The sequence below is a fragment of the Microcystis sp. T1-4 genome (assembly GCF_000297435.1).
Taxonomy (GTDB): Bacteria; Cyanobacteriota; Cyanobacteriia; order Cyanobacteriales; family Microcystaceae; genus Microcystis.
Genome location: NZ_CAIP01000419.1, coordinates 1 through 54,006 on the forward strand (window position 1 = coordinate 1; position 54,006 = coordinate 54,006).

49 protein-coding genes, 2 tRNA genes and 1 pseudogene are annotated in these 54,006 nt (G+C 42.5%); 20 read left to right on the top strand and 32 right to left on the bottom strand.

Translation table 11 applies throughout. The features are described 5' to 3' along the window. Positions 1–765: 765 nt before the first annotated feature. From gltB to MICAI_RS20435, 3 genes are all read left to right on the top strand, one after another. Positions 766–5,370, top strand: a complete 4,605-nt coding sequence (gltB, locus tag MICAI_RS20425; protein ID WP_008206622.1) for a glutamate synthase large subunit — start codon at positions 766–768, stop codon at positions 5,368–5,370. A gap of 69 nt (positions 5,371–5,439) precedes the next feature. Then, positions 5,440–7,626: a DNA cytosine methyltransferase gene (locus MICAI_RS20430; protein WP_002803192.1), complete on the top strand. Its 2,187-nt coding sequence runs from the start codon at positions 5,440–5,442 to the stop codon at positions 7,624–7,626. Positions 7,627–7,867: 241 nt separating this feature from the next. Then, positions 7,868–11,335 (top strand): type ISP restriction/modification enzyme, encoded by a 3,468-nt coding sequence (locus MICAI_RS20435; RefSeq protein WP_008206624.1) that lies wholly within the window; start codon positions 7,868–7,870, stop codon positions 11,333–11,335. Positions 11,336–12,219: 884 nt separating this feature from the next. On the opposite strand, the gene MICAI_RS20440 is transcribed toward MICAI_RS20435, so the two are convergent. From MICAI_RS20440 to MICAI_RS20450, 3 genes are all read right to left on the bottom strand, one after another. Beyond that, positions 12,220–12,639, bottom strand: a complete 420-nt coding sequence (locus tag MICAI_RS20440) for a YraN family protein (RefSeq protein ID WP_008206626.1) — start codon at positions 12,637–12,639, stop codon at positions 12,220–12,222. 188 nt (positions 12,640–12,827) lie between these two features. Next, positions 12,828–13,205, bottom strand: coding sequence for a DUF3110 domain-containing protein (locus tag MICAI_RS20445; RefSeq protein WP_002795498.1), 378 nt, complete (start codon positions 13,203–13,205; stop codon positions 12,828–12,830). 79 nt (positions 13,206–13,284) lie between these two features. Continuing rightward, positions 13,285–13,746, bottom strand: a complete 462-nt coding sequence (locus MICAI_RS20450; protein ID WP_008206630.1) for a DUF2996 domain-containing protein — start codon at positions 13,744–13,746, stop codon at positions 13,285–13,287. A 619-nt stretch (positions 13,747–14,365) separates the two neighbouring features. On the opposite strand from MICAI_RS20450, the gene MICAI_RS20455 reads away from it, so the two are divergent. Both MICAI_RS20455 and MICAI_RS20460 read left to right on the top strand, forming a co-directional pair. Beyond that, entirely contained in the window at positions 14,366–15,784 is a 1,419-nt protein-coding gene (locus tag MICAI_RS20455; RefSeq protein ID WP_008206631.1) for an AAA family ATPase, read from the top strand. Between the two features lie 19 nt (positions 15,785–15,803). Next, a complete protein-coding gene (locus tag MICAI_RS20460; protein ID WP_008206633.1) occupies positions 15,804–16,505 on the top strand; it encodes a DUF4276 family protein in 702 nt (233 codons plus the stop codon). Between the two features lie 197 nt (positions 16,506–16,702). Here MICAI_RS20460 and MICAI_RS20465 read toward each other — a convergent pair whose 3' ends face one another. The 7 genes from MICAI_RS20465 to MICAI_RS20490 all read right to left on the bottom strand — a co-directional run bounded on the left by MICAI_RS20465 (position 16,703) and on the right by MICAI_RS20490 (position 23,123). Further along, positions 16,703–17,614, bottom strand: coding sequence for a hypothetical protein (locus MICAI_RS20465; RefSeq protein ID WP_008206635.1), 912 nt, complete (start codon positions 17,612–17,614; stop codon positions 16,703–16,705). Then, entirely contained in the window at positions 17,556–19,016 is a 1,461-nt protein-coding gene (locus MICAI_RS20470; RefSeq protein WP_008206637.1) for an AAA family ATPase, read from the bottom strand. The genes MICAI_RS20465 and MICAI_RS20470 overlap by 59 nt, the downstream gene beginning before the upstream one ends. A gap of 27 nt (positions 19,017–19,043) precedes the next feature. After that, on the bottom strand, positions 19,044–19,178 hold the full coding sequence (locus tag MICAI_RS27620) for a hypothetical protein (RefSeq protein ID WP_002747389.1): 135 nt from the start codon (positions 19,176–19,178) through the stop codon (positions 19,044–19,046). Between the two features lie 49 nt (positions 19,179–19,227). Next, the gene (purB, locus tag MICAI_RS20475; RefSeq protein ID WP_004268608.1) at positions 19,228–20,523 is read right to left on the bottom strand and encodes an adenylosuccinate lyase; all 1,296 of its coding nucleotides are present in this window, start codon (positions 20,521–20,523) and stop codon (positions 19,228–19,230) included. A gap of 315 nt (positions 20,524–20,838) precedes the next feature. Next, positions 20,839–22,173: an FAD-binding oxidoreductase gene (locus MICAI_RS20480; RefSeq protein ID WP_008206642.1), complete on the bottom strand. Its 1,335-nt coding sequence runs from the start codon at positions 22,171–22,173 to the stop codon at positions 20,839–20,841. Positions 22,174–22,386: 213 nt separating this feature from the next. Then, positions 22,387–22,506 carry a photosystem II protein Y gene (locus tag MICAI_RS20485; protein ID WP_039900610.1) on the bottom strand — a complete coding sequence of 40 codons (120 nt, stop codon included), beginning with the start codon at positions 22,504–22,506 and terminating at the stop codon, positions 22,387–22,389. Between the two features lie 65 nt (positions 22,507–22,571). Further along, complete coding sequence (locus MICAI_RS20490; protein WP_002757960.1) at positions 22,572–23,123, bottom strand: gamma carbonic anhydrase family protein; 552 nt, start codon at positions 23,121–23,123, stop codon at positions 22,572–22,574. Between the two features lie 108 nt (positions 23,124–23,231). On the opposite strand from MICAI_RS20490, the gene MICAI_RS20495 reads away from it, so the two are divergent. The 6 genes from MICAI_RS20495 to MICAI_RS20520 all read left to right on the top strand — a co-directional run bounded on the left by MICAI_RS20495 (position 23,232) and on the right by MICAI_RS20520 (position 30,850). Then, on the top strand, positions 23,232–23,747 hold the full coding sequence (locus MICAI_RS20495; protein ID WP_039900620.1) for a TIGR02652 family protein: 516 nt from the start codon (positions 23,232–23,234) through the stop codon (positions 23,745–23,747). A 191-nt stretch (positions 23,748–23,938) separates the two neighbouring features. Continuing rightward, positions 23,939–24,436, top strand: a complete 498-nt coding sequence (locus MICAI_RS20500) for a VOC family protein (protein WP_039900611.1) — start codon at positions 23,939–23,941, stop codon at positions 24,434–24,436. Positions 24,437–24,566: 130 nt separating this feature from the next. Further along, a complete protein-coding gene (gene glpX / locus MICAI_RS20505) occupies positions 24,567–25,604 on the top strand; it encodes a class II fructose-bisphosphatase (RefSeq protein ID WP_008206649.1) in 1,038 nt (345 codons plus the stop codon). A gap of 184 nt (positions 25,605–25,788) precedes the next feature. After that, positions 25,789–27,075, top strand: a complete 1,287-nt coding sequence (locus MICAI_RS20510) for a glutamyl-tRNA reductase (protein WP_008206651.1) — start codon at positions 25,789–25,791, stop codon at positions 27,073–27,075. A 381-nt stretch (positions 27,076–27,456) separates the two neighbouring features. After that, a complete protein-coding gene (locus MICAI_RS20515) occupies positions 27,457–29,799 on the top strand; it encodes a BsuBI/PstI family type II restriction endonuclease (protein WP_232306245.1) in 2,343 nt (780 codons plus the stop codon). Positions 29,800–30,079: 280 nt separating this feature from the next. After that, complete coding sequence (locus MICAI_RS20520) at positions 30,080–30,850, top strand: class I SAM-dependent methyltransferase (protein ID WP_008206654.1); 771 nt, start codon at positions 30,080–30,082, stop codon at positions 30,848–30,850. A gap of 452 nt (positions 30,851–31,302) precedes the next feature. Here the strand turns inward: MICAI_RS20520 and MICAI_RS20525 are convergent, their stop codons facing one another. The 5 genes from MICAI_RS20525 to MICAI_RS20550 form a co-directional block, all read right to left on the bottom strand. After that, a complete protein-coding gene (locus tag MICAI_RS20525) occupies positions 31,303–33,225 on the bottom strand; it encodes a S9 family peptidase (protein ID WP_008206656.1) in 1,923 nt (640 codons plus the stop codon). 131 nt (positions 33,226–33,356) lie between these two features. Next, positions 33,357–33,430 (bottom strand) — tRNA-Pro (locus tag MICAI_RS20530). Positions 33,431–33,522: 92 nt separating this feature from the next. After that, positions 33,523–34,728: an FAD-dependent hydroxylase gene (locus MICAI_RS20535; RefSeq protein WP_039900612.1), complete on the bottom strand. Its 1,206-nt coding sequence runs from the start codon at positions 34,726–34,728 to the stop codon at positions 33,523–33,525. Positions 34,729–35,067: 339 nt separating this feature from the next. Next, positions 35,068–35,610, bottom strand: coding sequence for a phasin family protein (locus MICAI_RS20545; RefSeq protein WP_008206659.1), 543 nt, complete (start codon positions 35,608–35,610; stop codon positions 35,068–35,070). 60 nt (positions 35,611–35,670) lie between these two features. Next, positions 35,671–36,744: an extracellular catalytic domain type 2 short-chain-length polyhydroxyalkanoate depolymerase gene (locus MICAI_RS20550; RefSeq protein WP_008206660.1), complete on the bottom strand. Its 1,074-nt coding sequence runs from the start codon at positions 36,742–36,744 to the stop codon at positions 35,671–35,673. A 169-nt stretch (positions 36,745–36,913) separates the two neighbouring features. Here MICAI_RS20550 and MICAI_RS20555 point away from each other — a divergent pair, with 169 nt between their 5' ends. Further along, the gene (locus MICAI_RS20555) at positions 36,914–37,756 is read left to right on the top strand and encodes a methyltransferase domain-containing protein (RefSeq protein WP_008206663.1); all 843 of its coding nucleotides are present in this window, start codon (positions 36,914–36,916) and stop codon (positions 37,754–37,756) included. A gap of 197 nt (positions 37,757–37,953) precedes the next feature. On the opposite strand, the gene brnA is transcribed toward MICAI_RS20555, so the two are convergent. The 5 genes from brnA to MICAI_RS27435 all read right to left on the bottom strand — a co-directional run bounded on the left by brnA (position 37,954) and on the right by MICAI_RS27435 (position 41,403). Next, entirely contained in the window at positions 37,954–38,178 is a 225-nt protein-coding gene (gene brnA / locus MICAI_RS20560) for a type II toxin-antitoxin system BrnA family antitoxin (protein ID WP_002759052.1), read from the bottom strand. Then, a complete protein-coding gene (locus MICAI_RS20565; RefSeq protein WP_002759054.1) occupies positions 38,168–38,437 on the bottom strand; it encodes a BrnT family toxin in 270 nt (89 codons plus the stop codon). Before MICAI_RS20565 ends, brnA begins: the two co-directional genes overlap by 11 nt. Positions 38,438–38,732: 295 nt before the next feature. Then, a tRNA-Met gene (locus MICAI_RS20570) sits at positions 38,733–38,806 on the bottom strand. A gap of 91 nt (positions 38,807–38,897) precedes the next feature. Next, entirely contained in the window at positions 38,898–40,718 is a 1,821-nt protein-coding gene (locus MICAI_RS20575) for a peptidoglycan DD-metalloendopeptidase family protein (RefSeq protein WP_008206668.1), read from the bottom strand. A 517-nt stretch (positions 40,719–41,235) separates the two neighbouring features. Then, positions 41,236–41,403: a hypothetical protein gene (locus MICAI_RS27435; protein ID WP_157221773.1), complete on the bottom strand. Its 168-nt coding sequence runs from the start codon at positions 41,401–41,403 to the stop codon at positions 41,236–41,238. A 312-nt stretch (positions 41,404–41,715) separates the two neighbouring features. On the opposite strand from MICAI_RS27435, the gene hflX reads away from it, so the two are divergent. The 4 genes from hflX (at position 41,716) to MICAI_RS26620 (ending at position 44,433) form a co-directional block, all read left to right on the top strand. Next, positions 41,716–43,419: a GTPase HflX gene (gene hflX, locus MICAI_RS20580; protein WP_008206670.1), complete on the top strand. Its 1,704-nt coding sequence runs from the start codon at positions 41,716–41,718 to the stop codon at positions 43,417–43,419. A gap of 153 nt (positions 43,420–43,572) precedes the next feature. Next, the gene (locus MICAI_RS20585) at positions 43,573–43,800 is read left to right on the top strand and encodes a DUF2281 domain-containing protein (protein ID WP_008206673.1); all 228 of its coding nucleotides are present in this window, start codon (positions 43,573–43,575) and stop codon (positions 43,798–43,800) included. After that, positions 43,797–44,096, top strand: coding sequence for a type II toxin-antitoxin system VapC family toxin (locus MICAI_RS27440; RefSeq protein WP_008206674.1), 300 nt, complete (start codon positions 43,797–43,799; stop codon positions 44,094–44,096). Before MICAI_RS20585 ends, MICAI_RS27440 begins: the two co-directional genes overlap by 4 nt. Positions 44,097–44,265: 169 nt before the next feature. Beyond that, positions 44,266–44,433 (top strand): hypothetical protein, encoded by a 168-nt coding sequence (locus MICAI_RS26620; protein ID WP_008206677.1) that lies wholly within the window; start codon positions 44,266–44,268, stop codon positions 44,431–44,433. Positions 44,434–44,440: 7 nt separating this feature from the next. Here the strand turns inward: MICAI_RS26620 and MICAI_RS20595 are convergent, their stop codons facing one another. From MICAI_RS20595 to MICAI_RS20640, 9 genes are all read right to left on the bottom strand, one after another. Next, complete coding sequence (locus MICAI_RS20595) at positions 44,441–45,247, bottom strand: creatininase family protein (protein WP_008206679.1); 807 nt, start codon at positions 45,245–45,247, stop codon at positions 44,441–44,443. Between the two features lie 379 nt (positions 45,248–45,626). Further along, complete coding sequence (locus MICAI_RS20600; RefSeq protein WP_008206682.1) at positions 45,627–45,896, bottom strand: type II toxin-antitoxin system RelE family toxin; 270 nt, start codon at positions 45,894–45,896, stop codon at positions 45,627–45,629. Further along, the gene (locus MICAI_RS20605; protein ID WP_039900617.1) at positions 45,893–46,111 is read right to left on the bottom strand and encodes a hypothetical protein; all 219 of its coding nucleotides are present in this window, start codon (positions 46,109–46,111) and stop codon (positions 45,893–45,895) included. The genes MICAI_RS20600 and MICAI_RS20605 overlap by 4 nt, the downstream gene beginning before the upstream one ends. Before the next feature lie 711 nt (positions 46,112–46,822). Next, entirely contained in the window at positions 46,823–47,197 is a 375-nt protein-coding gene (locus MICAI_RS20615) for a type II toxin-antitoxin system PemK/MazF family toxin (RefSeq protein ID WP_008206686.1), read from the bottom strand. Next, positions 47,178–47,480 (bottom strand): hypothetical protein, encoded by a 303-nt coding sequence (locus MICAI_RS20620; protein ID WP_002775120.1) that lies wholly within the window; start codon positions 47,478–47,480, stop codon positions 47,178–47,180. The genes MICAI_RS20615 and MICAI_RS20620 overlap by 20 nt, the downstream gene beginning before the upstream one ends. A gap of 57 nt (positions 47,481–47,537) precedes the next feature. Then, on the bottom strand, positions 47,538–47,927 hold the full coding sequence (locus MICAI_RS20625) for a type II toxin-antitoxin system VapC family toxin (protein ID WP_255348765.1): 390 nt from the start codon (positions 47,925–47,927) through the stop codon (positions 47,538–47,540). 13 nt (positions 47,928–47,940) lie between these two features. Then, the gene (locus MICAI_RS20630; protein ID WP_002758634.1) at positions 47,941–48,153 is read right to left on the bottom strand and encodes a type II toxin-antitoxin system VapB family antitoxin; all 213 of its coding nucleotides are present in this window, start codon (positions 48,151–48,153) and stop codon (positions 47,941–47,943) included. Between the two features lie 253 nt (positions 48,154–48,406). Beyond that, positions 48,407–48,775 carry an aspartyl protease gene (locus MICAI_RS20635; RefSeq protein ID WP_036399304.1) on the bottom strand — a complete coding sequence of 123 codons (369 nt, stop codon included), beginning with the start codon at positions 48,773–48,775 and terminating at the stop codon, positions 48,407–48,409. Then, entirely contained in the window at positions 48,772–49,047 is a 276-nt protein-coding gene (locus MICAI_RS20640; RefSeq protein WP_002737737.1) for a hypothetical protein, read from the bottom strand. Before MICAI_RS20640 ends, MICAI_RS20635 begins: the two co-directional genes overlap by 4 nt. 364 nt (positions 49,048–49,411) lie before the next feature. On the opposite strand from MICAI_RS20640, the gene MICAI_RS20645 reads away from it, so the two are divergent. Both MICAI_RS20645 and MICAI_RS20650 read left to right on the top strand, forming a co-directional pair. Then, on the top strand, positions 49,412–49,696 hold the full coding sequence (locus MICAI_RS20645) for a BrnT family toxin (RefSeq protein WP_008206693.1): 285 nt from the start codon (positions 49,412–49,414) through the stop codon (positions 49,694–49,696). A 7-nt stretch (positions 49,697–49,703) separates the two neighbouring features. After that, entirely contained in the window at positions 49,704–49,856 is a 153-nt protein-coding gene (locus tag MICAI_RS20650; RefSeq protein WP_232306246.1) for a hypothetical protein, read from the top strand. Between the two features lie 251 nt (positions 49,857–50,107). Here the strand turns inward: MICAI_RS20650 and MICAI_RS20655 are convergent, their stop codons facing one another. Both MICAI_RS20655 and MICAI_RS20660 read right to left on the bottom strand, forming a co-directional pair. Beyond that, positions 50,108–50,722 carry a DUF4339 domain-containing protein gene (locus MICAI_RS20655; protein ID WP_004160520.1) on the bottom strand — a complete coding sequence of 205 codons (615 nt, stop codon included), beginning with the start codon at positions 50,720–50,722 and terminating at the stop codon, positions 50,108–50,110. 784 nt (positions 50,723–51,506) lie between these two features. After that, positions 51,507–52,988, bottom strand: a complete 1,482-nt coding sequence (locus MICAI_RS20660; RefSeq protein ID WP_198285315.1) for a protein adenylyltransferase SelO — start codon at positions 52,986–52,988, stop codon at positions 51,507–51,509. A 31-nt stretch (positions 52,989–53,019) separates the two neighbouring features. On the opposite strand from MICAI_RS20660, the gene MICAI_RS20665 reads away from it, so the two are divergent. Both MICAI_RS20665 and MICAI_RS20670 read left to right on the top strand, forming a co-directional pair. Continuing rightward, complete coding sequence (locus MICAI_RS20665; protein WP_002781847.1) at positions 53,020–53,277, top strand: chlororespiratory reduction protein 7; 258 nt, start codon at positions 53,020–53,022, stop codon at positions 53,275–53,277. Between the two features lie 42 nt (positions 53,278–53,319). Next, positions 53,320–53,730, top strand: coding sequence for a salt stress protein, Slr1339 family (locus tag MICAI_RS20670; RefSeq protein WP_008206701.1), 411 nt, complete (start codon positions 53,320–53,322; stop codon positions 53,728–53,730). A 6-nt stretch (positions 53,731–53,736) separates the two neighbouring features. Here MICAI_RS20670 and MICAI_RS20675 read toward each other — a convergent pair. Continuing rightward, positions 53,737–54,006, bottom strand: a pseudogene (locus MICAI_RS20675) (hypothetical protein); the annotation flags it as partial.

Genomic DNA, 54,006 nt, shown 5'->3' on the forward strand with positions numbered 1-54,006 from the left:
TGCTTTTCTCCATAGATGGTTAACTGCCCCCAACGAAAAACTCTTCAGTTCCAGAAATTTATCGGCAATTTCTCCAGGAAGTATTAAGCTGTTTTGAATCTAAATTGCATATTCGATTTTTCCTCCTGCCTCCTGCCCCCTGCCGACCGCCTGATCTCAACAAGCAATTTAAATTACGAACAGCTTAGGGACCTGGGTAGGAATAATATCCCAGCCAGACAGTCGCTCTGTAGAGGAATCAGACAAGCCATAAATGTTACATTATCAAAGCGCAAGTCCCTTACCAGACTTACAGGTGTAAGTTGGTCGTGGTTACAAAATTACGTCAACGTCTCGACTTCGCTCGACGTTGACCCATCCCGAAGCCGAAGGGTCAACAATAAATTGGGAGCTGTCCCCCGTTAAGTAAAGGTTCGTTGAAAAATCAAAAGGCCAATTAGTTATAGAGTGTGATCAAATGTGGTCTTTAGTTTATTGTAAGAAGATATAAGGTATATATTTGGCTGGCAATTGATAGAACAGGGAAATTTAGATGTTTCACCCCCATCCAGGGGATTTTCGATGACAATTCCTGAGAGCTACTATATCATGGTAGATCACCTGTGATTCCTCAGACCGGCCAAGATAAAGATGGCAACAGGCAAAAATTAGGAAAAATCAGCGACAATCGAAACGGCAAGATCAAAAAAAATTCTATTCTAGATTGACCCTTTCAGCAGACCAACTATCCCACCCTTCTAGACAACGACCCTAAGGATAACTTCTATGGCGCAACAAAATAACCTAAAAACCGACAATATACACCAAATCGATCCCTATTGGGGTCCCCGATGGCTCGTAGAGGAACGGGACGCTTGCGGAGTCGGTTTTATTGCCGATGTGCGCGGTTCCGGCAGCCATCAACTGATTGAACAGGCCCTTTTAGCCTTAGGTTGTTTGGAACACCGGGGAGGCTGCAGCGCCGATCAGGATTCCGGGGACGGTTCCGGTATGATGACCGCTATCCCCAGAGATGTCCTCGCTCCTTGGTTCGCCGAAAATGGCTTAAATATGCCAGAATCTGAGCGTCTAGGGGTGGGTATGGTCTTTCTTCCCCAAGCGGCCCAAGAACGAGCCGACGCTAAAGCACACATCGAAGAAATTGTCAATAAATATAATATTAAGATTTTAGGTTGGCGTGCTGTTCCCGTCCGTCCCCAAGTCCTCGGAAGACAAGCAAGGGAAAATCAACCCTACGTCGAGCAAATTCTGGTGACTTCCCCCGATTTAGCCGGTTCTCAATTCGATCGCCTACTCTATATTGCCCGTTCTGAAGTGGGTAAGCAACTGGCCGATGATTTCTATTTCTGTTCCTTTTCCTGTCGCACCATAGTCTATAAAGGCATGGTAAGGGGCGAAATCCTGCGAGAGTTCTATCTAGACCTGCAAAATCCCGCCTATAGCAGTCAATTTGCCATTTATCACCGACGTTTTAGCACCAATACCCAACCAAAATGGCCCCTCGCTCAACCGATGCGCTTATTGGGTCATAACGGCGAAATTAACACCCTTTTGGGCAATATTAACTGGATGTCGGCCCGGGAACCAGCTTTAGAAACGGAAGGTTGGACCCACGAAGAATTACAATCCCTGACCCCCATTGTTAACCCCGCTAACAGCGACTCCTATAACCTCGATAGCGCCCTAGAATTATTGGTGAGAACCGGTCGCAGTCCCCTAGAAGCGGCTATGATCCTAGTGCCGGAGGCCTACAATAATCAGCCGGATTTACAGAATTATCCCGAAATTATCGACTTCTACGAATACTATAGCGGTTTACAGGAACCCTGGGACGGCCCAGCTTTACTGGTCTTCAGTGACGGGGGAATCGTCGGCGCTTGTTTGGATCGCAACGGTTTGCGACCGGCCCGTTATAGCATTACTAACAACGGTTATATCGTCGTCTCCTCGGAAGCGGGAACTATTCCCCTCGATGAAACCACCATTATGGAAAAAGGTCGTCTCGGCCCCGGTCAAATGATCGCAGTTGACCTAGAAAAAGGCGAAATTAAGCGTAATTGGCCGATTAAACAGGAAATTGCCCGCGCTAATCCCTACGGTGCATGGGTGAAATCCCAACGCACCTTTATTGACAAAGAAACAGCGATAGACATTCCCACCCCTAGTAATCTCCTTCCCCTGCAAACCGCTTTCGGTTATACATCCGAAGATGTGGATCTGATAATCGTCCCCATGGCAGAACAGGGAAAAGAACCGACTTTCTGTATGGGTGATGACACTCCCCTAGCAGTCCTCTCCAGTAAACCCCATCTTCTCTACGATTACTTTAAACAACGTTTTGCCCAAGTTACTAACCCTCCCATCGATCCTTTACGCGAAAGTTTAGTCATGTCCTTGACTATGTATCTGGGACGACGGGGTAATATCCTGAAATTAGGGGTTGATGACGCACATTTACTGAAATTAGACTCTCCCCTGCTCAATAATGCGGAATTAGCCAAAGTTAAAACCTCTAGCTACAAAACAGCCGAACTTTCTACCCTTTATGATCTGACCACCGGACCGGGGGGATTAGAAGATGCGATCGCTAATTTGTGCGCTGAGGCCGCCAAGAAAGTAGCATCGGGAGCAGAAATTTTAATTCTCAGTGACAGAACTGCTCCTATTGACGAAAAAACTAGCTATATTCCCCCCTTATTAGCCGTTGGTGCCGTCCATCATCACCTGATTCGCTCACACTTGCGTTTAAAAGCTTCGATCGTGATCGACACGGCCCAATGTTGGAGTACCCATCACTTCGCTTGTCTAATTGGTTATGGAGCTTCCGCAGTCTGTCCCTATTTGGCCCTAGAAACGATCGCCCAGTGGTGGATCGAGCCAAGAACGCAGAAATTGATGGAAAACGGCAAATTAGAAGCTATTAGCCTCGAAAAAGCCCTAATTAACTACCGCAAATCCGTAGAAGCGGGATTACTGAAAATCCTCTCGAAAATGGGTATTTCTCTCCTATCTTCCTACCATGGGGCGCAAATTTTCGAGGCGATCGGATTATCGGCAGATTTAGTTAAACTAGCTTTTAACGGTACTACCAGTCGCGTTGGGGGTTTAAGCATTGCTGAAGTGGCCCAAGAAGCGATCGCATTCCACCGTCAAGCTTTCCCCAATCTTACCGCCAAAAAACTAGAAAACTACGGTTTTGTCAACTACCGTCCGGGGGGAGAATACCACATGAATTCTCCGGAAATGGCGAAAGCACTCCATAAAGCCGTGGCCGCTCACTCCCAAGGTCAAGGATATGACCATTACGAAACCTATCGTCAAATCTTGCAGCAAAGACCCGCTACTGCATTGCGCGATCTATTAGAATTTAACAGCGATCGAGCCTCAATTGCCATCGAAGCAGTAGAATCGATCGAAAGTATCCTGCAACGCTTCTGCACAGGGGGAATGTCCCTCGGTGCCTTGGGCCGGGAAGCACACGAAACCCTAGCGATCGCCATGAATCGCATCGGAGGTAAGTCCAATTCCGGAGAAGGGGGAGAAGATCCGATCCGTTACACCAGCTTAAGCGATGTGGATGCCGAGGGACATTCCGTGACCATGCCTCACCTAAACGGCTTAAAAAACGGTGATACGGCTAATTCTGCCATTAAACAGATAGCTTCGGGTCGTTTTGGAGTCACTCCCGAATACTTAATGAGTGGAAAACAGCTAGAGATTAAAATGGCCCAGGGAGCAAAACCGGGAGAAGGAGGTCAATTACCGGGGAAAAAAGTCAGTCCCTATATTGCCATGTTACGGCGATCAAAACCGGGTGTTACCTTGATTTCTCCCCCTCCTCACCACGATATCTACTCGATCGAAGATTTAGCACAATTAATCTACGATTTACACCAAATTAACCCCCGGGCCAAAGTTTCCGTCAAATTAGTGGCCGAGATCGGTATCGGTACAATTGCGGCCGGAGTTGCCAAAGCTAACGCTGATATTATCCAGATTTCCGGTCACGATGGTGGTACAGGTGCATCACCCCTAAGTTCGATCAAACACGCGGGTAGTCCCTGGGAATTGGGAGTGACGGAAGTGCATCGGATGTTAATGGAAAATCAACTGCGTCATCGGGTGATTTTGCGTGCAGATGGGGGACTGAAAACCGGTTGGGATATCCTCATGGCTGCTCTGATGGGTGCGGAGGAATTCGGTTTTGGTTCCATTTCCATGATTGCTGAGGGGTGCATCATGGCCCGCGTCTGTCACACGAATAATTGCCCTGTGGGAGTCGCTACCCAGCAGGAACGTCTGCGCGCTCGTTTTCCAGGAATTCCCGCTCATGTGGTCAATTTCTTCACTTTAGTGGCTGAGGAAACGCGGCAATTATTGGCGAAATTAGGCTATCACAGTTTAAATGAGGTGATTGGCCGAGCAGATCTGTTAAAAGTGCGCTCCGATGCTCGTTTAACTAAGACAGAATCCCTCAATCTTGATTGTTTATTGAATTTACCCGATGGACGTGGCGATCGCTCTTGGTTGCAGCACGAGGAAGTACATAGTAACGGTGCTGTTCTCGATGACGATATTCTAGCCGATAGCGAGATTAAACAAGCGATCGAGCAACAGGAAACCGTCAGCAAAACCTACAGGATTGTCAATACCGATCGCTCTGTCGGGGCGAGAATTGCGGGGGTAATTGCCCAAAAATACGGTAATGATGGCTTTGAAGGCGAAATTAAGCTCAATTTCCAGGGTGCGGCCGGTCAAAGTTTCGGAGCATTTAATTTACCCGGTGTCAATCTCCATTTAGAGGGAGAAGCTAACGATTATGTGGGTAAAGGCATCTACGGCGGCGAAATTGTCATCTTACCGCCCCAAAACGCCAATTATCAGCCCGAAGATAACGCTATTATCGGTAATACCTGTCTCTACGGGGCTACCGGTGGGGTGTTATACGCGAATGGTCGCGCTGGTGAACGTTTTGCTGTCCGCAATTCCACCGCACAAGCGGTTATCGAAGGGGCCGGGGACCACCTCTGTGAATACATGACCGGGGGGGTAATTGTCGTGCTTGGTTCCGTCGGTCGCAACGTCGGCGCCGGGATGACGGGAGGATTAGCTTATATCCTTGATCCGTCCCTACCGGAGAAACTCAACCCCGAAATTGTCAAGATTCAACGGGTTGGCACGGCTGCCGGTGCGGAACAGTTAAAATCTTTAATTGAGGCCCATGTAGAACGCACTAATAGCCCCAAAGGTAAGTTAATTTTAGCTAATTGGGATAGCTATCTCGGTCAATTCTGGCAAGTAGTCCCTCCCTCGGAAGCGGATAGTCCCGAAGCGCAAATTAGCGCGGAGAAAACCTTAACTTCGGTGTAATTTCCTCGGGGTGCGTTACTCTTGGTTAACGCACCCATTGATTAATTTCTTTGATGTCATAATTTGGCAATGACAAACGAAAAACTCAGATTTATCGATCTTTTTGCTGGTATTGGAGGATTTAGATTAGCTTTCGAGAGCGTTGGTTATGACTGTGTATATTCTTGTGAAATAGACGAAAACTGTCGAAAAGTATATTTCAATAATTTTCAAGAAATTCCCGATCAAGATATTAGAAAAATTGCTATCCATGACCTGCCTGATTTTGAAGTGTTGACAGCAGGATTTCCCTGTCAACCCTTTAGCATTTCTGGAAAACGAGCCGGATTTAGAGATACAAGGGGAACTCTATTTTTTCACATCTGCGAAATAGTAGAATTAAAAAAGCCGAAAATAATTCTTCTGGAAAATGTTAAACACCTAATTCACCTCGACAAAGGCAAAAACTTAGATATTATTTTGCATTCTTTGGAAGAACTGGGTTATTTAGTTGATTATAAGCTCTTAAATGCCAAGGATTTTGGTGTGCCGCAAAATCGAGAAAGAATTATTATTATTGCTACCCAAAATAAAAAATTTAATTTCAACTCATTAAAATATACTTCACCAATACCTAAGTTACGCGATTTTCTGTCTCCTCAAGGCAATTTTGAATACTTAGATAAAAAAGAATATACTCTCATTGATAATCCTACCTTACAACCATCAGGATTAATTTTTGTCGGTTATCGCAATAAAACTATCTGGAAAAAAGGTATCAGACCAAATACAGAACATTTATCCCGGGTTCATCATCAACCTAACCGAATTTATTCGATCGATGGAGTACATCCTACTATACCATCTCAGGAAACATCTGGACGTTTTTTTATTTATATACCCGAACAAGATCAGGTGCGTAAATTAACTATCCAAGAATGCTATCGACTGATGAAGTTCCCCGATAGCTTTCAAATTCATCCTAACTTAGCTGAGTCTTATAAACAGGTGGGTAATTCGGTTTGTATTCCCATGATTCAAGAGTTGGCTATTGCCATTAAGAAACATATTTTTGAAAACAATTCTAGAGTATCCTTAAAGGAGTTTTCTTTTTCTCGTCAGAATATTCAATTGGAAATTATCGGATTAGATTTTATGAACCATAAAGAAAAGTTATTAGACATTTATGACCAATCCTTAAATTTAGATGATCGGCAACCACTGCCCCCTCAACCCTATCAAAACTATATCCAACAAATTGCTACTAATTGCTCAAAACAAAAGGGAGTTTATACGGTTTTAATAACTTTATTAGTTCATAAAATTCTCTATCCTAATCAAGATATTAGATACCATCAAACTAATTTACCTGGAGGATTTTCAGGAAGAACTATTGATACTCAGTATATTACTCCCACCTTGAAACAATTGGGATTACCAGCTATGGCAGAAAGTGGCTGGCTAACTCGTTCTTTAGAACAACCCTTTCCCTATACTTTAGATTATCAAGGTAAAATTAGTAATCAAAAAACCAAAGATGCTTTTCTGGGTTTAATTGATTTTATTGAAACTAATCCTCAACAAGCTGAAGTTATTTTAAGGCTTTTACTTCATCAAGTTAATCAGATTATCCAGACTCAAAAGATTAAAATTTTGAAGATAGATAATCCTGAACCTTTTGATATCAACACTTTGAGCAGTTGCCTAGAAAATCATTTTAGTTTCAATTATCAAACTCGCGGAGCTTCCAAATTACCTGTTTTAGCACTATATGCAATTTATCAAAGGTTAATTATAGAAGTAGAAAGATACAAATCCTGCACATTAAAACCTCTAGGCAGTCACACAGCTTCTGATCTAACTTCTGGTAGTGCAGGAGATATTGAGATTTTTGATAAAAATAAACAATTAGTAGAAGTTATTGAAATTAAGCATGGTAAGTACATTGATTTACAAATTCTCCGAATTGCCAAAGATAAAATTATCAAATTTAATCCGAGAAGATATTATATCCTATCATCGTTTGATGTTAAACCCACAGAAGTGGAGTTAATCATGTCTGAGATTCAAACTATCAAAAACAATCATGGTTGTCAAATAATCACCAATGGTATTATACCGACAATTAAATATTATCTGAGACTGATATCATCTCCAGAAGAATTTGTCAATAGCTATTCCCATCTGATTGAAATAGATTCGGAATTACAAACTATTCATAAATTAAAATGGAACGAAATTTTATCTAATCTTATTTCTCCAATTGAACAAATCTAAACTAGCGAGCTATACTATGGCCAAAATATACCATCTCTGGTGACAGCTTTTCTTAAGATGAAGTGTAACCTAATTGGGTATCGACGACCGACACCCCACAATCTGTCCCCACGAAAAACTTTTTCGGCCAACCCTATCTAGACTACACTTTTTAAGTAGCTAGACACAATTAATTACACATACTTTTGCCTTTTGCCTATCCTAACCAAGAAGTTAATTTTGTCCTATTACTTTATTACTCATGAATCCCCTCGTTAATTATTTTCGCAACCTGCAAGAAATCCACTCATCCCAAGCAGCAGTAAAAGAAACCTCCTACTACGGCACTCTCGAAACTCTCCTCAACGAAATCGGTAAAACCCTAAAACCGCGAGTACGCTGCATTATCAACCTCAGAAATCAGGGTGCGGGATTGCCGGACGGGGGACTTTTTAACGTCGATCAATTCCCCAAAAATCAAGAATTAGAACCTTTTACGGCGATTTTTCCCGAAAGAGGCGCGATCGAGATTAAGGGAACCAAAGAAGATGTCAAAAAAATCGCCGCCAGCGAGCAAGTACAAAAATACTGGCAAAAATACGGTCAAGTATTAGTCAGCAATTATCGCGATTTTCTGCTCATCGGTCGCAATAGCCAAGGTCAACCGGTGGAATTAGAAGCCTATAGTTTAGCCCCGTCAGAAGCCGAGTTTTGGCTAAAAACCTCAAATCCATCCAAATTTGCCGCCGAACACGGTGATAGCCTCTTAGAATACTTAAAGAGAGTGCTTTTACAGGCGGCTCCTATCACCTCACCGGCCGATGTTGCTTGGTTTCTTGCTTCCTATGCGCGGGACGCAAAAGCACGCTTAGAACATCATTCCGATCTTCCCGCTCTGGCCAATATTCGTCAAGCTTTAGAAAATGCCCTAGGTATCAAATTTGAACGGGAACAGGGAAATAAATTTTTTCGTTCTACCCTCGTGCAAACCCTCTTTTATGGTTTATTCTCCGCTTGGGTATTATGGCACAAGCAAAACCTCAATCGCGAGGATAAAGAGGATAAGTTCGATTGGAAATCCGCAGCCCACCATCTCCATGTTCCCATGTTAGCGATCCTATTTGAGCAGATCGCCGCACCGAGTAAGTTAAAATCTTTGGGATTAGTAGAAGTTTTGAACTGGACCGGTGCAGCTTTAAATCGAGTGCGACGAGAGGAATTTTTTCGTCAATTCGATGAGGGACAAGCGGTACAGTATTTCTATGAACCATTTCTGCAAGCTTTTGATCCTGATTTACGCAAAGAATTGGGAGTTTGGTACACTCCTCCGGAAATTGTTCGCTATATGGTAGCGCGAGTCGATCGAGTTTTACGAGAAGAATTAAATATTGAGGACGGTTTAGCTAATCCCGATGTTTATATTCTCGATCCTTGCTGTGGAACTGGTGCTTATTTAGTCGAGGTTTTGCGCTATATTACCGATACTTTACAGGAAAATGGCGCGGGTGCTTTAGCCATGGCTTTGGTGAAAAAGGCAGCCATAGAAAGAATTTTCGGTTTCGAGATTTTAACCGCTCCTTTTGTCGTCGCTCATCTACAATTAGGTTTATTCCTGCAAAGTTTGGATGTACCTTTAATAGAAGATAGTGAACGAGTCGGGATTTATCTGACTAATGCTTTAACCGGTTGGCAACCTCCCGATGAGGAAAGTAAACAGAAAATTCAACAGCTACAATTAAGTTTTCCGGAGTTAAATAAGGAACGAGAAGCAGCCGATGAAGTTAAGCGCGGTAAACCGATTTTAGTTATTCTCGGTAATCCTCCCTACAATGCTTTTGCTGGAACCAGTCCCGCAGAAGAAGCAGGTTTAGTGGAAGTGTATAAACAGGGTTTAATCTCCGATTGGGTGATTAAAAAGTTTAATCTGGATGAGTTATATGTGCGCTTTTTTCGTTTAGCGGAAAGATGTATTTCAGAAAATACTGGCAAAGGAGTTGTTTGTTATATTTCTAATTTTTCCTATCTCGGTGATCCTTCTTTTGTGGTGATGCGACAAAGATTTTTACAAGAATTTGATCGCCTTTGGTTTGATTGTCTCAATGGTGATAGTCGCGAAACAGGAAAGTTAACCCCTGAAGGTAATCCCGATCCTAGTGTTTTTTCTACTCAATACAATAAGGAAGGGATTCGAGTCGGGACAACTATCGGACTAATGGTAAGAAAGGAAGTAAGGAATAAAAATGTTGATGTCTATTTTCGCCATTTCTGGGGAGTTGCTAAACGAGAACAGTTATTAGATAGTTTAAATAATCAAGATTTTGATGCTTTTTATCAAGTCTCTAACCCAGAACAATCTAATCGTTATTCTTTCCGTCCCTCCGATGTTTCTTCTCACTATTTAGCATGGCCAAAGTTAACAGATTTATCTTGTCAAGATTCATCATTAATTATTCCATTACAGGGTATGGATGAAGATCGTGCAAATGCACTTATAGATTGTGATCAAGATATTTTATCATTAAGAATGCAAAAGTATTTTGATAAAACAACTGACTGGGATGAATTTTTAACTTTAAAAACTGGGTTAAGTCGAGATAGTGCGTCTTTTGATGCTAAAACTGTACGAAAAAAAGCACATCAATTAGATTCGTTTAAAGAAAATAACCTGAAAAGATATAATTTCCGTCCCTATGATACAAGATGGTGTTATATTACTTTAGCCCCTAATGTTTGGAAAAGAGTAAGGCCAGATTTATATGTACAGTACACATATAAAAATTTATTTTTATTAAGTCGTTCTAAAGGAGTTGCTCAACCAGAAGGAATTCCCTTTCTATTTACTCAAAGTCTTTTTGCTAGGGATTGTATGAGAGGTCATGCAGTTGCATTTCCCATGTTAATTTATCCTTCTGCGAAACATGAAGCAAAAAAACAAGATAAATTATTTAATTTTGAAAGTTATACAACTGTTAAAACAAAAGCCAATCTCTCAGAAAAATCTCGTCAATACTTAAATCAACTGGGTATTAATAATCTTGATGAAAATATCGAGAATGCCTCCTTAATTTGGCTGCACACATTAGCGATTGGATACTCTCCCTTATATCTTGGGGAAAATGCCGACGGGATTCGTCAAGACTTCCCAAGGATTCCCCTTCCCAATAGCCAAGAATTATTAATTAAATCTGCCCAACTAGGACAAGCGATCGCCTCTCTTTTAGACACAGAAAACCCCGTTATAGGAGTCACCAAAAAACCGACCCCTGCACTGCAAAAAATCGCCTTGATTTCCTGCACTGATGGGGGAAATTTAAACCCGGATAAGGGGGATTTAATTATTAACGTCGGTTGGGGACATGGGGGTAAAAATGGTGTGACAATGCCGGGTAAAGGAAAAGCGATCGCCAGACAATATACAACCGCAGAAATGAGCGTAATTAGTCCAGAAATGCGAAAATTATTAGGAACCAAAACCTATGATATTTATCTCAACGATCGAGCCTATTGGCAAAATATACCGGCCCGGGTTTGGGAATATACTATCGGGGGTTATCAAGTTATTAAAAAATGGCTAAGTTATCGCGAGGAAAAATTATTAGGACGGGGATTAACTATCGCAGAAGTGCAGGAAGTCAGAGAGATGACTAGGAGAATTACTGCGATTATTCTCCTAGAATCAGATCTAGATGATAACTACCAAAATATCAAAACAGCCGTGTATTCTTTTTAATTAGGGTTGGCTGATTAAATAGAGTTCTTGCATAAGTAGGTAGGCACAATTATTTGTAGGATGGGTTAGCGGTAGCGTAACATAATCGGGCGTTGGGTTTCATGCTTCAACCCAACCTACGTTCATTTTATATTTAATTCCACCCACCTACTTAATTAATTTTTGAGGGTTTAAAAACGGCAAAAATAAGGATTAAATTGCCTAAAATTCCTAAATAGGGTTTGCTGAATAAATCTAAAAACCTTGTTGGGTAAGGCTTTTAGACTTTTTGTCAATCAAAAAGTGCCGACCATTGGAGTGATCAGGGGGAAAATTCAGGTACTTTTTCCCTAAAAATTAGGTAATTGGCCACCTCAAAATCGGTAAAACCCCACACCCCACCTGCCCCCCCGATGTCGGGGGGGTTGGGGGGGCCACACCCTGCCTCCACCAACAAACTTGTTCAGCAGACCCTATCTATAGTTTTGTAACGGCAAATTTTGCTAAAAATCAATAAGTGTAAACTTTCATCACAAGCTCGATCTAGTCCTGACAAAGGTGTTATATTAAAAACATAAGGCACAAGGGAAGCGACTCAACTTCCTTACAGGCAAAAAGACCTAGAGCCTGTGCCACCTGCTCTAGCTCAACGCAACAGCTAAATCGGACGCAGATTCTCAAAGTTTGTAAAGTAAAGTATGGTTTCGCCTCTGTCGCTCAAGATAGGACAGATGGAGTGGGCTGTAATCAGCACCTGAGTCGGTAAACTGAGAAATCTTGATAGTTGACAGATAGACTGTTGTGAGTTCCGTAAACCTCTATTGTATTGAGTCCGTTAAATTTTTAGGAGTCCATATCGTTTGTACAGGATGAAGCCCGCCTCCCTAGGCGGGCATATTATGTTTTTAGAAAACCGCCACGAGATATTCCTGTAATTGCAATTGATAACCTGCCCGTAGCTGACAGGGATAATCAAGGGAAAACTCAGGTAAAGCGAATAGAGAACTTTTTTGACAACTAACTAAAGCCACATCGAAGCGACAGGTTAAATCGGACCATTGGGGATAAAAGGAGAGAAATATCTGGGCGGCTTCGTAAATTTTCCCCTGTTTACGGTCATCGATTGCTAATTTGCCCCCTAAATCCCAATTGCCAGCGCTGCGGGTTTTCACCTCGACAAAAGCGAGAATCGCCTGAGACTTAGACAAGACGATTAAATCGATTTCACCGCTGCCACTACGCCAACGACGCTGGAGGATATGCCATTGCTGTAATTGCAACCAATCCGCCACCAAATTTTCGCCCAATTCCCCCACGGTTGTCATGTTCAGTTATCAGTGGTCAGTTATCAGTGGTCAGTTATCAGTGGTCAGTTATCAGTGGTCAGTTATCAGTGAACAGGGAACAACGTTGATTTATTATCCTGTCTTCTGACTCCGAACTCCTGACTACTGGCTACTGTCTCCTGTCTCCTAACCAAGCAGGACAATTTTCGATTTTTACCAGAGGTCTATTACAAAAGTCCTTCTAGACGACGACGGATGCTGTCTAACTCCGCATCGGGAATCTCGGAAAACTCCTCTTCGGCGGGGGGGACTTCCTCTTTTTGCCAATCCAACTCGGAGGCATTGCTTTCGGGGGGAATTACCAACATACCCGCTTCAATCATTTCCGCTTGATAGCCGGCGCCGCGACAAAATTCTGCCACTTCCTCCGAATCAATTTTCTCTACCGTGGGAGTCGGAAAATCCTGTGCCTCTAACAGCAGTGCATAACGGGTGGCATCATCTTCCGATTCAAACATCAAAACCTTATTGATAGCTCCCATTTGAATGGTGTGGATACCTTCGTTTTCTGTGCCTGCGTTAAAAAGTAGTACAAATACACGCATAGTTACTATTAGCGATCGATAAGCAGTGGTCGTCTATGCTCATTTTACCCCCCTTCTCGATCGCTAATCCTCAGCAATTTTAGTTTCTCGTCAACCACTTTTGACCGTTAAGCCGTTGCAGGGTGTAAAACAACAGTAAATCAAGACTTACTTTCTTTTCATCGATCATAAATGATTCAATTGTACTAGGTTGAGCGCCGCCCTCAGCCTGGGAAAAAGCTTTTTTGCCATTGATGTTTTCTTCCAAAAAATAAATGCTAAATTGACGCATTCCCCCGAGCCAATTGCCGGTTAACTGCCAACAGGGAGAGCTAGAAAAGCCCTGCACGGCAATTTTATCCTGTTTAAAGGACAGCTTCATATCAGTTATACCCAGCTTTTGCAAGGCTGCCGCCAGTGCGGGTTGAAAATGCTGCTCGATAAATTCAGCAAAGGGTTTTTCCTCGACGGTAGGATCCTTGGGTTTTTTAGCAGGCGCGGGTTGAGCCGGTTTTTCTGCTGCTGCTGTCGGAGTTGCGGGGGTGGTGGTTTCTTCTGCCATAGGAATTAATCTGGAATGGGTAGGTAGTTACAATTATATTTTCTCCCGGGTTATCGGTTATCAGTTTTTTTTAGCTATCAGCTTTTATGGGATTAATCAGCCATTTTTCTAGTTAGCCCTCTTTCATCACTCTGGGAGAGTTAAAATGAGAAGGATGTAGGGAGAATTGGCAGAGTCCTGTGAAGCCAAGAAGTCCAAAGATTGAACTAGATTCGTTAGCAGTCGTTCCCACTAGAGGAGCGAGCAATATTGAAAGTTACGTCAACCCAACTGTCCCCCCAAATGACTCCATCTTTGTCATCAGGAGAAACAATAGGTTTTAGTTTCTGGAGAGTTATCAGTTATCATTGCCTACCCCCAGTCGTCGGGAGCCTGAAATAAGAGATATTTTAATTTTCATCCCCTTGAAAGAAGAGGATTGTTACCTCTTGTTCTTGGTCAAATCCTACAGAGTCTGATAAAATCAATCTCTGAGAGACTTGGTTAAGATCATAATTATTCTCCCTCTGTCAGCCAATGTCTAGATTATAGTAGGACAGTATCGGGCGAAAGTTGATAAGATTTTCCAGTATGGTTAAATATTGCGCTGATGTTTTAATACTACCTATCGCCTAAAACTATGATTACTTATATTAAAATTCATGGCTTTAAATCCTTTCATAATTTTGAAATGGTATTCACGCCGCTTACTGTAGTCGCTGGGGTTAATGCTTCTGGTAAGAGTAATTTATTTGATGCTTTGCAATTGTTGGCGCGGCTGGCAGAAGTGGATCTGAAGACGGCTTTTAGCGAGCAACGAGGACATCCTAGCGAACTTTTTACCCAGTATGATGAGGACGACTACGCCACAGAAATGGAATTTATAGTTGAAATGTTAGTCAATCGCAAGGTAAAAGATAATTGGGGTGGGGAAGTCGATCTTAAATATACAAGGTTGCGCTATCAATTAAAAATTAAACGAGAGTCTAATATAAGTGGATTTGAAAACTTGTATATTGTTGATGAAAGTTTAGAAAATTTAAAGCACAATGAAGATAATTGGGTAAAAAATTATATTCCTAAGACAGTATTGGAAACTTGGCGACCAAAAGTAGTAACGGGTAGGAGAGCCATTCCTTATATTAAGACTGAAGATATTAATGGTATTGCTACCATTGTTCTACCTCAAGACGGTCAAGCGGGGAATAAAAAAGTATTTCCCGCAAAAAACGCATCACAAACTGTTTTAAGCAGCATTAATACCATAGATTTTAAACATATATTAGCCGCCAAACAAGAAATGCTGAGTTGGAAGTTTATGCAGCTTAATCCCGAAGATTTGCGAGAACCTACTCGTCAAGATATAGGCATCAGAGATACAATAACAGCAAGCGGAAAGAATTTAGCCGCTGCTTTATTTCGCATTAAACAAGATGATGAATATACCCTCACAGCAATTTCCCGTGATCTCAATAATCTGCTACCAAATCTTACAGAAGTTAATGTTTATGATGACAAAGCAAATCGACAATTTATTATCAAGGTAAAAAGTGATGATAATCGGGAGTTTTCTTCGAGAGTGCTTTCCGAAGGAACCCTACGTTTATTAACATTATGTGTCCTGCAATACGACCGACAACACACAGGATTACTATGTTTTGAAGAGCCAGAAAATGGCATTCATCCTTTTCGTATTGAAGCAATGGCAAGATTATTAAAAGAGCTAACTGTCGATTTTGAAGATACTGAAATGCCTTTACGCCAAGTAATAGTGAACACTCATTCTCCGGTTCTGGTGAGTCAATTAATTAATTGGCAAGATGATAAAAATGTCAGCATTTGGCTTTCTCAACTTACCACTATAATATCCACTATTGAAGGGAAGCGAATTAAGATGAAAAGCAGTAATTTTCACCCTGTTATCAAAGAGAATAAAAAACAATTAACCTTATTTTACTCCGAAAATGAGGCCAAGCTAACTCTCTCGGAAGTTGTCGAATATCTAAAAACTGCTGATGCTGAAAGTGCGATTAAAAATATTAAAAATCAACAAAACTAATTAATGTAAATCAATTAAGATGGCAAAAAAAATCAAACAAATAATTATTGCCTTAGCTACAGAAGGCAGTTCCGATCATAGATTTTTACCGAATATTATTCAGCGCACTTTCGAGAGAGTTGCTTTTGACGATGAACAAGAAATAGAAATTTTTGAACCAATTTGTCTTCCACAAATCTCTGGCGAAAATATCCGAGAAAAAGCTAAACAATACGCAATTCAAGCGGTGGAGAAGGGAGCAATGGTTTTGTGCTTCCATGCAGACGCAGATGATAAAACAGATGAAAACGCATTTAAGGAAAGAATTGATCCGGCTTTTAATGCTATTAAATCAGACGAGCGAGACTTATGTAAAAATTTAGTTGCTATCGTTCCAATACAAATGACTGAAGCCTGGATATTAGCAGACAAAGAATTACTAAAAAAAGAATTGTGTACAAAGAAAAGTGATAGTGAGTTAGCAATCGATAAAGAACCCGAATCTTTTAGCAATCCGAAAGAAACGATTAAAAATGCCATCAATAAAGCCAGAGAAGGTATGACTAAACGCTATCGAAATAAACTAAAAATTGACGATTTATATTCACAGATTGGTACAAACATCCCATTGTCGAAATTAGAATCCTTGTCTTCCTACAAAAAATTTGAAAAGGCAGTACGAGATATTTTTCCACAATTAACGAAAGTCAACAATATAGAAGATAATCCTGATCAAACGTGAATAAGACCTTGCTAATACCATTTTTCTAAAGTAATGGCAGAGATGGTTAATTTTCGGCATTGCTGAATCAAGGCATGAATGGCAACTGTGCAGGTTCCCGTGCAAAAGTTAGTTTGGCTCTAGGTTTTAAAAATACCAGAAAAGAAGATTCATATCTCAAATCAGCAACGCCGATTTCTCTACACCACTTTTTTATACTAACTATTGATTAGGCGACTTACCATCTCTACCATTCGACATAGGTTTAAATTTTTAATCTCTTCCTGAATTTGATCGATTGAACTTTGAGAATCATCACTACAGTAAGCCAATTGAACTTTCTTTCCCTGCGGATCGGTTAATAGGGTGATCCAGTCTTGATCGCTCGACACCTGATAATCTATATAGATGCCTTTTCTATCTTTGGCGGGAGTGAATTTACATGAATAATAGTTATCCTGTTTACGTTTGTCCGATGCTTGTCTAGCCAACAATTTTTCGATTAACAAACAATCGGATTCTTTATGTTGCTCGTCGTGAATATAATTTTTTTTGCTTAAATCCTCTTTACTGTGAGTCTTGGAAACATAACGATAAAGCTCCGCTTTAGAATCATACGGGATAGGTAAAATAATAAATCCTTTCTCCGCTTCCTCTTTGATCGCCTTTCGAGGAATATCGGCATTATAGGGAGTTAATAGGATAGCTTGTAATTTATATTTGAGTTTACTGGTGACATGAGCGGCAATTTCTCGTTTTAAAATATCTCTAAAAGTTGTAATTTGTTCGATAGCTGTACTCGTGGAATTTTTATTAGTTCCCTTCATCTCGATAATTGTCAGCAGAAGTAAGTCATTCTGAATAAAAAGAGATAAATAATCAGGTCTTTTCTGCTTTTGATCTCTAACGAGAGGATCCTTCTGACGATCAGTTTTAAATAAAATACAAACGGAATCTTTTTCTGGCTTGGTAATCCGAAAGCTGACACCGCTTTCGGGTGGAGCGATCCGATCGGGTACGGTACAGAAAATAAGCAAATTTTCTAAAAAGTTAAATTTCTGCCAATCGAGTTTATTCTTCTTCTGAGGAACATTCTTCTTCGGTTTCTTGGTTTTGTTGTCCTGCTTCATAAATTGCAAAAAACTTTTGTTGAATATCAACTGATACATCGCTGAGAGTATCCCAACGAATACCGTATTCAGGGTCGTGTAAAGAAAGTAATTGATTATTTTTCATTTCATAGGCGCTAACCTGTTCCATTTTAAGAAAAGCTCGGCTATCTTGCAGATAAAGCAATTTAGCTTGTTCGGCTAAAAGTTCTGGATTTTGGTGATTACCATTAACGATATTGTTAAGATGAGCCATCAAATAGGGGCTATGAGTCGTCAATAAAATTCTAACTCCTAAATTTACTAAAATCGCTAAAGATTCTAACAATTTTACCTGAGATTCTGGATGTAAGTTCATTTCAGGCTCATCGATCACCAGAAAATCCCCCGATTTTGCTCGATAGCGTAAATAGAGTAAAAGCGGGGCTAATTGTTTAATAGACGAGGAAGCATTATAAAGATCGATTTCTAAACTTCTTTTTACCGAAACTTTAATTTCTCTGCCTCCAATTTTAGTCTTTTTAAAGATTGTTTTATTGTTATTTTGAATATACTTTTCAATTTGATCAGCTAATTTTTGAAAATCATTTTTGTTTTTGGCAATGGGATCGGGCTTATTTTCTAGTTCTATGTCAGTTAAAAAATCTAAAAAATCCTCTACTGGTTGAGGATAGCGAATATCTCCCTGTTCTTTCAGTAACTCTAACTGTCTATCTCGATTAATACGTCTATTAATACGTCCTTGTGTCAATAGCTCTCTCTGATTCCCTTTAAGTAGCTTATATCTTCTATTGCCCAGCATTTTATAGGTATTTATAAAAGCGTTTCTTTCGGCGGGTAAAGGAAGTGCGTCGGAAAATGAAAATTTTACAACAGCAGCAACAAAATTAAGAAAAACTATGTCTTTATAATTATTAATTTTATCTTCCTTTTCTTGATAAAATAAAATCTCATTATTGTTCTCGCTTCGCTCGATTTTCTTGATTCCAAGTGAAGCTAATGACCCGCGATATTCAATTGTATCCGCTAAAACTTTTTCTATAGCTGTTTTAATATCATCTTCGGAAATTTCGATACTGAATTTCGTTTTTTCAAAAATCTTGCCGCTAGAATCTTGGAAAAAAGATTGTAGTTTTATCCCGCTAAATTCAGATGCGGACTTTTGAACAATTTCGGATATAACATCATAAAAATGTCGGTCTATTTTTAAAGACCAATGATCGGCTTGATTTGTAAATTCTATTTTTTCTAAAATTTCACTAGAAAAATAAAAGCCGTCAAGCTGATTAATCCATAACCCATAAATCGAGTAGGCGATATAAGTTTTATTAGAATTATTCGGGCCAATAATAACGGTTAGAGGCCGAAGATCCACTTCTGCCTCTTTAATACTACCTAAATTCAAGAGTTTGATTTTCATCATAAAAACGAACACTCCGAATACAGACCCTTATTTTACCCGATTCGTACTCGCTTGCGCCGATTCTTTAGTTTTATCTTCAAACGCGACCTTGATCGAGAAACGAACAGCGATCGCTTTCTGAGAAAAGATCGATCGCCAACCGACAATCCAAAACGCTGTCATTACCTTTCTAAAGCAACAAGCTAGTGGTTAGCTGATCACTGAAAGCTCCCTAAATATCTAACCTTTGGTAGATGCTATTAAGATGATTTAGGTGCTGCTGGGGATCAAAGCAACTTTCGATCTCGTCGGGGGATAAAATGCCGGTAACTCGCTCATCTTGGCTGATAAAAGCTTTAAAATTGCCGTTATCGGTGTTCCAAGCGCGATGGGCGTTTTCTTGGACGATTTTATAGGCAGATTCCCGGCTAATTCCCTTACTCACCAAAGTTAAAAGAACTCTTTGACTGAAAATCACGCCACCGTAAACATTCATATTTCGCTTCATGTTTTCGGGATACACCAGCAGATTTTTGACTAAATCGGTGATTTCCTTGAGCATAAAGTGGGTCAAAATGCAAACATCCGGCAGCATTACCCGTTCTACGGAACTATGGGAAATATCTCTTTCGTGCCAGAGGGCGATATTTTCTAAAGCGGAAACGCTATGACTACGGATAATTCTCGCCATTCCCGTTAAGCGTTCTGAACGGATGGGATTACGTTTATGGGGCATAGCGGAGGAGCCTTTTTGTCCTTTGGAAAAGTATTCTTCCACTTCTAGGACATCGGTTCTTTGCAGGTTGCGAATCTCCACGGCAAAACGTTCGATCGAAGCCGCCAATAAAGCTAATTGTTGCACATAATCGGCGTGTCGATCGCGGGAGATAACTTGAGTGGAAGCGGTATCCGGTTCTAATCCTAACTTCTGACAGGTTAACGCCTCAATTTTCGGGTCAATATTGGCATAGGTTCCCACTGCACCAGATATTTTACCGATGGCGATGTCTTGGCGCAAGCGAATTAAACGATCGCGTCCCCGTAGCACTTCCGCTAACCATCCCGCTAGTTTAAAGCCAAAGGTGATCGGTTCGGCGTGAATGCCGTGGGAACGTCCCACCATGACTGTATAACGGTGTTCTTGGGCGCGATAGCGCAGGGCTTGGATAAAATCTTCTAATTGTTCTAGAATCAGGTTTAAACTGGCGACTAATTGTAAGGATAGGGCGGTATCTAATACATCAGAACTGGTTAAACCCAAATGAATATAACGCCCCGGCTCGCCCACATATTCGTTAACATTTGTTAAAAAGGCGATGACATCGTGGCGCACTTCTGCTTCTATTTCTAAAATGCGATCGGGATCAAAATTAGCTTTTGCCTTAATTTCTTCTACTGCATCCCCCGGAATATAGCCTAATTCTGCCTGCGCTTCACAGACGGCTATCTCTACCTCTAGCCATGTTTGATATTTATATCTATCCGTCCACAAATTCCCCATCGCAGGGAGAGTATAACGCTCGATCACTATTAATTCTTCCAAGACAACCGTTCAATTGTATCGGATCGGGGCAAGTCTGGGAATAGGCAAGGGGCAGCGGGGAGCTTTGTTTTCCCCACTCCCTTCTTTCCGGTTAGTAATTCGGTAGTAGCGGTGAGGCTCTTCTAGGTTGTGTGTGATAAGTTTAACTTACATAGGATTGATTGATCTTTGTGTCCTTTGTGTCTTTGTGGTTCGTTCCACCCCCTCTCTAGGAGGATTATATCTTAGAATACATTTTACCCACCAAATCCAAGAGAGCCGCGGTGAACTATCTTGCTTAATTTAGCCTGAATCGAACCCCTACCCCCTTGCTTCAACCCATGCTCGCATTTTACCCGGATTGTTCAATCCGTAGGGATCGACGAGTTGTTTAAATTCTAGTTGTAGCGGATTAATCTGTCTGCTGCCGCCATCTTCCATGATATAAGTGTGAGGATTGGCAATAGCTGCCCCCTGTTGTTCATAGATAGCAATAATCTCATTTAATCGAGTTTCTGTGGTAAATTCTAGCAAGGGAAGACCGGCGGGAATAACTTTACCTTGAAATCTCAAAAATTCTAGGTGCATCATTATTTCCTCCCCAAAATAATTATAGAGTTTCTCTACCGTGGCTAGATTAAAATAAAAAGCTTGTAGATAAGTTATCTTGGGGTTAAAACTACGCGCATGGAGAGTGGTATGATTCCAAGTAAATTCTAAGATACTGTTGCCTTTTTGAGTTTCTTCTGGCGTTTTATAGTAGGTAAGTTCACCATTATATTCTTTAATTAAAGATTCTAATGCGACTCGATCGCTGTCCGATACTATTAACAAAACTGCCGCTTTTCCTGGGGGTAAATAATCCTTAAGAGCGATAAAATAAGCGGGAATTGGCCAAGAGTGAACACTAACCATTTTCTTGACAATGCCATCACTATCACTGAGAGCTTGACCGAATTTAGCGGCGGTGATAAAATCGGCAAAAGTAACGATAAATTCTGCCCAAGGATAACAGGGAGCGAGGGCTATTTCTAACTCGGTAATAATGCCATTAGTTCCGTAGGCATGATTGACTTTTTCTACTTCATCCCCCCGTAATTCGATAATTTTGGGTTCTGTTTCTAGGGTGACTAATTGCACTGCTTGCAAATTGCCTCTATCCTTCAATTGTCCATAATTAATTGAACCCATGCCCACACTGCCACCCCCGATAAAACCGCCAATTGTCGCCGTCCGATAGGTAGAGGGAGCCATTCTTAATTCCCAACCAATTGCGCGAGCTTGTTTATCAAAAAAGGCCATTTTTACCCCCGCTTCTACCCGTGCTGTACCCGGTTCGATCGAGATAATTTTTGTTAGTTTGGTTGTGTCTAAAATTACTCCCCCCTGCAAGGGAACACATTGACCATAATTACCTGTCCCCGCACCTCTGACTGTTAAAGGAATTTGGTATTTAACGCAGGTTTTAGCGATGTCAATAACCTCTTGGCTATTGTGGGGACGAATGACTAAATCAGCCCGTTTATCTTGCAGTTGTGCCTCTAAAATGGGACTAAAATGATAATAATCTAAGGAAAGTTTCGCCACTTGTCCCGGATCGGTGATAATTTCTAGATGGGAAAGTTCTTGCATGAGATTTTGATAGTTAGATTTCATGGTTAGGTAGAGATTGCTGAAAAAGTGTATTGGTGGGGTTAGGAGTCAGGAGTCAGGAGACAGGAGACAGGAGACAGGAGACAGGAGACAGGAGACAGGAGATTATTTTTATTTGTTCTCCCCATACCCCAATTCATAATTCATAATTCAAACAGGAAAAATTAAAAACCGATCGCCTAGGCGGTCGGTTTTACTAAGAAGTATAAACTTTTATTAACTTTGTTTGCTGAGAAACTGTTGAGCTTGTCTAATAGCGGCAGCGCCGATATTGAAGACAGCCCAGCCACCAGCAATAAACAAAGGGGTTAAAACGATTAACACTCTCCAGTCCATAGATTTCCTTCTCCTCGGTCAGTGCTTAAAAGATTGTTACTTGATTCTCATTTTATATTTATACCCTAATCCGCCCGTTTTGGGAATCCGGTATCAGTACCTTTTCCCCCATGAACGAGGGCAAGTTTAGCATAGCGCTCGGCGTGTTCGATCAACTCTTGAGCCTCCTGTGGGGACACTTCCCGGACGCGTTTAGCGGGAATACCCACCACTAAAGATCGCGGTGGTATATCTTTTGTCACAATACTACCCGCCCCGACAATACTACCCGCCCCGACGCGCACACCATCGAGAATCACTGCCCCAATGCCAATTAAACAACCGCGTTCAATATGGGCTGCGTGAATTACCGCCCGATGCCCGATGGTAACGTAATCTTCAAGGATAGTAATTTTGCCTGGATCTCCGTGTAGGATCGCCCCATCTTGGATATTAGTATAGGCCCCAATTTCGATGCGTTCCACGTCGGCACGCAATACCGCCCCATACCAAACACTTACCCCCACAGCTAGGGAAATATCGCCCATTACCGTGGCATTGGGGGCGATAAAAGCCGCTTGACTGACATCGACAAGGGGCCAGAAATTAGAAGTTGATCTTAAGTTATCTAAAGACATGGAAGGATCTGCACTAAAGTCGAAAGAGAATACCCGTCCAATTTGGTTGGGTATAATATGGGTAGGATTATTGGTACAAAGATAGCAATTTTTAGTTTAGGTTCTCCCATGATCAATGCAAGTTTACAATACCCTGTTTTTGGCCCCGATATCCATTGTCCTCACTGTCGGCAGCTAATCCCCGCCCTCACTTTGACGGATACCTATTTGTGTCCGCGCCATGGAGCTTTTGAAGCCGATCCCAAAACGGGTGAGTTGGTTCACTTGCAGTCAGGACGGCATTGGCGACTCTGGAATGGTGAGTGGTATCGTCAACACACTCACCCGGATGGTATTCGTTTTGAGATTCACGAAGCACTCGATCGCCTCTATACTCAAGGATTTAAAGCGACTAAAGTAATTATTGCCAACCGTTATCGCGATCTAGTTAGTTCCTACCTAGAACGTAACACCACTTGGCGCGGTAATGGACCGGCTGAGACCACTATTCCCCGTCTTTACGGTTTACCGGTAGAATTTAGTCCCGATGCCCCCGATGAACCCTGTTGGGATGTAATTAATTTTGATCTGGAAAAAGAACCGGGGGTTCCCAAACGTTATCCCTATTTTCGTCTTTTTGATTAATCATTTATCAGTGATCAGTTATCAGTAAACAGTTATCAGTGAATAATCTCACTTAATAAACTCATAACCTCAAAACTGAATCGGGAGGCAGATCGATGAAGGATTGCTTATCAACCCCGAATTCTCACTCATTACTGATTACTGATTACTGATTACTGGACGGCTACGCCGTGCCTTTGGCAACACTGAAAATGCACCATGCTTCTATTCGTACCGCTAATATCCATCGAGCGATCGCTTTTTACCAGCTTCTCGGTTTTACCCTCGAGGAAAGATTCACCACGGGTTATACTTTAGCCTGTTGGCTAACGGGGTTAAATGGACGCATCGAATTAATCCAAATTCCTCAACCGAAACCCGCCCCCGATGCCTTTAGCGATCAGCATTATGTCGGTTATTATCACTTGTCTTTTGACTTAACAGAAAATGTCAGCAATTTACCAGAATGGTTAGAAAAATTAACAAATAACTTTCAGCAAGCCCATCAAGAGGATGCCGATTTATATCAACCTTTAAAAATTCTTTTGCCCCCCCAACAACAGATGATCGGCGATCACGTCTATGAAGTCACCTTTATTGCCGACACAGACGGTTTACCCCTGGAATTTATCCGTCGTTTAACGCCGAAATCAGCGATCCAGGTCTCCATAACCGAGATGGAGGCGACAGTGCCGGCAAAAACTCCCTAGGCATACCGGTCTCCTCCAGATGATCTACACAAAAACTTAAGAATGATCCCCGTCTGGTGATAGACTTTTGACTGTTAAGGAAACAAACTCACTAGATAAATCATAGATCAGCTGTAGGGAGGATCATCGAGTGGAAAGTACGCTAGGGTTAGAAATTATCGAAGTAGTCGAACAGGCTGCCATTGCTTCCTCCAAGTGGATGGGTAAAGGCGAAAAAAATATCGCTGATCAGGTGGCGGTGGAAGCGATGCGCGAACGGATGAATAAAATCCATATGCGCGGTCGCATCGTTATTGGAGAAGGGGAAAGAGACGAGGCTCCTATGCTTTATATTGGCGAAGAAGTGGGTATCTGTACCCAAGTTGATGCCAAACAATATTGTAATCCCGACGAATTAGTCGAAATCGATATCGCCGTCGATCCCTGCGAAGGCACTAACTTGGTCGCCTACGGTCAAAATGGTTCTATGGCCGTGTTAGCGATCTCCGAAAAAGGTGGATTATTCGCCGCTCCTGACTTTTATATGAAAAAATTAGCGGCTCCCCCGGCAGCTAAAGGTCATGTGGATATTAATAAATCGGCGACGGAAAACCTGAAAGTTCTTTCCGATTGTCTCAATCGTTCGATCGAAGAACTGGTGGTAGTGGTGATGGATCGTCCCCGTCACAAGGAATTAATCCAAGAAATCCGCAACGCTGGGGCCAGAGTTCGTCTGATCAGCGATGGTGACGTATCGGCCGCTATTTCCTGCGCTTTTTCGGGAACTAATATTCATGCTCTCATGGGTATCGGTGCGGCTCCGGAAGGGGTAATCTCGGCGGCGGCGATGCGTTGTCTGGGGGGTCACTTCCAGGGACAATTGATCTATGATCCGGAAGTGGTCAAAACCGGTTTAATCGGCGAAAGCCGCGAGGGTAATCTCGCTCGTCTGCAAGAAATGGGCATCACCGATCCCGATCGCGTTTACGGTTGCGAAGAATTAGCCAGTGGCGAAACCGTCCTCTTTGCCGCCTGTGGGATCACCCCCGGCACCCTGATGGAAGGAGTACGCTTCTTCCACGGTGGCGCTCGTACCCAAAGCTTGGTTATCTCCACCCAATCGAAAACCGCTCGCTTTGTCGATACCGTTCACCTGTTCGACCGACCCAAATACATTCAACTGAGATAATTCTCTGACCGGGTGGGGTGGCCATGGCTCACCTCGCCCCCATTGGTAAAAATATATAAAGTTTTTTTTCAAACATCTTTTATTTGCATCCCGATTGGGACTAAATTGCAACAATTAGAGACATAACGCACTGATCTTTATCAATAATTTTTGTAGCCTGAGCAACATTTGTAGGAGAACATAAATGAATATTGCTGTAGTGGGCTTGAGTCACAAGACAGCCCCTGTGGAAATTCGCGAAAAATTGAGTATCCCGGAAGCGAAAATCGAGTCCGCCCTTACCCACCTCAAGGGTTATCCCCATATCCAAGAGGTGGCGATTATCAGCACCTGTAACCGTTTGGAGATCTACGCCGTGGTTACGGATACGGAAAAGGGCGTGGTGGAAATTACCCAGTTTCTCGCTGAAATCGGGCATATTCCCCTTAATGTCCTGCGTCGTTATCTGTTTACCCTACTGCATCAGGATGCTGTCCGTCATCTGCTCCGGGTGTCGGCCGGTTTAGAAAGTCTTGTCCTCGGGGAAGGGCAAATTCTCGCTCAAGTTAAAAATACCCATAAATTAGCCCAGAAGTACAATAGTATTAGCCAATTACTCGATCGCCTGTTTAAACAAGCGATGACTGCCGGTAAGCGCGTCCGCACGGAAACCAGCATCGGCACGGGGGCCGTATCGATCAGTTCGGCGGCGGTGGAGTTAGCCCATGCTAAGGTGGCAGACCTCAGCAGCCAGAAAATCGCTATTATCGGGGCAGGGAAAATGTCCCGATTATTAGTTACTCACCTTCTGGCTAAGGGTTCTCAGCAAATTGCGATCGTCAATCGCTCCCAAAGACGGGCCGAGGAGTTGGCCCGTGAATTTCCTAACGTACCAATCCAACTATATGGCTTAGAAGAGATGATGGCCATCGTAGCGGCATCGGATATCGTCTTTACCAGTACCGGAGCCACGGAACCAATTTTAACTAAAAATTTATTGACAGAAGTGACGATTACTGCTAACTCGCTGATGTTAATCGATATTTCTGTTCCCCGCAACGTCCACACCGACGTGAAGGAATTGGCACAGGTGCAAGCTTTTAACGTCGATGATCTCAAAGCGGTGGTTGCCGCCAATCAGGAAAGTCGCCGTCAGATGGCCAGGGAAGCAGAGGCACTCCTAGAGCAGGAAGTGGAAGCTTTCGAGCTTTGGTGGCGTTCTTTGGACACTGTACCGACAATTAGCTGTTTAAGAAGCAAAATTGAAGATATTCGCGAACAGGAATTAGAAAAGGCCCTCTCCCGTCTGGGGACGGAATTCGCCGAAAAACACCAAGAAGTTATCGAAGCGATGACCCGCGGTATCGTTAATAAAATCCTTCACGAACCCATGGTACAACTGCGCGCCCAACAGGATATCGAAGCGCGTAAGCGCTGTTTACAATCCCTGCAAATGCTCTTTAATCTCAGTGTCGGAGAAGAATATAGTTAGGGGCCGACAATTGACAAAAATTAAGGGCGATTCTATGGGTCTGTTAAGATGATTTTGAGGGATTGGGGGCGGATAATTTGGCCCGATTCCCCTATCGACAATTTCAAGATTGACAGACCACTAAGCTGTTGACTCTCTAAATTACTCGTTAAGGCTGTCCATGAGTGCCGGAGTTGACAGCAGGGAGCGGTATAATTGATAGTTAGGTGTACCGGGAAGGAGTTCTGTGGTATTGATTCATAACTGCTACTAAATGACCAGATGTCAACGTTCCTTACTGATTCTGCTGATATAGCCAGAGTCTACTACTCTTCAAGATTGAACTTGAAACAGCGTAGTCAGTTGGGTCAGTTCTTGACCCCCGCAACTGTTGCGCGTTTCATGGCAGGACAATTCAACAACCTGTCTGGTAATATTCGCCTTCTAGATGCTGGAGCTGGAATTGGAACTTTAACTGCTGCTGTAGTAGAGCGGTTACTGGCAAACCCCAATCAGGTTAGTAGTTGCAGCATTACAGCATATGAAGTCGAACCAGTCTTCTTCCCCTCGCTAAATCAAACCCTCACAGAATGCTGTGCCGCTTTGAACGGAAAAGGAATTCAAGCAGATTATTGCTTGCGGGAGGAGAATTTCATCAAAGCTAGTAGTGAAATGAACTTGCCACTCTTTAAGAAGGTAGTTCCAGGCTTTACTCATGCGATTCTGAATCCACCTTATAAAAAGATTCACAGCCAATCAGCAGAAAAGAAAGTTCTTGCAAGTATTGGGATTGATACTGTAAATCTCTACAGCGCATTTGTTTGGCTTGCCATCGTACAACTTATAGACGATGGCGAAGTGGTTGCGATTACGCCGAGAAGTTTTTGCAATGGCAAGTATTTTCGCCCTTTCCGAAAAGCCTTCCTAGAATATATGAAACTAGATAAAATCCATATATTTGAGAGTAGATCAGCAACCTTCTCAGAAGATGAGGTATTACAGGAAAATATTATTTTTCACGCCCTAAGATCTAAACAAAAACCTAGCACTGTAAAAATAACCAGTAATTCTGAGATGGCATTAGACGAGATTTCAGAATCTAGATATGCCCCCTATGACGAAGTGATTGAGCCGAATGATTCTGAACAGTTTATTCATATTGTTACAAATTCTCTCAAGAATTCCTTGAGAGTTCAAATGAATAAAATGCCCTGTACATTAGATGAGATAGGCTTAGAAGTTTCCACAGGTCCAGTTGTTGATTTTCGCCTGAAATCGTCTTTAAGAAACCATTTGAGTGATAGAACTGTTCCCCTACTTTATCCAGAATCTGTAAAAGTCAGGAAAGTAGTATTTCCTCCTGATAATCCCCGCAAGCCCATTGCGGTAGAAAAAAATAACGAAACAGAAAAATGGTTAATTGAGCCTGGCTGGTATGTTTTGACAAAACGTTTTTCATCCAAAGAAGAAAAGCGTCGTGTTGTTGCTGCTGTGTGTTCTCCTATTGGTTCAAAATCTCTAGGTGTCGAAAATCATCTTAATTATTATCATGCTAAAGGCAGAGGAATGCCTCCTGATGTAGCTAAAGGGTTAGCCGCATTTCTTAATTCAACTTTATTTGATAGCTACTTTCGTCAATTTAGTGGACATACACAAGTCAATGCTACCGACCTTCGTAGGGTTAAGTATCCATGTAAAAATGACTTAATCCAAATAGGAGTTCAAGTTGGGGACAATGACTTAAACCAAGAAGAAATCGATCAAGTTGTACATGAAGTTCTATCAATTATGGATGAAGCAAGCACCGCAGTTCAAGCAAACAAACGAATCGAAGAAGCACTTACAATTCTCAAGGCTATCTCTGCTCCTAGAGAGCAACAGAATGAAAGGTCTGCACTATGCTTACTTGCGTTAGCAGATATTCAACCTGATAAACCCTGGAGCCAAGCTACTGCACCAAAACGCGGAATTACAGAAATGATGGATTGGTTCCGTGATCATTACGGAAAACAATATGCACCAAACACACGGGAAACTGTTCGAAAACAGACAATGCATCAATTTGTGCAGATGGGACTGGTGGTTCAGAATCCAGACAAACCAGACCGACCAATTAATAGCCCTAGGTGGTGCTACCAACTTGATCGGCAAGCGTTATCACTGCTTCAAGTTTATGGCTCTGAGCAGTGGGAAGAAGCTCGTAGAAATTATGCGCTTTCAGTGACTAATTGGTTGCAAGCCAGGAATCGAAATCTGCCCATGATTCCTATAACCTTAACCGATGGTCGGGCGATTCAGCTTTCATCAGGTGGGCAAAATATTTTAATTAAAGACATCTTAGAAAGCTTTTGTCCAAGATTTACGCCAGGGGGCGTAGTTCTATATATTGGCGATGCTGGTGATAAATTTATAATCAACGAAACACAAAAATTCCGAGAAATGGGGATTGAATTAGATCCTCACGGGAAAATGCCTGATCTTGTTATCTATCATAGATGCCAAGATTGGCTTGTCCTTATAGAAGCGGTGACGAGTCATGGTCCAGTGAATTTGAAACGCCACAATGAACTAAAGCAACTTTTTCAATTAAGCTGTAAGGGTCTTGTCTTTGTTACTGCTTTTCCCAGTCGTAGGGAAATGACTCGTTATCTTGCTGAAATTTCCTGGGAAACAGAAGTTTGGGTAGCTGATCAGCCCGATCACATGATTCACTTCAATGGAGAGAGATTCCTAGGTCCATATTAGAACCCAGAAAAGCGTTCTTAAAGATATCAGTTGTGAAAGTACACCTAACTTCACCGTTAGGTGGCTTAGGTTTTCTATGGGGACAGTGCTTCCAAGTTATTTTTGATAATAAATCCTGTTTTTCAAAGCTGATAACAATCAATCATAAGTTAGCCAATGACAGTTAGTATGATGTCGAAACCACGGCCTAACAGTACGTCAATTAGAAGTAGGATAGAGGAGGGTGTGGAACCGCAGGGAGCGATATGATTAATAGTTAGTCCAGAAATTTTTAGAGAGAATGAAGACCTTAGAAGAAACTATTGCACAGGCTATGGATTGCCAAGATAAGTCGATCTTACCTTTTCTTCCATATATCTTACAGGACTTCTGGGAAATAGGCTCTTCTGCCAATTCTATTCTTAAAATTGTCAAAGCACATACAAATAATTATTCTGAATTAAATGTACTAGATCTAGGCTGCGGCAAAGGTGCAGTCTCGATAAAATTGTCAATTGAACTGGATTGCTACTGTCTTGGAATCGATGCAATACCAGAATTTATTGAAATCGCTAATAAAAAAGCTAGAGAAGAAGCAATTACTTCAAGGTGTAAATTTATTTCAGGAGACGCACGAGAAATAATCAAGACATTAAACCAATTCAATCTGATTATTCTCGGCTCGATCGGTCCTGTATTTGGAAATTATTTTCAAACTATGACTATCTTAAAAAAAAATCTGACAAAAGATGGTCTAATTATCTTGGATGATGGATATTTTGAAGATGATCAACCCTATAAGCATGAATTTATAATCAAAAAAAGTATGCTGTTAAAACAAATCGAGAAAGCTGGCATGAAATTAATAAAAGAATATACAGAAACTGAAATAAATCAAAATGATGCGTATGAAATGCAGTTTAATTATCTTAAACAAAGATGCCAAGAATTAGCGGTAAAATATCCAGAGAAAAAATATTTATTTGATAATTATATTGAAAAACAAAGAGCCGAGTATAACAATCTAGAAAATATAATTACTTGTGCAACAATGGTAATTCAAAATCAATAATTTTGGACTAACATCGCCTTCAGTCTGATCCTACTCCATAAGTTGATTGCGATGCCGGAGGCACTGCCTAGTATTAGGCCATCGCTGTGGGCCGCGTTCCCTGATGTGGCTCCTAAGCACTGCACCGATAGTGATTAAACCGCACAGTCTGCCATTAAGTTTCATTTAGGGTATTTTAGACCCATGGGGGTGCGAGACCGCAGGCAGCGGTATATTTAGGGTTTGCTGAATAATGGTAAAACCCTTTTAAAATAAGGCTTTTGACCTGTTAAAATCCGATGTTCATGCTGCGAAAATCGGATTGGAACCCTCAAAAACCTTGCATTATTCTTCTTGTAGTACATAAATTAGTATAAAAAGAGAGGACAACAAAGCCTGAAACTCCTGACGACCGACTACTGACGACCGGCTACTGACTCCTAACCCCACCAATAAACTTTTTGCCGCAAACCCTACTTAATTTCTACGGGTTCTAAATTATCGGCAGCAGTAAAACCAAAGAGACAGGAATAAAAATAAAATTCTGCATCTAATGCTCGTTTTATCGATTCAGCTTGACGAAATCCGTGTTGTTCTCCGGCAAAGGGAACGTAAGCAACGGGTAAACCTTTCGCTTTTAAAGCTTCTACCATCATTTCCGCTTGATTGGGTGGAACCACTCGGTCTTCTAAACCTTGGAAAAAGATCACCGGACAGGATAACTGAGCGGTAAAATGAATAGGCGATCGCTGATAGTAAATTTCCTTTTCTTCGGGATAACGTCCCACCAATTTATCTAAATATCTCGACTCGAATTTATGGGTATCGGTGGCTAAAACCTCTAAATCACTAACTCCGTAATAACTAGCTCCTGCTTTAAAAGTATCATGAAAAGTTAGGGCTGCTAAAGTTGTATAACCACCGGCGCTGCCCCCAGAAATTGCCAATCTTTCCCCATCGACTAATCCCTGATTAACCAAATATTTTGCCCCGTTGATGCAGTCTTCCACATCGACAATTCCCCAATTTCCCTGCAAACGCTGACGATATTGACGACCATAACCCGTACTACCGCCATAATTGACATCTAGATAGCCAAAACCGCGACTGGTCCAGTATTGCACCCGCAGACTTAAACTAGAGGTGGCCGCAGCCGTCGGTCCACCGTGACTTTTGACTAAAAGGGGCGGTAATTCGCCATTGGGGGCGGTATAATCGGGGTTTTTGGGGGGATAATACCAAGCAAATGCCGTTAGTCCCTGACTGGTGGGAAAAGCGAGCATTTCTGGAATCGAGAAATAATCGCTAGAAATAGTTAAATTACTGGAAGATTTGAGAACTTCTCTAGTTCCTGTGGCTAAATCCACTGAGATAACCGCCGTTACTTCCCTAAAAGAACCGCCAATAAAAACTATTTTGTTATCGCTAACTTGTAGGGAAGAAATGTTAGTATCAGCAGTAATAATTTCTTGGAATTCTCGATTAACAGTATCGATACTTCCTAAATACCAACGGCCATCTTTTGTATAGCTACAAATAATCTGTGATTCCCCAGAGAATCCGTAGTTAGATAAACCAAAAACCCAATGAGGATAGGCAAATTCAGCCTCGATCGGTTCGAGAACTGGTTCTATTTGTTCATCGTAGTTAAAGCAATAAAAGTTCCAGAAATTATTGCGATCGCTGGTAAAATATAACTGTTCATCGGCAGACCAGCGCGGTTCACACACCGACTCATTTTCACCACCAGCAATGACCCGAATATTACTCAAATAAAGATTATTAATATCGGCCACCCAAAGAAAAGAACTATCCCAGGGCATATTAGGATGATTCCAACTAATCCAAGCTAATCGAGAACCGTCGGCACTTAAGCGAGGAGAGGTATAAAAATCATTGCCAGATACTAAAGTTTTTATTTCTCCCGTATCCACATCGATGCTGACAATACTATTAACTGGTTCTCGATCTTTTTGGCTATGATCTTCACAAACACAGATTAAACGATTGCGAAATTCATCGAGAATTAAATCCGCATAACGACAGGAATTTTCTGGGGTCAGAGGTTGGGGCAAACTATCAGCAGTTTGGTGATAAATTCTTTGGTCAGCAAAATTACAAAAATAGATAATTCCGGCAACAATTAGATAGGAACCTCCCCCGTATTCATGGACACGAGTTCGCACATTAAAAGGTGCTGGGGTGATTTCTGTGGTTGTGCCGTCGGGGTTTAATTTAACTAAAACATTTCGCCCCTTTTCCTGTGGTCTGCCTTCTAACCAATAAATATCTTCTCCATCTAGAGTTACACCGCCAAGACTAATCGATTCTGCCACAATTAGATCGGAAGTAATCGGCGATTTCCAGGAACCGTAAGCTGATATTTGATGAGACATTTTCGACTAGAGCAGTGATCCTAATGGTGAACTAACTTGATCAGAAAGGCTGATAAATTAAGAAAATTCCGAGTAAACAGGACAAGGTAGAGATTGGCTGCATCCCTACCTGACTCTCTGTTTTTCTGCAATCGGAGCGGCGGGATTCGAACCCACGACCCCTACTACCCCAAAGTAGTGCGCTACCAAGCTGCGCTACGCCCCGATATTGAACCTTAACCATCATAGCGATAATCGCGGCATTTTGCAAGCTTTTTTTTTCTTCCTTTCTCCCCCATCCCCGGAATTAGTGGCCAGCTATCTAGCTAATTGAGGAATACGTCCTTTTAATCCCGTCATTAATTGCAGGGCAAACAATTTCAACGGGGGGAAACCGCGCATAATTGCCAATCCGAGACGACGGATGACAACGATAGGCGGCCAGTTATTGGAGAACAGGCGATCAAGAAAATCTGTGAAGCCTAAAATCGCTAAATTCTCCGATCTACGCCATTTTTCGTAGGATTTTAGGGTAGAAAGCGCTCCGATATCCCCCTGCTTTTCCACTGCTTCCTTTAATACCTGCGCTAAAGCGGCCGCGTCGCGAATGCCTAAATTTAAACCTTGACCACCGACGGGATGACAACAGTGGGCGGCATCACCAATTAAAGCCAGTCGGGGTTTAACATAAGTATCACTCTGCATTAACTGTACGGGAAAGAGAGCGCGGGGGCTAACTAATTCGAGTTTTCCCAGTAATCCCCCCGTATATGCCTCTAATTTCTTGATAAATTCCGCTTCGGGCATTTCTTGCAGTTTTTTCGCTTCCCCATGGGGATTTGTCCAAACGATCTGACAGCGATTACCCTGGAGCGGTAAAATGCCCATCGGACCGGTGGGCCAAAATCTTTCAAAGGCGGTATCGTTGCGATCGAGTTGATGTTTAATGGTGAAAGCGACACAGGATTGCCAATATTTCCAACCTTTGGTTTTAATTTGCGCCCCTTGCCGGATAGCGGATCTGGCTCCATCGGCCCCGATGACTAATTTTGTGGTGATTTTTCGGGTTTGACCAGCTTCTTCCAGGGTGACAGTGGCTGTTTCTGCTCCGTACTCCACTTCTAACACTTTAGCAGGGGATAACCAGTCAATGCGATCGCAATCTTGGCTGGCCTTGTGCAGGGCGGTTAAAATCACTTGATGTTCGCCCACATAGCCCAAATAATCGGTTTTTAGCTCATCGACCACAAAGGGGACAAAAATCGGGTAATCGGCATCAGAAAGGCGAATATGACGAAATTTACCGATACTGGGCGAGATTTTATCCCAGATACCCAAGCCTGTAAAAATCCGGCTGGACATCAACGAGAGGGCATAGGCTTGACGACGGGAGGCGGCCACCTCTAGGGGACGTTCCTCGATCATAGCGATATTTAATCCTGTATTTTTTAAAGCCACCGCTAGGGTGGTTCCGACTATACCGCCCCCGACAATGATTAAATCGTAGCTGTCCCGTCTTAACATATAAATATTTTTCTCGAAGATCATCAGTGACTACACTGATCTATTCTGACACGATTTTCGGGGTTGCTGTCGGGTTTGATTGTCTTCACCCCACCTACCATAGACTTTAAAGGGTTTTGTCCGTCGCTGAGAGTTTCGGGTTATCGCTCTTCCTGGACTTTCGGAAGGGCGATAACAAGCTGCTACAAGCCCTGTTAGCTGATGCTCCTGCTGCGCCAGTCTTCCCCGATACCCCGACGGCCAAGGCAGCGGCGCTGGCACTTGCCCGCCGTTGGGGATATGTTTGGGGCAACAAACCGAGAACTTGGCTAAAGACATAACTGGCAAGATCAAGTTTTTTTAACTCTGATCAGATGCGAATGCGTCAAGGCTTTTTTGAGTCCAATTGTCCAGAGCAGTATTGATAGAGTTAAAAACTCCCATTGTTTCGAGCATATTCTCCTGCAACTTTTCTTGAAGTTCGCTAAAAATACTGGTTTGGATATTGAATAGATCATCTACCTTTTGAGCACCCTTTAATATCTCTAGATACTTGGCTGTAGTTTCTAGATAGAGGCTCATCAATTCTGCTTGCTTTAGTCCGATATTGGTCATCGAACTGACATAAATTTCACCCAAGTCCTTAAAAGACTCAGAGGTTGCCTGCAAATTCACCAGCTTCAGTTGGCTTTTAAATAGTTCATTAATACTATCAGTATAAACTTCCCCCAATTCTTTGGTCAAGCTTAGATAACCCTTGCTTAGTTCAGCGAAAGCACTGGGGTTAACAAAACCTGTTAACATGGCATCGATCGCGTTCACATTAGTGGCCGTAATATTCTTGAAGGACTCTATTGCCAACTTGTTCGAGTCAATCCACTGTTTAACTAGCTCGTTTTGCATGGTAGTTTCCTCGTAAACTGCTTAATGTATTTCTCTGTCTGTGCCAGCAAAAAGATTAAATTATTGAGGGCGCGGTTGGCCCAACCGTTCTAACATAGCGACAATTGCCCTCATCTGGGGAGACTCTCTAGTATAAAAGACAGGATTATTTGGCTCTGCACTAGAATATCCCCAAAAATCCCAGCATCCCCGGGGATTGTAAGGGATTGATGCTGACGGTTCAACCTGGGGATATAGGACAATTATGCTGTTGCTATCAGCTATTTCATTGTAACCGGTTTTAGAGTAGTAATTATTATCAATTTGCTTGGCCCCCTGTTTGCAACCATGAATAGCTACATGAACTTTGCAGCTTTCTTTTTTACAGGCTTCAGGTACATAAACATAAGCCTCCTGACTCATACTCGTGTTTTTACCCTCAATAAACTCGCTCTGGTCAAACCGAATAATCTGGCCACTTAATCTATTAGATTCAACTGGTGGATTCAACTTGCCATAAATATGCTCTAAAATCCGATGGGATTGCATGAAATCGCAGTCGTTTATGAAGGGTGACTTAGTATCTGAACATGACACCTTGGCCTCCTCGACAATTATGCCATGACCGGCATTGATATTCTTTTCATATTTAATATTCTCTGAGGGCAAGCCGGCAGCTTGATAAAAATCTTTTACCTTGTCAACGACGACAGTTTTAACTACGCGATCACTTGAACCACTGAATAGATAGACCCGATCATCTTTTAAGTTGTTGAGATCGGCAATTTTGTTGTCACTGGCCAGTTCTTGCGCTTTTTTAAATAATCCTTTCCCATCCGGTCCTACTGACTCAGTCAGAGGAGTCATGCAAGTGGATGTCGCTTGCCGGAGAAATTGATATGGGTTCGTCTCGTAAGAACCGACACAATAAAAAGGGCCGCCGGCAATGATACCTGCTCCCACCAGCCTATCTGAGTAGGCCACATGGAATTGGGCCGTCATGAAGGCCCCTGATGAAAGGCCAGAAACAGATGTTTGGCTTAAATCTGCCTGATAACCAGATAGCTTGGCTGCTTCCTCGGCCAAGACCGCCCCATGGAAGATAAAAATACTAAAAATCAAAACAGCCAGTAGTTTTAATCCTGCCTTAATCATAAGACCTCTTGCAAAAATCGCAACCTATGATATTAAGATAAAGTAAAACAGATCGAAATTTAAAAACCCGCTCCCCTCTTCCCACTTTGCTGTACTTTTTAAACAGGATTTGGTGTAACATATCCAGCTAATCTCTGGCAAGAGTGCCTCTCTTAACTAGGAAATGACCATGGAACTTTATCAACGAATAGCCAATTTTTATGACTCCTCTAGTGGACTGTGGGAAAGGATTTGGGGCGAACATATGCACCATGGTTACTACGGTCGCGGCGGCAAGATTAAACTCGATCGCCGTCAGGCACAAATTGATTTAATAGAAGAATTATTAACTTGGGGTGGCGTCACTGGCGCTAATCAGATTCTTGATCTAGGTTGTGGTATTGGTGGCAGTACTCTTTATCTGGCCGAAAAATTTCACAGCCAAGCGGTGGGGATTACCCTTTCCCCGGTACAAGCCGCTAGAGCCAGCCAAAGAGCGCAAGAGTTCAATTTAGAAGAACAAGTCAGTTTTTGTGTGGCTGATGCCCTAAAAACCCCCTTTCCTGACGATAATTTTGATCTGGTCTGGTCTTTGGAAAGTGGCGAACATATGCCCGATAAAAGGCAATTTCTGCGGGAATGTTATCGGGTTTTGCAGCCCGGGGGGACTTTTTTGATGGCGACTTGGTGTCATCGTCCCACCACTTCCCTGGCTAGTAATTTAACGGAAGGGGAGATTAAACTATTAAACGAGATTTATCGGGTTTATTGTCTGCCCTATGTGATTTCTTTGCCAGAATACGCTGATATTGCCCGTGACATTGGCTTTCGAGACCTAAAAACCGATGATTGGTCCCTATCGGTGGCCGCTTTTTGGGATGTGGTGATTGATTCGGCCCTCAGCACAGATGCGATCGCTGGTTTGTTAGCAAGCGGTTACACTACTATCCAAGGGGCTTTATCTTTAGGGTTAATGCGGCGCGGTTACGATTCGGGTTTAATTCGTTTTGGTTTACTGCAAGGGAAAAAATAATCAGCTTGGCGATGATTACAGTGCAGCGATTGATAATTAGGCGTTGTCAGATCAGAATAGGAAAGATGCAATGCAATCCTTGCTACCCTTCGACCCCTTCAACTCCTTCGACTTGGCTCAGGGCAAGTTGGCTCAGGGCAAGTTGGCTCAGGGCAAGTCAAAGTAATTTGAGTTCCGGTGCTGATTCGGATCATCTTTCAATTTGACAACGCCAATTTTTCCCCAATCCAGTCTTTGACAATAGCTTGTAACGGTAAATCACGACGCTGACTTTCTTGCTCAAGAGCCTCTACCATCCATGAGGGAAACTCAAACGCAATTGTTTGTTCCTCGGAATTAGAACGTTTAATTTTAGTTAAATCCAAGTATTCGATGATATTTTCTCCATCATCAAATTTGCGGTCAAAATCTTCAGCTTTCATAAATTTCTACCTCTTCAGGTCTAGAGCGTCGGACTGAAATAATACGGATTTTGGTTTGACGATAGGTAACTACGGCTGACCAATGCTTACCTGCTATTATACCAATAACAACAAATCGTGGTTCATTTTCTGTTCGGGCTGGAATTTCGACTTTTTGGGAATCTAACCATAATACTTGAGCTTCAACAAAATCTAGACCATGTTTATTTTTGTTAGCTTGGCTTTTATTAGGATCAAATTCAAATTCCGGTTTTTTCATTCTCTTGGCTTCGTTTCCGTGACTGCATCTCAATTTGGTCGAAATATCTATAGGACATTTTGGGCGCACGCAGTTCGATAAACTCACTGACCACTAGGTACTCCTACCAGAATATTATGGTAGTGACTGTATCGGCAAAATTTATAGTACAATTGGGCTAATAAATTTTGGAATTCCCTTGCTGCTGTTATCAGTAAAAAGTTATCAGGTAGAACCCGAAGGGAGCGTCCCCAAGTAAAAGGGAAAGAGATATCACCTGACCATAATCTTGCTGGTTTTCTTGGATCTTGTCCGATGGCTCAGGGCAGATTTGAACTGCCGACCTTGGGCTTATGAGTCCCCTGCTCTGACCAACTGAGCTACTAAGCCGTTGTTTACACAGTTATCAATCATAACACACAATCACCCAATTGCACAAGAGCAAAAAAGGGAAGAAAAAATCTTCCCTTTCTGGGCATCTTTAACGTCTGCCTGGCAGGAAAGCGATGGGATTGACTGCTCCCTGGCCGGAGGGGTGAACCTCGAAATGTAGGTGGGGGCCGGTGCTAAAACCGGTGCTGCCCATCTGAGCGATCGGCTCGCCTTGCTGAACAGTTTGGCCGCGACGGACTAACAGACGGCTGTTATGGGCATAGAGAGTGGTGCTACCATCGGGGTGACGTAGTTTGACCAGATTGCCATAACCGCCCGAATTCCAACCGGAGGCGATTACTTCACCGGCAGCCGCCGCCACGATCGGCGTACCCACTGGACCGGCGATATCGATGCCGCGATGAGGTCTGCCCCAGCGCCAACCGAAGCCGGAGGTTAACACCCCCCTAGTGGGCCAGATAAAGCCGGTAAAAATTGGCGTGGGATTGGGTAAATGCTCATCGGGATTAGCGAGGGGAGGAAGGGAAGGTTCTACGGTTTCGCCGACGGGGATTCGTAGGCGGTCATTGTATTCTTCCACATTGGTAGGAGCCGAACCGATAATCTGTGGGGGGGTGCTTTGGTTAGAACGGGAACGAAGGGCGGTCCATTGGGGATTAGCGGTTATTTGCCGATCATCGCTGGTTTCTGCGGGATTATCGACGGGAATAGCGATACTTTTCTGGGTTTCCGAAAGGTTAGTTTCCCGCAGATTAGCCACCTCTTGGCGCAATCTTTCCCGATAGCTGCTGGTGATATTTTCGGGGAATTCCGCCGTCCCCGTGGTGGCGGCGGGCAAATTTGGCCGATTGCTGGGGTTAAAGGACAATCTAGGGCGATCGCCGACCAAGGGGGTAAGATTTTGATTAACTCTAGCGTTGGCAGAGCGGTCGGGAACCACTAGGGTTTGATTAACTTTAATCCGGTTGGGGTTGTCAATGCCGTTTTCCCTAGCTAATTCGGCGGGGGTGATGCCGAGAGCGCGAGCGATCGTGTTTAGGGTATCCCCTGGCCGAACCCGATAAACTTGGTTTTCTGGGGGAACTATGACCCGAGGATTGGGAATGGCGGGAATTTCAGTCAAAGGAGCCGGATTTCGTCGGGCGAGGCTGGGAATTTCCGGTCTGCTGGTTAAGGGAGGATTAAGGGGAATTGTGGCTATCGGGCGATCGCTTTCAGGGGTGGGAACGGGAATCGGGATCACCTGGCTGGTTGGTCGGGGCGATTCTTCGGGAGCAATCACGGGAATCTCGACACCGGTTGGTGAATTATCGGGAACGAGAGCGGTAGTTTCGGTGACGATGACCGTTTCCCCGGAATTGGACTGATGGGGGGTTTCCTCTGTCCGTAAGGCGGCCAAACTTTCTTGGAGACGTTGACGGGTTTGACGCAGACTAGCAGAGGAACTATCCAACTGCTCAGGAGTTGCTGCCGGGGCTGCCGGGGGCAACTGCTCAGGAGTGGGAATTTTTAAGGTTTGTCCGATAATCAAATCGGATTGGGGGGAGAGATTATTGCTACTAGCGATCGCTGTAGGGGTAGTTTCGTAGGTGTCGGCTAAACTCCACAGGGATTCTCCTGGTTTTACCTGATGCTCAACCACTGATGTGGCGATGAATTTGACGGTAGCAAGTGCTTGGGATGGGATTATTTGCGGTTCTTTCAGTTCTTTACCCGCATCCTTGGCTTTTGGGGACAGGTCGATCACTTCCCATTCCAAGGGTACAGAATTGGCGGCCTGGGCTGATTCTGAGGTGGAGTTGATAATACTAGGTACTCCCAGAGAGAGTGCTAATCCCAGCAGGGCAACTGAGTAACGGACTCGGTTAGACTCAGCAGTGCAATTCTGTTCTGGGATAGCGGATGTCATGGGGTTGGGGATAAAAGTCTCTTTCAAACAGACCTCCTGTGGTGTAAAGAGTTAGCTAGAGCCAGTGGATTGAGCCGATGATTCTAGCTTTCAGCATTAGCCTTGAGGCTAGAGTAGAAGTTAGGCAACTTTCTTTTTAGTCAAAATACCTAAAGGTGACTTTTAGGAGAGACTAACTCAGATTTTGAAATTATGCAAGTCTCCCTCTGACTATTAGCATCGGGATCACGGCGAGTTAGTGACATTTTGAATGTCCAGATTGACGATGCTCTATCTCAGTTGTTCCAAGCTGATCGGCATTTTTCGTCTTGCCAATTTTGTCCAGTTTTTCGATAGAAATTTTTTATCTGTTTTACTCTTTACAAAGAAATTATTAATGATTCGTTCGGCGACGGGAAACAAGGAGCAACGAGGGCCATTCAAGGTCAATACCGGATAATTAGGGTTTGCCGAAAAAATTTTTTCTGGGGGCAGGGTGTCGGCCGCCCATAGCCAATGAGGTTAAACTTTATCTTGATCAGGAAAAGGCTGTCAGCATTTCCTTGGCTAATTCCAGGGCGGCGATCGCCTGTTGTCTTCTCACACTAGGGAAATGGTCTAGAAATACCCCTAATACTAAATCCTGTTTAAAAAGTATAGAAGAGTGGGGTGATGGGGAAGTGGGGTATGGACGGATTTGGTACAATGAGTCATCCGTCTCAAGATAGTCAAGTGGGGTGGAAGCTGATCAGATGTAGTCCAGTCCTTCGTATTCTCTCAAAAAGTCAAGGTATATATTTGATGGGCTAAGTAGTCGTGCAAAATTAATTTCCTAGTGAAGATAGGCAAGAGGCAAAAGGCAATAGGCAAGAGCGGGGTTAGATATGTGTAATTAATTTTGCTTAGGTACTTATGGATACAAGTACCAGAGAAGTTATTGGGTTTTTATCTAGGAAATAGAAACGCTGTCCAGGAGCAGCGAGTCTCATAATCGCTACAATAATAGATAAAATGCTAATTGCGAGGAAAGCCTATCGATACCATCTTCGGCAATACCCAGGGACTGAAAGCCAGTCAGATGAAACAGCTACAAAGGCTGTACCATGAACGCTTGCCCATCGATACTCTCACCACCCCAGAATTCGCCCAAAGACTGGCGGCTATTAGTAGCGATATCCATCAGCCCCTCTGCACCTATATCAACCGTCGCGGCCAGGTAATTCGTGTGGGAGTGGGAACCCCCCGACAAACCCAATTTTCTCTCTTGGAACTACCCCGCTACGGTTCCGAACGTCTTTGCGGAATTCGTTGCATCGCCACGGAACTCAAGCAGGAACCGCCAAAAGAATCCAGTTTAACCGCCATGGCGTTGCAAAGATTAGACGCACTGGTGGTCTTAACCCTAACCGGCACAGGCATGATCCGTCGCGGTGGTGGGGCAACCGGTTATGTGGAGCAGGTCTATCTGGCGCATCTCATACCACAAAGTCAAACAAATGTCAATAGTAATATATACTGGTCTGTCTCCCCGCCCTTAAATCTAGAGGATTTAAGCAAACAGGACTTTTTAGAGTTAGTGGAAGGACTAGAGGCGGAGTTTCAGCGAGAATTTACCGCTCTAACCGTTGATACAGCCGAAGATCGGGTGCTATTGGTTGGTTTAATGACCGACGATATCAGCGATCGCCAGTTTGAGGACGGTTTAAGCGAATTAGAACGTTTAGTTGATACCGCCGGGGGCAAAGTTTTGCAAGTCACCCGACAAAAACGGGATCATCCCCATCCTCAAACAGTGATCGGTTCGGGAAAAGTGGCAGAAATCGCCCTACAGGTGCAAACTTCGGGGGCTAATTTAGTTGTATTCAATCGGGATCTTTCTCCCGCCCAAATTCGCAATCTAGAGAACCAAATCGGGGTGAGAGTGGTCGATCGCACCGAGGTGATCCTGGACATTTTCGCCCAACGGGCCCAATCGCAAGCGGGTAAACTACAGGTAGAATTAGCCCAATTAGAATACACTTTACCCCGTCTCACTGGGCGCGGATTAGCCATGTCGAGATTAGGGGGAGGAATTGGCACTCGTGGACCGGGGGAGACAAAATTAGAAACAGAACGCCGAACTATTCAACGTCGTTTATCCCGTCTCCAGGATGAGGTGGATCAACTGCAAGCTCATCGTTCCCGTTTACGCAAACAACGGCAAAAACAAGAGGTGGCCAGTGTGGCGATCGTCGGTTATACCAATGCGGGAAAATCCACTTTAATTAATGCGCTCACCGCTGCCGAAGTTTATACCGCCGATCAACTGTTTGCTACCCTCGATCCCACCACCCGACGTTTAACTATTACCGATCCCCTCACCCAAGCATCTCACCCCCTTTTACTAACCGATACGGTGGGTTTTATCCATGAATTACCCCCCTCGCTGGTGGATGCTTTTCGGGCAACTTTAGAGGAAGTAACGGAAGCAGACGCATTACTCCATCTGGTAGATCTGTCCCATCCAGCTTGGGAAAGTCAGATCGCCTCGGTATTAAAAATCCTCTCGGAGATGCCGATTCAAACCGGTCCGATGTTAATGGTGTTTAATAAGTTGGATCAGGTAAAAAGCGATGATTTAGAAATAGCGAAGGAAAAATATCCCCAAGCTGTTTTTATCTCGGCTATTCGTCGGCTAGGATTGGAAACTTTAAAACAAAAGTTAATCGATTTAACCGCTTAATTAGGGTTTGCAGCAAAAACTTTTTCAGCAGACTCTACTGAGGAACTTTCTTAAACAAGTTGGGGAAGTGGTTCTACAAAAATTAACTTTATTTATGTTTAAAATGCTATCATGAAGCTTGCATCGTAGATTTCAGTAGGTATTGAGAAAACCATGACTATTTCTGGCAATAAAATTACAGAAAGCATTATTAACAAGCTACAGGAAATTCCTCTAGATAAACAAAAACAAATCTTAGAATATTTAGAAGCTCTCACGGAGAAAAAGGAGCCGTCATCTTCCCCCAAAAAACGAGTCTTTGGGTTGCATCAGAGAAAAATTTGGATCAGTGATGATTTCAATCAACCCTTACCCGATAACTTCTGGAATTTTGACTCATGAATATTCTCTTAGATAGTCATACTTTAATCTGGTCTTCCCAGAATTCTCCTCAGCTTTCCTCATCAGCAATTAAGATACTAGAAGATAGAAATAATCTTCTTTTCTTGAGTTTGGTCAGCGTCTGGGAAATACAGATCAAGGTACAGTTAGGCAAATTAAATTTAGATATTTCTCTCTCGGAAATAGTTAAGGATCAAACTAAAATTAATGATGTGCAGATTTTACCCATGAAATTATCTCATATTTGGAGATTAGACACCTTACCTTATTATCACAAAGAGCCCTTTGATGGTTGATTAATTTCTCAAGCAATTACAGAAAACCTAATTATCCTAGAGATTAATTCTGTTTTCGATTCTTATCCCGTACAAAAAATATGGTAAAAATGTCGTTTCTTTTCTTTTTGTTACTGGTTCAAAATTTCTAAACACTCAAGTATAAAACTATTGATTGAGATTAATAATTATGCTAAAAATTACCCCTATCTGGTTAAAATTTTCTCTACTAATGCTAATAGAAGATAGTGATCAAATCCCCGAATTAAAGGAAAAAGGAGATGGAGTTTTATCCTTGGTAATAAAATTACCAACAGCCGGTTTAAAGGCAGTACAGCTTATTAACAATTCTGATTAATCTTCTATTAGTAGAACTTCGGTTGACGGAATTGATAAACATCAGTGATCGCCTGTACCCAACCATTAGCAACAGATTCTAATAATCGATCGCCTTTTTCTTTACTTGCATTAGTAGCATCTCCCATCACTCCACTTTTAGTTAATTCCTTAGTTAACCAAGCAAAGGGTAATTTTCCTTCCATAGTTAATAAACTATTTTCTGGCAAACCTTGGGGATATTCTCGGACAGCCCGCTCAATTTTGACCTGTTCTGGCAATAATGATAACATCATGCTAGTTTCCACATCTCCTGCATGAATACCGTATTCTAATTCATATTCCGAGAATAATTCAGCCGCATTGTGGGGAACTCGCCAAGTGAAAAAAGGAAATACTAAAAAATCGGGATATTGTTGATGAATATCCCTAGCGGCAATTTCCATAACTTGCGGTTGTCCGCCGTGGGAGTTCATTAATACTAACTTGCGAAAACCCGAACGATAGAGACTTTCCGCTATCTCTTGAATGAGAGTTAATAAGGTGGCTGCCGAGAGGGTAATCGTGCCGGGGAAAGACCAATGTTCGTTAGATTTTCCGTAGTAGAGACAGGGTAAAGCGAAAGCGGGAACATTTGTATTTAATTTCTCGAAAGCTTTGCCTAAAACCCCTAAACTAATGGCAGCATCGACGGCAATAGGGAGATGGGGTCCGTGTTGTTCGATCGCACCGATAGGTTGAATAATTACCACATTTTCCTTATCTGGCATTGAATCTATATCAGTCCAAGTAAGATAGGGAAAATAACGATGAGGGGGAATAAAACCGTGCATCATAATTTTATTAGGGATTAGGGTTAGGGGAAAAATTACTGTTTATTTGCTAATTTTATCACTAATTCTTGGCAAGGTTGCCAATCGTCTTTATCGGTCATGACTGGTCAAACCGAATCCCTATAGCAACAAAACCGGTTTCATGAATTATAATCTGCAATATCGTCGGGGAAAAACACCAGGGGTGACTTGTTTTTTTACCCTTGTTACTGATCATCTTTAAGCCTTTTCTTTTTAAGATCAGCGACCGGACTTAGACTTACAGCTTCAATCAATGTGCATGGTGCGTTCCCAAAAATCGATCGGTGGAGCAGCAAGACCCCCATGAGGGAACACACTCCACGGCGATGGCGTACTGCTACGCAGTGCCTTCGGCATCGCACTACAATTGGTCAAGCAGCATATCGTACTCTGCATGGGAACCAACCCAGAACCAAATCACCGTATCATCCTCTAATTGACCGACAGCACGATAATCCCTATTGATGCGTGCAGAATAGATGGGCAGCTGTGGATGGACTTTCTTGAATCGCAAGCTGGGATAGCTTGGGTCTTCTTTGAATTGCCGATACGCTTTACGAGTCTGATCTTGAATCGGTTTTGGAAGATCAGCAAACATCTCCCGAAAACCAGCAGTGGTCCAAGACTTCACAACGTTTCTGGGTCTAATTCTTGAGTCTTGCCCGATCGATGTTCTGCCATTGCTTCGGCTGCTAGTTTAGCCAGCAAGTTTGGTGAGCGGGTAAAGGAGTCATGCCATCGCTTTTCTTCTTCGAGTTCTGCCAAAATTATGGTTGCGATTGCGTCCTGTTGATCGGTTGACAAGGTTTTTAATTGGGCGATCGCCTGCTCAAGTCGTTCAGTCATAGACAACATCTAACGTATAGGGCTTAATATATTCTAGCTTTCACATTCCTACAGCGATGGCGTACTGTTACCCAGTGCCTTCAGCATCGCACCTAAACTCATAGCTTCAATCCCTGGGCATGGTGCGTTCCCCAAAATCGATCGGTGGAGCAGTAGGAGCCAGATTAGGGAACGCACCCTAGGGCGATAGCGTACTGCTACGCAGTGCCTTCGGCATCGCACTACCTTTTTATGTAAAGTCCCAAATCACCAAGGCTATCCCCGTCAGAGTAGCACTGCATTTTATTCATCTCAGTTAGCACACAAGTCTCTTTTAATAGACTAAAAACCCTAATTGAACCATTGGAAAGGACTTGATAATCCCATTTATAGGATGCCCCAACCAAACCAGTTTTCAGATCTTGGTAATCATGAAGTCTACCATCTTTTTGAAAGACCCTATATTTAGAAATGTATTCATTGCTAAGTCCCACATTCTACCATCTTCCTATATAATTTTGCTTGGCTGCAACAGGAGTGCTGTGAATATTCCACCCAAATGTAGAAACTATGGCGGTGGTGGTCATCAGTAATTTATGCAGTTTTTTCATGGTAATGTCCTGAATAAATAGTTAAAGGCTAAACTGGACAATTTTGGGTAGCGATCGCTCATATTATACTACGTTTACATGATTACGAGCTATCTAACACACGGTCGGGTGCAATGATTTGTTAGACCTCAAATTCGATTACAGTAGCAATGGCGGCTACAATTTCCAGCATTGTAATTTCAGAAACGCTTCCTAATTTACGAATAAACCTTTGTAAATCCACCCCCCTTAGTTGAAGAGTATCAATTGCAGAAGCTTTATTCAATCCATTGATACTGTTAGGTTCAATTTTAACGTGCCAGAAATTTGCTGAAAAATATGTTTTCCAGTCTGTAATAGGAGTAATAAGCTTGATAGGAAGCTTTCCTACTGAATCGGAACTGATGACGACGGCAGGACGCACTTTTTTGATTTCTGCACCAACAGTAGGATCGAAGTTGACTAACCAAATTTCTCCACGTTTTGGCAGCTCAGGGTTAATACTCAATGATGTCACCTGCCATTAACTCCTGCCATTCAGAATCTTGTTGATAGTGAGAGAGCATTATATCGGCTTGACTTTTGAGAATATTCCTCCGTTCAGTCATTGGTAACTTCAGAAAAGCAAGACGCTGTTTTAAGGATGGAGAGATATATTCGCTGGTAGAAGAATCAGAACTAACTTCTTCAACCAAAATAACTACCTCAACAGTTTGTCCTACAGTCAGATCTGGAGATTCAATTTCAATTCTATTTCCCGGTAGGACTTTTGCTGTCGTGTACAAAGTTGATTTAACCATTTTAAGCCTTCTCTTTAAGTATTGTTGTTAATATAGCTTATTAAGATCGGCATACTGCTACGCAGTGCCTTCGGCATCGCACTGAAAACGGAGATTTTGAAGAGATCGCACTTGAGCAATGGTTTCAAAATCACGGTCGTTGTGAATTAGAAGCAGATCATTTTCTAGTGCCGCTTGAGCAATACAGCAATCAATTGGGCTGCGAACAGTCAATCCTTGACGACGCAGATCATAGTAAATACGTGCAGCTGCTGGCCAGGAAGAAGGTGTGAGTTCAACATAATCCTGCACTTCGAGATAAGTAGAGAGGATTGTCCACTCTTGCTCGTTTAAGCTCCCTTGAAGCAGTTCCAGCTGAGTAAAGCGGGTGAGTAAAACCTCACGATTTGCAATTAACGTTTCCAGTTGCTGGCGAACTTGATCACCACGACTGCGGAAGACGCTGATTCACACAGATGTGTCAATCAGCAACATGACCGGTTTCCCGTAGGGCTTTATAATCAAAATCTGGGGCAAATTGAATTTGTCCGGCAAGGTCGAGAAGGTTTTTCTTACGGCGGGATCTTACGAATTCTTGTAGAGCAAGATTCATTAGTTCCTCTTGGGTGGTGAGGTTGGTCAGTTGAAAGGCTTCCTTGAGAAGGGATTCATCAAGGTTGAGGGTAATTTGCATAGGATGGATATTAGATTGAAGTATGGGTGATTATTCTCTTTACATTTTAATCCGATAGATGACTAACCCACCTCTGGGCATATCTTTGTTAGTTGGCCCTCAAGCCTTAAGCTACATACGGCAATGGCGTAGTGCCTTCGGCATCGTACTTAAACTCACATTTTCAATCAATGTGCATGGTGCGTTCCCAAAAATCGATCGGTGGAGCAGTAAGACTGACATTAGAGAACGCACCCTACCAGATCGGCGATCGCTACTTCAACGCTTCGATCGTAACTAAACCACCCTCAATTGCCTGAATTCGCAAATCGTATCCTCTTAAGAGCTGCATCCCAATCAACGGAACCGTCTCTGATTCGTTGATGTAAATCTCACGGTATTGCCCGTCCCAGATCACAAGCCCGATGTAAACTTCAAACGTGCAGAAAGTCCCATCGCCTAATGTCGCAAGATCTCGACCCTCCCAAATAAACCCTAACCTAGCAATTATGTCAGACGGCAAGGTGAGAAAACCTGAAAATCCTGTATCAATTACAGCATCTACTATCTGCGTTGTTTCATGGTTTCTGACTGCGATCGCCAACGTCGCCTCACACCCTTGATTTACACGACCTTGCATCATGGCTTTGTTCTCAGGCTCCTTGCGCCAAAGTGATCGACGGCTGAATGCCCAATGCGAACAAACCATGTCTGAGTATCAGGCACTCGTGCAGAAAGTTGCTTCGCTGCGCTTACCAAATCATCCGCTACTTCAAAAGCCCCTGTTTCAATGTCAATTGCCACAATTCTCCCCTGATTACCCTCCTCGACTTGGGGACGTACCTGAGATTGATAAATCTCATTACCACGTCGAGCAAATTCTTCTTTACTGTAGCGGGGTTGTCGAACTGTCATTGAAGCGACCCTGGGGCGACTTTTGCCCCTCTATTTTAATCAAACATGGGGAATCTTCCCTAACATTCCTCAACTGGTTCCACCAGAGCGGCATCGTACTTAAACTCACAACTTCAATCAATGTGCATGGTGCGTTCCCAAAAATCGATCGGTGGAGCGGTAGAAGTTAGATTAGGGAATGCACCCTACAAGAACGGCGATCGCACTTGATTTAAGGTTGGTTCTGTCTCAAGTGTCAAAGTAGTCATGCCATGTATCGAGTAATGTTGTTTGATGTTCTATCACCAGCCTATCAATTTGATTCAACTCATGTTCTTTAAAGCCTATGTTAAAATTATAGTGGTTGGGCTTATCAACTCCGCCTATGGATGAAAGCTTTGAATGGGATGAAGATAAAAATCGTTTAAACCAACAGAAACACGATGTTTCCTTTGAATTAGCCCAATACGCATTTTTTGACCCCAAAAGAGTTATCGTACAAGATCTGGCTCACAGTCAAGAAGAAAATCGATTTTACTGTATGGGGCAAGTCGATGAAGGAATTATCACGGTACGCTTTACTTACCGGGAAGGAAAAGTTAGAATTTTTGGAGCTGGTTATTGGCGAAAAGGACGTAAACTATATGAACAGCAAAATAACTTATACTGATGAACCAATGGAACTGGGACAAGTCGTTAAAGATTTTTTACCGCCTCCAGACCAGTTAGTTCCTAAAGGTAAAACCAAAACTACTCAAGTAACATTAGAATCAACAGAAGAAAGTGTAACCTTCTTTAAATCTCAAGCAGCTCGAAAGCAAATTACTTAGGAAAAAATAATCGAATTACTGGTGGAACAATATGCTCATGAATGTATATCTGATGGTTAAACGCTTCATAAGAGTATTGTCTAACCGACATTATAGCTAACTTGAAAAAGGTACGTTACACGCGCGTTTTCGCACCCTACAAGATCGGCATCGCACTTAAACTCACAGCTTCAATAAATGTGCATGGTGCGTTCCCCAAAATCGATCGGTGGAGCAGTAGGATCCAGATTAGGGGACGCACCCTACGGCAACTAAAAATGGTTAAAAAGTTGTTTTTCAGCTTGTAAGGGATCTTTTATATTTAATTGATGTCTTGCCTTTTCTATAAGTTCTTGGGTTTTGTATGCACCGAAAATCATATTTGCCAATAATGCTAAACTGAACCACCACCAGGTTGGAAATATAGTATTCATTATAGACAAGATTAGTACACTAATTGCTTGATTGCGAGGTTCATCACCTTCTAATTTAGTTTTTGTAACACTAATTATACCTCCAATGAAGGGAATCAAAAGCCAAAATAGCCAGTGCGCCCATATTCTAGCTTTCGCAGCATAGAGCAGCTTTATTCTAGCATCCTCTTGAGAGGCCGGTGCTGGGGAATAAGGACTTGTTGTTTCAACTCTTTCTTTTTGAACATTTCTATAAGTAGTCGGAAACGGGGGAGGTAATTCGCGTGGAATGGGTGGAGGTGCATCCTCTGGTAGAATATCGTTTAATTCAGTTTGGCTCAGGGGTTGCCATTCTTTCATACCTTTTTTCCAAACTAAAGTATTTTCATTAATATCACCTTGATTGGCTAAAGATTCCATCTCTTCAAGACTGAAACTGCCTCTTTTTTGATTGTCTTCTATAAAGTACCACATAACTTTTGAACCTATCTACTAATAGTCTGTTTGGATGATAAAAAAAACAAAATTATTCACTGCATTTTAAAAATGATATTGGGCTTTGTTCTCCTAATAACAGTAAACTTATCGCCATTAATTGCGAAACCTTAATGGATATAGCCTCGTTAAGTTACTCCTGAATTTCTGTCTAACTACATATTATAGGTCAACTCTCTGTATAACACTCTTCAGAGTAACGATATGGGTCAACTTTCTGCATATCACTCCATTTAGGCGCAATCGCAAGAAGTTCTTCGTCTATCACGCCCAAAAGCGTGTTAACCAGATGAGCTTACTGCAAACAATCTCCTTTTAAGGAGACTTATCACAGAAGCCTTCTAGGGTTCTAGCAAAGATTCTTAGATATGGCTGCACTTTGTCACAAAATTTCACTATTATTTTGACACTCTTAATGGTTAGAAGGGAAACATTGATCGCCAAGTCTGGTCAATTTTTTTCCAACGCATTTCAGGACATGACCTGCATAAGTAGCTAGACATAATAGACCTCTTGTAAAAATCAAAAATTGTTGTTAGGGTGAGGAGTCAGTAGCCAGTGGTCAGTAGTCAGGAGAATTAAGAATGAATAATAATTAACTAAATGGTCTATTTACAGATTTTATGTCATTTAATCCTTATTATTGTCGTTTTTAAACCCTCAAAAATTAATTATACAAGAGGTTTAATTAATTACACATATTTAACTACCTCTTGCCTATTTTAACCAAGAAATTAACTTTGCACCACTACTTATTACTTAATTACTGTTTATTTTGTAATTTTATCACTAATTCTTGGAAAGGTTGCCAATCATCTTTATAGGTAATGGCTTCCCAAACCGATTCGATTAGCGGTCTAAGTAAAGCAGTTTTAGGATTATAATGCGTTAAGGTGTCCCCAATTTGAACCAAAGAATCTGAGGGTAATTGATTTAAGACCAAACTATATAACTCTCGCCAACGTTGCCAATCAGCTTTCGGTAAATCCATATTTTCAATAATTAGAGAACTATTTTCTCGCCAACCGTAATTAAATTGTTCACTTAATTGATAGAAAAAGTCGTGATAACCGAGGCCAGTTTCTTGGAGAATTTCCACGGTTTTGCTGACCAATAAAGCAGATTCGGGAGTAAAAATATCCTCAAAACCTAACTTTTTGAGCATCATTTTTTGATAATAAAAATTGTAATGCTGGTCATATTTAGCCAAAGCCATATCTAACTCTAACAAGGACACGACCATCGACAGGGGAGATTGCAGTAACTCTAGATTTAAGCGACAGATAAAAGGCTGATTGCCATAACTATAACGGCCGCCGTAGTCGAAATAGGCCGCCGTAAATTGGGGGTTATAGGAAGGAATAAAAGCGTAGGGACCATAATCGAAACTTTCCCCAGTAATTGACATATTATCGGTATTGAGAACCCCATGACAAAAACCTGCGGCCATCCATTGGGCTGCTAATTTAGCGGTTCTTTCGAGCAAAGCGGCGTAAAATTTTAAATAGCGATCGCTATCTTGGGGATTGACTTCGGGATAATAATAAATAATCACATGATCGAGGAGTCTTTTAATTAAATCGCTACGTTTAATATGAAATAAACGCTCAAAAGTCCCAAAACGAATATGAGAATTACTAACTCGAATCATCACCGAAGATCGCGTCGGGGAAGGTTCATCGCCGCGCCAGAGGGATTCCCCTGTTTCCACCAAACTCAAACAGCGAGAGGTATTCACCCCTAAACCGCGTAAAGCTTCCGCGGCTAAGACTTCTCTAACTCCACCCTTGAGAGTTAACCTACCGTCAGCATGACGGGAATAGGGGGTCCGTCCCGATCCTTTCGTACCAAAATCGTATAATTTGCCATCAATACCCCTAACTTGACCGTAGAGAAAACCGCGACCATCCCCCAAAAAAGGATTATACTCGCCAAATTGATAACCATGGTAACGCAGGGCCAAAAAGGGGGTCAGGGATTGAAATTTACCAAAAGCCTCGATAAAATGCTCATCTAAGGTTAATTCTGGCTGGATTCCCACCAAAGGTAATAAAGCATCATTGCGAAAACGAAGGATATGACTGGGAAAATCCGCAGCCGCAACTTGATCATAGTATTGGTCCCCCAAGTCCTGCATGGCGCTTTCGTAGGGGAGACTGAGAAAGGGATTGGTGAGATGGTCTTGGTCTGTCATAGTGGTGGTGTCGATCGAGCTTTGAGGCGATAAAGTGATAAAGATAGCCAAAAAATTTTCCTAGTGAGACTATCAAACAGCGATGCCCGATTCTATTATGTATCAAGGGGACTATTTTCTTGTCCTTGAGGCCGATCAACCTGAACAATTCCAGACTCCCGACCAGTTGCGGGATAAGTTAAAAGATTTAATCACCGCAAAACCGGAGATTTGTCCCCGACAATTGGCGAAATTCTCTAGTTTTGAGGAAAAAGCTCTCTATCTGCGCGATAATTACTGTGAGTTAGACCTGGGTGAGGAGGGTTATTTACAATGGTATCTAGTGCGTTTGGAAAAATAAGTAAACCCGCTTTTTAACTTTTTACTTTCTAACTTGATCATTATGGGAGAAATAGAAGATTTACTGGCACAAATGAAGGCAGAATACCAGAAACGGGATCAGGAAAAACCGATGCCGTCCCCTTCTTCTCGCCAAGAAAAAGATCGTTACCCAGACGAATTTAAGGTTAATTATGCTGGCGATTCTGCTACCGATGCGCTTTTAAAAGCTTTAGCCTTAGAAAACCAAGAAAGGCAACAACAGGAGGCAGCGGAAAAAGAAAAAGCAGCGGCATTAAAAAAGCAGCGTAAGCGAGAAGCTTTAACTAGAAAGGCGAAGCAATGGTTAGATAAGTTAGATGCCAAATCGGAGGAAGGACGCTGGTTTGAGGAGTTTTCCTATAGCTACGATTCTCCTTTAGAAGCGGCGATCACCTATCTAGAAGCTTTGGGAGAAGTGGATATTTCTAAATGATCAGGTCTAATTTAAAGTTGTGGGTAAATTGGCCGCATCAAAAACTTGATTATGCCACCAAATATTATCACCGGCTATAATATTTGTGCCGTAACGAGGGACGATGCCATAAACAGTGCCGGGGTCATAATCCAAAGCTTGACTGATGAGATTGTAGAGACGTTGTAGATCAAAACCCCGGGGGTCACAATGGGGATATTTTCCTTGATTAATCAGAAAACTATCCACGGCAAAATGGCTGACAATTTGCGGTAATTGTCCCGTTTGTAACCCACA

Coding starts and splice junctions, on each gene's coding strand:
- gltB (WP_008206622.1), top strand. CDS start 766: ATGGCGCAACAAAATAACCTAAAAACCGACAATATACACCAAATCGAT.
- MICAI_RS20430 (WP_002803192.1), top strand. CDS start 5,440: ATGACAAACGAAAAACTCAGATTTATCGATCTTTTTGCTGGTATTGGA.
- MICAI_RS20435 (WP_008206624.1), top strand. CDS start 7,868: ATGAATCCCCTCGTTAATTATTTTCGCAACCTGCAAGAAATCCACTCA.
- MICAI_RS20440 (WP_008206626.1), bottom strand. CDS start 12,639: ATGACAACCGTGGGGGAATTGGGCGAAAATTTGGTGGCGGATTGGTTG.
- MICAI_RS20445 (WP_002795498.1), bottom strand. CDS start 13,205: ATGCGTGTATTTGTACTACTTTTTAACGCAGGCACAGAAAACGAAGGT.
- MICAI_RS20450 (WP_008206630.1), bottom strand. CDS start 13,746: ATGGCAGAAGAAACCACCACCCCCGCAACTCCGACAGCAGCAGCAGAA.
- MICAI_RS20455 (WP_008206631.1), top strand. CDS start 14,366: ATGATTACTTATATTAAAATTCATGGCTTTAAATCCTTTCATAATTTT.
- MICAI_RS20460 (WP_008206633.1), top strand. CDS start 15,804: ATGGCAAAAAAAATCAAACAAATAATTATTGCCTTAGCTACAGAAGGC.
- MICAI_RS20465 (WP_008206635.1), bottom strand. CDS start 17,614: ATGAAGCAGGACAACAAAACCAAGAAACCGAAGAAGAATGTTCCTCAG.
- MICAI_RS20470 (WP_008206637.1), bottom strand. CDS start 19,016: ATGATGAAAATCAAACTCTTGAATTTAGGTAGTATTAAAGAGGCAGAA.
- MICAI_RS27620 (WP_002747389.1), bottom strand. CDS start 19,178: ATGACAGCGTTTTGGATTGTCGGTTGGCGATCGATCTTTTCTCAGAAA.
- MICAI_RS20480 (WP_008206642.1), bottom strand. CDS start 22,173: ATGAAATCTAACTATCAAAATCTCATGCAAGAACTTTCCCATCTAGAA.
- MICAI_RS20485 (WP_039900610.1), bottom strand. CDS start 22,506: ATGGACTGGAGAGTGTTAATCGTTTTAACCCCTTTGTTTATTGCTGGT.
- MICAI_RS20490 (WP_002757960.1), bottom strand. CDS start 23,123: ATGTCTTTAGATAACTTAAGATCAACTTCTAATTTCTGGCCCCTTGTC.
- MICAI_RS20495 (WP_039900620.1), top strand. CDS start 23,232: ATGATCAATGCAAGTTTACAATACCCTGTTTTTGGCCCCGATATCCAT.
- MICAI_RS20500 (WP_039900611.1), top strand. CDS start 23,939: ATGCACCATGCTTCTATTCGTACCGCTAATATCCATCGAGCGATCGCT.
- MICAI_RS20510 (WP_008206651.1), top strand. CDS start 25,789: ATGAATATTGCTGTAGTGGGCTTGAGTCACAAGACAGCCCCTGTGGAA.
- MICAI_RS20515 (WP_232306245.1), top strand. CDS start 27,457: ATGGCAGGACAATTCAACAACCTGTCTGGTAATATTCGCCTTCTAGAT.
- MICAI_RS20520 (WP_008206654.1), top strand. CDS start 30,080: ATGAAGACCTTAGAAGAAACTATTGCACAGGCTATGGATTGCCAAGAT.
- MICAI_RS20525 (WP_008206656.1), bottom strand. CDS start 33,225: ATGTCTCATCAAATATCAGCTTACGGTTCCTGGAAATCGCCGATTACT.
- MICAI_RS20535 (WP_039900612.1), bottom strand. CDS start 34,728: ATGTTAAGACGGGACAGCTACGATTTAATCATTGTCGGGGGCGGTATA.
- MICAI_RS20545 (WP_008206659.1), bottom strand. CDS start 35,610: ATGCAAAACGAGCTAGTTAAACAGTGGATTGACTCGAACAAGTTGGCA.
- MICAI_RS20550 (WP_008206660.1), bottom strand. CDS start 36,744: ATGATTAAGGCAGGATTAAAACTACTGGCTGTTTTGATTTTTAGTATT.
- MICAI_RS20555 (WP_008206663.1), top strand. CDS start 36,914: ATGGAACTTTATCAACGAATAGCCAATTTTTATGACTCCTCTAGTGGA.
- brnA (WP_002759052.1), bottom strand. CDS start 38,178: ATGAAAGCTGAAGATTTTGACCGCAAATTTGATGATGGAGAAAATATC.
- MICAI_RS20565 (WP_002759054.1), bottom strand. CDS start 38,437: ATGAAAAAACCGGAATTTGAATTTGATCCTAATAAAAGCCAAGCTAAC.
- MICAI_RS20575 (WP_008206668.1), bottom strand. CDS start 40,718: ATGACATCCGCTATCCCAGAACAGAATTGCACTGCTGAGTCTAACCGA.
- MICAI_RS20585 (WP_008206673.1), top strand. CDS start 43,573: ATGACTATTTCTGGCAATAAAATTACAGAAAGCATTATTAACAAGCTA.
- MICAI_RS27440 (WP_008206674.1), top strand. CDS start 43,797: ATGAATATTCTCTTAGATAGTCATACTTTAATCTGGTCTTCCCAGAAT.
- MICAI_RS26620 (WP_008206677.1), top strand. CDS start 44,266: ATGCTAAAAATTACCCCTATCTGGTTAAAATTTTCTCTACTAATGCTA.
- MICAI_RS20595 (WP_008206679.1), bottom strand. CDS start 45,247: ATGATGCACGGTTTTATTCCCCCTCATCGTTATTTTCCCTATCTTACT.
- MICAI_RS20605 (WP_039900617.1), bottom strand. CDS start 46,111: ATGACTGAACGACTTGAGCAGGCGATCGCCCAATTAAAAACCTTGTCA.
- MICAI_RS20620 (WP_002775120.1), bottom strand. CDS start 47,480: ATGGTTAAATCAACTTTGTACACGACAGCAAAAGTCCTACCGGGAAAT.
- MICAI_RS20630 (WP_002758634.1), bottom strand. CDS start 48,153: ATGCAAATTACCCTCAACCTTGATGAATCCCTTCTCAAGGAAGCCTTT.
- MICAI_RS20635 (WP_036399304.1), bottom strand. CDS start 48,775: ATGATGCAAGGTCGTGTAAATCAAGGGTGTGAGGCGACGTTGGCGATC.
- MICAI_RS20640 (WP_002737737.1), bottom strand. CDS start 49,047: ATGACAGTTCGACAACCCCGCTACAGTAAAGAAGAATTTGCTCGACGT.
- MICAI_RS20645 (WP_008206693.1), top strand. CDS start 49,412: ATGGATGAAAGCTTTGAATGGGATGAAGATAAAAATCGTTTAAACCAA.
- MICAI_RS20650 (WP_232306246.1), top strand. CDS start 49,704: ATGGAACTGGGACAAGTCGTTAAAGATTTTTTACCGCCTCCAGACCAG.
- MICAI_RS20655 (WP_004160520.1), bottom strand. CDS start 50,722: ATGTGGTACTTTATAGAAGACAATCAAAAAAGAGGCAGTTTCAGTCTT.
- MICAI_RS20665 (WP_002781847.1), top strand. CDS start 53,020: ATGCCCGATTCTATTATGTATCAAGGGGACTATTTTCTTGTCCTTGAG.
- MICAI_RS20670 (WP_008206701.1), top strand. CDS start 53,320: ATGGGAGAAATAGAAGATTTACTGGCACAAATGAAGGCAGAATACCAG.